The 57,299-nt window shown below is 71.0% G+C and carries 53 protein-coding genes and 3 tRNA genes (2 of these 56 running past the window's edge); 33 read left to right on the top strand and 23 right to left on the bottom strand.

The window, feature by feature from the left end; translation table 11 throughout:
• Positions 1-601, bottom strand: partial view of a transglycosylase domain-containing protein gene (locus HDG69_RS16610; protein WP_171784929.1) — the start only. Its footprint begins 1,928 nt before the window's first position; only the first 601 of its 2,529 coding nucleotides appear in the window; the start codon lies at positions 599-601; its stop codon lies off the left edge, out of view.
• A 323-nt stretch (positions 602-924) separates the two neighbouring features.
• Here HDG69_RS16610 and HDG69_RS16605 point away from each other — a divergent pair, with 323 nt between their 5' ends.
• The 5 genes from HDG69_RS16605 (at position 925) to HDG69_RS16585 (ending at position 8,110) form a co-directional block, all read left to right on the top strand.
• Complete coding sequence (locus HDG69_RS16605; protein ID WP_171785009.1) at positions 925-1,602, top strand: helix-turn-helix transcriptional regulator; 678 nt, start codon at positions 925-927, stop codon at positions 1,600-1,602.
• Entirely contained in the window at positions 1,599-2,690 is a 1,092-nt protein-coding gene (locus HDG69_RS16600) for an inositol-3-phosphate synthase (RefSeq protein WP_171784928.1), read from the top strand. Before HDG69_RS16605 ends, HDG69_RS16600 begins: the two co-directional genes overlap by 4 nt.
• 222 nt (positions 2,691-2,912) lie before the next feature.
• Positions 2,913-4,244, top strand: a complete 1,332-nt coding sequence (locus HDG69_RS16595; protein WP_171784927.1) for an MFS transporter — start codon at positions 2,913-2,915, stop codon at positions 4,242-4,244.
• Positions 4,245-4,361: 117 nt separating this feature from the next.
• The gene (locus HDG69_RS16590; RefSeq protein ID WP_171784926.1) at positions 4,362-6,476 is read left to right on the top strand and encodes a SpoIIE family protein phosphatase; all 2,115 of its coding nucleotides are present in this window, start codon (positions 4,362-4,364) and stop codon (positions 6,474-6,476) included.
• 161 nt (positions 6,477-6,637) lie between these two features.
• A complete protein-coding gene (locus tag HDG69_RS16585; RefSeq protein ID WP_171784925.1) occupies positions 6,638-8,110 on the top strand; it encodes a DHA2 family efflux MFS transporter permease subunit in 1,473 nt (490 codons plus the stop codon).
• Positions 8,111-8,153: 43 nt separating this feature from the next.
• Here HDG69_RS16585 and HDG69_RS16580 read toward each other — a convergent pair whose 3' ends face one another.
• Entirely contained in the window at positions 8,154-9,674 is a 1,521-nt protein-coding gene (locus HDG69_RS16580) for a CCA tRNA nucleotidyltransferase (protein WP_171785008.1), read from the bottom strand.
• Positions 9,675-9,803: 129 nt separating this feature from the next.
• Here HDG69_RS16580 and HDG69_RS16575 point away from each other — a divergent pair, with 129 nt between their 5' ends.
• The 6 genes from HDG69_RS16575 (at position 9,804) to trxA (ending at position 17,634) form a co-directional block, all read left to right on the top strand.
• Complete coding sequence (locus tag HDG69_RS16575; protein ID WP_171784924.1) at positions 9,804-10,412, top strand: NUDIX hydrolase; 609 nt, start codon at positions 9,804-9,806, stop codon at positions 10,410-10,412.
• 10 nt (positions 10,413-10,422) lie between these two features.
• Complete coding sequence (locus HDG69_RS16570) at positions 10,423-12,534, top strand: DUF6049 family protein (protein ID WP_171784923.1); 2,112 nt, start codon at positions 10,423-10,425, stop codon at positions 12,532-12,534.
• Positions 12,531-14,201 carry a murein biosynthesis integral membrane protein MurJ gene (gene murJ, locus HDG69_RS16565; RefSeq protein ID WP_171784922.1) on the top strand — a complete coding sequence of 557 codons (1,671 nt, stop codon included), beginning with the start codon at positions 12,531-12,533 and terminating at the stop codon, positions 14,199-14,201. The genes HDG69_RS16570 and murJ overlap by 4 nt, the downstream gene beginning before the upstream one ends.
• 94 nt (positions 14,202-14,295) lie before the next feature.
• Positions 14,296-16,182, top strand: coding sequence for a protein kinase family protein (locus tag HDG69_RS16560; RefSeq protein WP_171784921.1), 1,887 nt, complete (start codon positions 14,296-14,298; stop codon positions 16,180-16,182).
• 82 nt (positions 16,183-16,264) lie between these two features.
• Positions 16,265-17,284, top strand: a complete 1,020-nt coding sequence (gene trxB / locus HDG69_RS16555; protein WP_171784920.1) for a thioredoxin-disulfide reductase — start codon at positions 16,265-16,267, stop codon at positions 17,282-17,284.
• A gap of 26 nt (positions 17,285-17,310) precedes the next feature.
• Positions 17,311-17,634, top strand: coding sequence for a thioredoxin (trxA, locus tag HDG69_RS16550; protein ID WP_171784919.1), 324 nt, complete (start codon positions 17,311-17,313; stop codon positions 17,632-17,634).
• Positions 17,635-18,396: 762 nt separating this feature from the next.
• On the opposite strand, the gene HDG69_RS16545 is transcribed toward trxA, so the two are convergent.
• The 8 genes from HDG69_RS16545 to rpmH form a co-directional block, all read right to left on the bottom strand.
• On the bottom strand, positions 18,397-19,746 hold the full coding sequence (locus HDG69_RS16545; RefSeq protein WP_171784918.1) for a ParB/RepB/Spo0J family partition protein: 1,350 nt from the start codon (positions 19,744-19,746) through the stop codon (positions 18,397-18,399).
• 139 nt (positions 19,747-19,885) lie between these two features.
• The gene (locus HDG69_RS16540; protein ID WP_343036482.1) at positions 19,886-20,821 is read right to left on the bottom strand and encodes a ParA family protein; all 936 of its coding nucleotides are present in this window, start codon (positions 20,819-20,821) and stop codon (positions 19,886-19,888) included.
• A gap of 330 nt (positions 20,822-21,151) precedes the next feature.
• On the bottom strand, positions 21,152-21,790 hold the full coding sequence (rsmG, locus tag HDG69_RS16535; protein WP_171784917.1) for a 16S rRNA (guanine(527)-N(7))-methyltransferase RsmG: 639 nt from the start codon (positions 21,788-21,790) through the stop codon (positions 21,152-21,154).
• Between the two features lie 128 nt (positions 21,791-21,918).
• Complete coding sequence (locus tag HDG69_RS16530; protein WP_171784916.1) at positions 21,919-22,443, bottom strand: Jag family protein; 525 nt, start codon at positions 22,441-22,443, stop codon at positions 21,919-21,921.
• Positions 22,444-22,451: 8 nt separating this feature from the next.
• Positions 22,452-23,399, bottom strand: coding sequence for a membrane protein insertase YidC (gene yidC, locus HDG69_RS16525; protein WP_171784915.1), 948 nt, complete (start codon positions 23,397-23,399; stop codon positions 22,452-22,454).
• Positions 23,400-23,447: 48 nt separating this feature from the next.
• Positions 23,448-23,711, bottom strand: a complete 264-nt coding sequence (gene yidD / locus HDG69_RS16520; protein WP_171785006.1) for a membrane protein insertion efficiency factor YidD — start codon at positions 23,709-23,711, stop codon at positions 23,448-23,450.
• A gap of 32 nt (positions 23,712-23,743) precedes the next feature.
• A complete protein-coding gene (rnpA, locus tag HDG69_RS16515) occupies positions 23,744-24,100 on the bottom strand; it encodes a ribonuclease P protein component (RefSeq protein ID WP_171784914.1) in 357 nt (118 codons plus the stop codon).
• 3 nt (positions 24,101-24,103) lie between these two features.
• On the bottom strand, positions 24,104-24,241 hold the full coding sequence (gene rpmH, locus HDG69_RS16510) for a 50S ribosomal protein L34 (protein WP_171784913.1): 138 nt from the start codon (positions 24,239-24,241) through the stop codon (positions 24,104-24,106).
• A gap of 329 nt (positions 24,242-24,570) precedes the next feature.
• On the opposite strand from rpmH, the gene dnaA reads away from it, so the two are divergent.
• The 11 genes from dnaA to HDG69_RS16460 all read left to right on the top strand — a co-directional run bounded on the left by dnaA (position 24,571) and on the right by HDG69_RS16460 (position 36,906).
• A complete protein-coding gene (gene dnaA / locus HDG69_RS16505) occupies positions 24,571-26,001 on the top strand; it encodes a chromosomal replication initiator protein DnaA (RefSeq protein ID WP_171784912.1) in 1,431 nt (476 codons plus the stop codon).
• Positions 26,002-26,527: 526 nt separating this feature from the next.
• On the top strand, positions 26,528-27,661 hold the full coding sequence (gene dnaN, locus HDG69_RS16500; RefSeq protein WP_171784911.1) for a DNA polymerase III subunit beta: 1,134 nt from the start codon (positions 26,528-26,530) through the stop codon (positions 27,659-27,661).
• 75 nt (positions 27,662-27,736) lie between these two features.
• Complete coding sequence (gnd, locus tag HDG69_RS16495; protein WP_171784910.1) at positions 27,737-28,636, top strand: phosphogluconate dehydrogenase (NAD(+)-dependent, decarboxylating); 900 nt, start codon at positions 27,737-27,739, stop codon at positions 28,634-28,636.
• A 19-nt stretch (positions 28,637-28,655) separates the two neighbouring features.
• Positions 28,656-29,831, top strand: a complete 1,176-nt coding sequence (gene recF / locus HDG69_RS16490; protein WP_171784909.1) for a DNA replication/repair protein RecF — start codon at positions 28,656-28,658, stop codon at positions 29,829-29,831.
• Positions 29,824-30,429, top strand: coding sequence for a DciA family protein (locus HDG69_RS16485; RefSeq protein WP_171784908.1), 606 nt, complete (start codon positions 29,824-29,826; stop codon positions 30,427-30,429). The genes recF and HDG69_RS16485 overlap by 8 nt, the downstream gene beginning before the upstream one ends.
• 323 nt (positions 30,430-30,752) lie before the next feature.
• On the top strand, positions 30,753-32,846 hold the full coding sequence (gene gyrB, locus HDG69_RS16480; protein ID WP_171784907.1) for a DNA topoisomerase (ATP-hydrolyzing) subunit B: 2,094 nt from the start codon (positions 30,753-30,755) through the stop codon (positions 32,844-32,846).
• Between the two features lie 105 nt (positions 32,847-32,951).
• Positions 32,952-35,585, top strand: coding sequence for a DNA gyrase subunit A (gene gyrA, locus HDG69_RS16475; RefSeq protein ID WP_171784906.1), 2,634 nt, complete (start codon positions 32,952-32,954; stop codon positions 35,583-35,585).
• The gene (locus HDG69_RS16470; protein WP_246256701.1) at positions 35,585-36,487 is read left to right on the top strand and encodes a DUF3566 domain-containing protein; all 903 of its coding nucleotides are present in this window, start codon (positions 35,585-35,587) and stop codon (positions 36,485-36,487) included. The genes gyrA and HDG69_RS16470 overlap by 1 nt, the downstream gene beginning before the upstream one ends.
• A gap of 116 nt (positions 36,488-36,603) precedes the next feature.
• Positions 36,604-36,677: transfer RNA gene (locus HDG69_RS16465), tRNA-Ile, on the top strand.
• Positions 36,678-36,703: 26 nt separating this feature from the next.
• Positions 36,704-36,823, top strand: coding sequence for a DLW-39 family protein (locus HDG69_RS18730; protein WP_216645792.1), 120 nt, complete (start codon positions 36,704-36,706; stop codon positions 36,821-36,823).
• Between the two features lie 10 nt (positions 36,824-36,833).
• Positions 36,834-36,906, top strand: a tRNA-Ala gene (locus HDG69_RS16460).
• A gap of 201 nt (positions 36,907-37,107) precedes the next feature.
• Here the strand turns inward: HDG69_RS16460 and HDG69_RS16455 are convergent.
• Positions 37,108-38,010, bottom strand: a complete 903-nt coding sequence (locus HDG69_RS16455; protein ID WP_171784905.1) for a hypothetical protein — start codon at positions 38,008-38,010, stop codon at positions 37,108-37,110.
• Between the two features lie 86 nt (positions 38,011-38,096).
• On the opposite strand from HDG69_RS16455, the gene HDG69_RS16450 reads away from it, so the two are divergent.
• Positions 38,097-38,636: a peptidylprolyl isomerase gene (locus HDG69_RS16450; RefSeq protein WP_171784904.1), complete on the top strand. Its 540-nt coding sequence runs from the start codon at positions 38,097-38,099 to the stop codon at positions 38,634-38,636.
• Between the two features lie 214 nt (positions 38,637-38,850).
• Positions 38,851-39,525, top strand: coding sequence for a rhomboid family intramembrane serine protease (locus tag HDG69_RS16445; RefSeq protein ID WP_343036481.1), 675 nt, complete (start codon positions 38,851-38,853; stop codon positions 39,523-39,525).
• A gap of 77 nt (positions 39,526-39,602) precedes the next feature.
• Here the strand turns inward: HDG69_RS16445 and HDG69_RS19190 are convergent, their stop codons facing one another.
• Complete coding sequence (locus tag HDG69_RS19190) at positions 39,603-39,857, bottom strand: cell division protein CrgA (protein WP_171784903.1); 255 nt, start codon at positions 39,855-39,857, stop codon at positions 39,603-39,605.
• 121 nt (positions 39,858-39,978) lie between these two features.
• Between HDG69_RS19190 and HDG69_RS16435 the strand changes: the two genes are divergently transcribed.
• Genes HDG69_RS16435 through HDG69_RS16420 form a run of 4 tightly spaced genes read left to right on the top strand, consistent with a single transcriptional unit; the run spans position 39,979 to position 42,309 of the window.
• Positions 39,979-40,710, top strand: coding sequence for a DUF881 domain-containing protein (locus tag HDG69_RS16435; protein WP_171784902.1), 732 nt, complete (start codon positions 39,979-39,981; stop codon positions 40,708-40,710).
• Positions 40,707-41,495, top strand: coding sequence for a class E sortase (locus tag HDG69_RS16430; protein WP_343036480.1), 789 nt, complete (start codon positions 40,707-40,709; stop codon positions 41,493-41,495). Before HDG69_RS16435 ends, HDG69_RS16430 begins: the two co-directional genes overlap by 4 nt.
• A complete protein-coding gene (locus HDG69_RS16425; RefSeq protein ID WP_171784901.1) occupies positions 41,495-41,659 on the top strand; it encodes a hypothetical protein in 165 nt (54 codons plus the stop codon). The genes HDG69_RS16430 and HDG69_RS16425 overlap by 1 nt, the downstream gene beginning before the upstream one ends.
• Positions 41,656-42,309 carry an aminodeoxychorismate/anthranilate synthase component II gene (locus HDG69_RS16420; protein ID WP_171784900.1) on the top strand — a complete coding sequence of 218 codons (654 nt, stop codon included), beginning with the start codon at positions 41,656-41,658 and terminating at the stop codon, positions 42,307-42,309. Before HDG69_RS16425 ends, HDG69_RS16420 begins: the two co-directional genes overlap by 4 nt.
• 30 nt (positions 42,310-42,339) lie before the next feature.
• Here the strand turns inward: HDG69_RS16420 and pknB are convergent, their stop codons facing one another.
• Genes pknB through HDG69_RS16385 form a run of 7 tightly spaced genes read right to left on the bottom strand, consistent with a single transcriptional unit; the run spans position 42,340 to position 51,461 of the window.
• Entirely contained in the window at positions 42,340-44,412 is a 2,073-nt protein-coding gene (gene pknB / locus HDG69_RS16415) for a Stk1 family PASTA domain-containing Ser/Thr kinase (protein WP_171784899.1), read from the bottom strand.
• A complete protein-coding gene (locus HDG69_RS16410; RefSeq protein WP_171784898.1) occupies positions 44,413-45,849 on the bottom strand; it encodes a serine/threonine-protein kinase in 1,437 nt (478 codons plus the stop codon). It lies immediately after the preceding gene.
• Complete coding sequence (locus HDG69_RS16405; RefSeq protein WP_171784897.1) at positions 45,846-47,309, bottom strand: penicillin-binding transpeptidase domain-containing protein; 1,464 nt, start codon at positions 47,307-47,309, stop codon at positions 45,846-45,848. The genes HDG69_RS16410 and HDG69_RS16405 overlap by 4 nt, the downstream gene beginning before the upstream one ends.
• Positions 47,306-48,898 (bottom strand): FtsW/RodA/SpoVE family cell cycle protein, encoded by a 1,593-nt coding sequence (locus HDG69_RS16400; RefSeq protein WP_171784896.1) that lies wholly within the window; start codon positions 48,896-48,898, stop codon positions 47,306-47,308. The genes HDG69_RS16405 and HDG69_RS16400 overlap by 4 nt, the downstream gene beginning before the upstream one ends.
• On the bottom strand, positions 48,895-50,235 hold the full coding sequence (locus tag HDG69_RS16395; protein ID WP_171784895.1) for a protein phosphatase 2C domain-containing protein: 1,341 nt from the start codon (positions 50,233-50,235) through the stop codon (positions 48,895-48,897). Before HDG69_RS16395 ends, HDG69_RS16400 begins: the two co-directional genes overlap by 4 nt.
• 7 nt (positions 50,236-50,242) lie before the next feature.
• Positions 50,243-50,731 (bottom strand): FHA domain-containing protein FhaB/FipA, encoded by a 489-nt coding sequence (locus tag HDG69_RS16390; RefSeq protein ID WP_171784894.1) that lies wholly within the window; start codon positions 50,729-50,731, stop codon positions 50,243-50,245.
• A 10-nt stretch (positions 50,732-50,741) separates the two neighbouring features.
• Positions 50,742-51,461 (bottom strand): FHA domain-containing protein, encoded by a 720-nt coding sequence (locus HDG69_RS16385; protein ID WP_171784893.1) that lies wholly within the window; start codon positions 51,459-51,461, stop codon positions 50,742-50,744.
• Between the two features lie 276 nt (positions 51,462-51,737).
• Here HDG69_RS16385 and HDG69_RS16380 point away from each other — a divergent pair.
• A tRNA-Leu gene (locus tag HDG69_RS16380) sits at positions 51,738-51,821 on the top strand.
• A gap of 247 nt (positions 51,822-52,068) precedes the next feature.
• Complete coding sequence (locus tag HDG69_RS16375) at positions 52,069-52,440, top strand: HNH endonuclease (RefSeq protein WP_171784892.1); 372 nt, start codon at positions 52,069-52,071, stop codon at positions 52,438-52,440.
• 21 nt (positions 52,441-52,461) lie between these two features.
• On the opposite strand, the gene HDG69_RS16370 is transcribed toward HDG69_RS16375, so the two are convergent.
• Both HDG69_RS16370 and HDG69_RS16365 read right to left on the bottom strand, forming a co-directional pair.
• Positions 52,462-53,304 carry an NAD(P)H-binding protein gene (locus HDG69_RS16370; RefSeq protein ID WP_171784891.1) on the bottom strand — a complete coding sequence of 281 codons (843 nt, stop codon included), beginning with the start codon at positions 53,302-53,304 and terminating at the stop codon, positions 52,462-52,464.
• A gap of 25 nt (positions 53,305-53,329) precedes the next feature.
• Positions 53,330-53,758, bottom strand: coding sequence for a Rid family hydrolase (locus tag HDG69_RS16365; protein ID WP_171784890.1), 429 nt, complete (start codon positions 53,756-53,758; stop codon positions 53,330-53,332).
• A 94-nt stretch (positions 53,759-53,852) separates the two neighbouring features.
• On the opposite strand from HDG69_RS16365, the gene HDG69_RS16360 reads away from it, so the two are divergent.
• Positions 53,853-54,362 carry a MarR family winged helix-turn-helix transcriptional regulator gene (locus tag HDG69_RS16360; RefSeq protein ID WP_171784889.1) on the top strand — a complete coding sequence of 170 codons (510 nt, stop codon included), beginning with the start codon at positions 53,853-53,855 and terminating at the stop codon, positions 54,360-54,362.
• 8 nt (positions 54,363-54,370) lie between these two features.
• Here the strand turns inward: HDG69_RS16360 and HDG69_RS19450 are convergent, their stop codons facing one another.
• Both HDG69_RS19450 and HDG69_RS16350 read right to left on the bottom strand, forming a co-directional pair.
• Positions 54,371-54,589, bottom strand: coding sequence for a tautomerase family protein (locus HDG69_RS19450; RefSeq protein ID WP_171784888.1), 219 nt, complete (start codon positions 54,587-54,589; stop codon positions 54,371-54,373).
• A gap of 32 nt (positions 54,590-54,621) precedes the next feature.
• On the bottom strand, positions 54,622-55,869 hold the full coding sequence (locus HDG69_RS16350; protein WP_171784887.1) for a DegT/DnrJ/EryC1/StrS family aminotransferase: 1,248 nt from the start codon (positions 55,867-55,869) through the stop codon (positions 54,622-54,624).
• A 71-nt stretch (positions 55,870-55,940) separates the two neighbouring features.
• Between HDG69_RS16350 and HDG69_RS16345 the strand changes: the two genes are divergently transcribed.
• Complete coding sequence (locus HDG69_RS16345; protein WP_171784886.1) at positions 55,941-57,044, top strand: LLM class flavin-dependent oxidoreductase; 1,104 nt, start codon at positions 55,941-55,943, stop codon at positions 57,042-57,044.
• Positions 57,041-57,299, top strand: the beginning of a protein-coding gene (locus tag HDG69_RS16340; protein WP_171784885.1) for an FAD-dependent oxidoreductase. It continues 950 nt past the right edge of the window; 259 of the gene's 1,209 nt are visible here — the first part of the coding sequence; it begins with the start codon at positions 57,041-57,043; its stop codon lies beyond the right edge, outside the window. Before HDG69_RS16345 ends, HDG69_RS16340 begins: the two co-directional genes overlap by 4 nt.

The raw sequence follows: 57,299 nt of genomic DNA, 5'->3' as shown, positions 1-57,299 counted from the left end.
ACGCCTGCGCGGCGGCCTGGACGCCGTACGCCCCTCGCCCGAAGTAGATGGTGTTGAGGTACCGCTCCAGCACCAGCTCCTTGGACTGGTCACGGGCGATCTTCAGCGCGATGATCGCTTCCTTGGCCTTGCCCAGGTAGTCCTGCGTCCGGCCGAGGTAGTACTGCTCGACGTACTGCTGGGTGAGGGTGGAGGCGCCCTGCCGGCCGCCGGACCCGGTCACGTTGTTCATCGCCGCACGGGCGATGCCACGGAAGTCGACGCCTCCGTTGGTCCAGAAGGTGGCGTCCTCGGAGGCGACGACGGCGTCCCCCACGTAGGCGGGCAGGGTGTCGTAGTCGACGAGCTCCCGCTTGATCGTGGAGTACGAGCCGACCTCGTTGCCGTTGCCGTAGTAGACCGTGGTGGCCTGGTTCTCGACGTCGTCGAGGTTGTCCGGGATCTCCGTGGACGTCCACGCGGCGAAGAAGAGGCCCGCACCGAGGGCGATGCCACCGAGCATGCAGCCCACGACGACACGCCACGACGGCAGCCAGCGCTGCACGACGTTCTTGCCACGGCGTGGGTAGTTCCAGAAGCGACGCCTGCGCTTGCTCGCCACGTCCCTGCCTTTCGATCGCGGAGGTCCTCGGAGCCGTCCCGCCCCCAACGGGCACGAGTGACCACAGGAAACACTAGGGGATCCACCCGAGCGGATGTCCAGACCGGGCGGGTCTGACGCGGTTCCACGCCGACCGTCCCCACGGCCCCACGGCGTGCTCCACGAGGCCTTCACATCTCGGCGCCCGACGGTGGACAGGTGTGTCCCGTTGGCTTCGTCGCGTGATGCGTCCTATCCTCACGATGTATCGACTCGATACAACGAGTCCACAGGATCGGGTGACGGATCCTGCCGGGCAGCCCGACGCGGAGGAGGACAGCAGGGTGCGTAGTCGCTCGAACGTCCTCGAGACGGCCATCCTCGGCCTGCTCAGCGCCGCGCCGCTGCACGGCTACGAGCTGCGCAAGCGGCTCAACCTGCTCCTCGGGTCGTTCCGGGCCTTCTCGTACGGCACTCTCTACCCGGCGCTGAAGTCGCTGGTGACCAGGGGTCTCATCGAGATCGTCGAACCCGACCCGACCACCGCCGTCCGGACCGGCCCCCGCGCCGGCACGTCCACGACGACCGGACGTCCGGCGTCGGGCAGCAAGCCGCTGACCGGGCGCCGCGGGCGTATCGTGTACCGGCTCACTGCCGACGGCAAGGAGCACCTCCAGACCACTCTCGCCTCCTCGGGTCCCGCGGCCTGGGAGGACGAGAGCTTCGACGTCCGGTTCGCGCTGTTCGCGCAGACGGACGCCGAGACCCGCCTCCGCATCCTCGAGGGCCGGCGCACCCGGCTGACCGAGCGCTTGGAGGCGGTCCGGGAGTCCGCAGCCCGTACCCGAGAGAGGCTCGACGAGTACACGCTCGAGCTGCAACGGCACGGGTTGGAGCAGGTCGAGCGCGAGGTGCGCTGGCTCGACGGGCTCATCATGACCGAGCGCGACCGCGCGAGCAGCCGCGACAAGACCGTCGGGACGCACGACGTCCCGACCCCGAGAAACAAGGAGCGAGGATGACCTCCGTCCGCGTTGCCATCGTCGGCGTCGGAAACTGTGCATCGTCCCTGGTCCAGGGTGTGCACTACTACCGCGACGCCGACCCGTCAGACACCGTCCCGGGTCTCATGCACGTGCAGTTCGGCGACTACCACGTGAGCGACCTCGAGTTCGTGGCGGCGTTCGACGTCGACGCGAAGAAGGTCGGCTTCGACCTGGCCGAGGCGATCCTCGCCTCGGAGAACAACACCATCAAGATCGCGGACGTTCCGCCCACGGGCGTCATGGTCCAGCGCGGCCCGACCCTCGACGGCCTCGGCGACTACTACGCCGCGACCATCGACGAGTCCGACCGCGAGGCCGTCGACGTCGTGCAGACGCTGAAGGACGCGAAGGTCGACGTCCTGGTGTCCTACCTGCCGGTGGGTTCCGAGGAGGCCGACAAGTTCTACGCGCAGTGCGCCATCGACGCGGGCGTCGCCTTCGTCAACGCGCTGCCCGTGTTCATCGCCTCCGACCCCGAGTGGGCGAAGAAGTTCGAGGACGCCGGTGTGCCGATCGTCGGCGACGACATCAAGTCGCAGGTCGGCGCGACCATCACGCACCGCGTGCTCGCCAAGCTGTTCGAGGACCGCGGCGTGGTGCTGGACCGCACGTACCAGCTCAACGTCGGCGGCAACATGGACTTCAAGAACATGCTGCAGCGCGACCGCCTCGAGTCGAAGAAGGTCTCCAAGACGCAGGCCGTCACCTCGAACCTGACGGGCGCGCTCGCCGGCAAGACGGAGGACCGCAACGTCCACATCGGTCCGTCGGACTACGTCGCCTGGCTCGACGACCGCAAGTGGGCGTACGTGCGCCTCGAGGGTCGCGCGTTCGGCGGTGCCCCGCTGAACATGGAGTACAAGCTCGAGGTGTGGGACTCCCCCAACTCGGCCGGCATCATCATCGACGCCATCCGTGCCGCGAAGATCGCCAAGGACCGCGGCACCGGCGGACCGATCCTGTCGGCCTCGACGTACTTCATGAAGTCCCCGCCCGTGCAGATGGAGGACTCCGAGGGCCGCCGCCACCTGGAGGCCTTCATCCGCGGTGACGTGGAGCGCTGACCTGGAGCGCAGCGAAGGGTGAGGGCCGAGGAACGAGGCACTCGCCCGAAGCGGAGCGCAAGGGCAGCGCGACCAGACAGCTGGAGCGATAGTCCGGAGCGCTGACCTGGAGCGAGCGCCTCGCACCGCACCCGTGCCCGACGGCGGAACATCCGCCGTCGGGCACGCTGCGTCCCGGCCTGCCCGACGGCGGTGCCCTTCCGACGTGAAAGGCTGGCCGCTGTGGGAGCCATCACCGAGACCGGGCGGGACCTGGTCGCCCTGCTGCGGCTGCCGGGTTTCCGGCGGCTGTTCGCCGTCCGCCTGGTGTCCCAGGCCGGTGACGGCATGTTCCAGGTCGGGCTGGCCTCCCTGCTGTTCTTCTCCCCCGAGCGCGCCGGGACCGCGGCGGGCGTCGCGGGTGCCTTCGCCGTCATGCTGGCGCCGTTCACCCTGGTCGGCCCGTTCGCCGGGGTGCTGCTGGACCGGTGGCGCCGTCGCCAGGTGCTCGCCGTGGGCAACGCGGTCCGCGTCGTCGTGGCGGGCGCGATGGCGACGATCATGCTCACGGGCGGTCTTGCCGGTGCGGGCGAGGTCTGGATCGTCGTGCTGGGGTTGGTGGCCCTGAGCGTGAACCGCTTCCTGCTGGCGGCTCTCAGCGCCGGTCTGCCGCGCGTCGTGGACGGTCCGCTGCTGCTCACGGCCAACTCGCTGACCCCGACGCTGGGCGCGGGGGCGCTCTTCCTGGGCGGTGGCGTCGGGTTCCTCCTCGGTCTCGGACTTCCTCCGGGCCGGATGCACGACGCCGCCGCGCTCGTGTGCGCGGCGGTGGTCTTCGGGGTCGCGGCCCTGCTCGCGCTGCGCCTCGGGCGCGACCAGCTCGGTCCCGAGCACCCGGTCCGCGGGAGGCTCGGCGCCGAGGTCGTGGCCGTGGCGCGTGGCCTGACGGACGGCGCCCGGTACCTGGTCGCTCGCCGGACACCGGGGCAGGGCCTGCTCGTGATGGCGGCGCACCGGTTCCTGTACGGCGTCGTGTTCATCGCCGCCATCCTCATCTCGCGGAACCTGCTGGCCGAACCGGGCGACACCTCGGCGGGCCTGGCGAACTTCGCCCTGGTCATCGCCATGACCGGGATCGGCGGTGCCGGCGCCGTCGTCATCACCCCGGTGCTGTCACGGCGCACGGGCCCGCAGGGATGGATCGTGTGGATGCTGCTGCTCGCCGCGGCGTCGCAGCTCCTGCTGGCCACCACGCCCTCACGGACGGTGATCCTGGTGGGGGCGGGCCTGCTGGGCCTGGCCGCGCAGAGCGCCAAGATCGCCGTCGACACGATCGTGCAGCGCGACACGCACGACGACTACCGCGGCCGCGCCTTCGCGTTCTACGACGTGCTGTACAACGCGGCGTTCGTGGGTGCAGCCGTCCTCGCGGCGTTCGCGGTGCCCGACGACGGCTGGTCGCGCGAGCTCTTCGTGCTGCTGGCGCTGGCCTACCTGGCGGTGGCGGCGCTCATGGGGTTCCGTGGCGCGAGGTCGCCGGCCGAGGTCAGCCCGACCGACGTCGCCCGATCCTGAGGCACCGCGCGGTACCACACAGTTCACGCGCTGGACAGGCGCGTCCGCGCTCCGGATGATGAGTACCTACAGGAGGGTGCCGCTTCGTCGGCCAGGACCGGGGCGAGGGATGGCGACATGGACGACCGACGCTCGGCGACCCCCGACACGCTCCTGGACGCAGAAGGGCTGTTGCCCGGCGTCGCCGACCCCGTCGAGGTCGCCAGCGGCGGGGCCGTGCTGCTCCTCGACACGGCCACCGAACGAGTGGTGGACGCCAACCCGGTCGCCGTGCGGATGGCCAGGGGTCTGGGCCTGCCGGTCTCCTTCGCCTCCTGGTGCACCGCCGCCGGCATCACCCCGGCGACCACCGTCGCCACCTCGCCGGCCCCGGCGATCCTGGCGTCGCTGCGCCACGGGCACGGCCTCGCGCTCCGTTCGACCCGGCGCGGTGACGACAGCGTCTCCTGGGCGGTGGGTCTGCCCCTCGCCGGCGCGCCGGAGCATCTCGTCGACCGTGCCCTCCTCGTGATCCTGCCCACCTCGGGGCTGCAGGAGTCGGCGTCGCCGAGCGCCCCGCCCGACGGGCTGCAGATGCGGGCCGCCGTCGCGAGCCACCTGAGCTTCACGATCTCGGACCCGTCCCTGCCGGACGACCCGCTCGTCTGGGTCAACCCGGCCTTCACCCTGGCGACCGGCTACACCGCCGACGAGGTCGTCGGGCGCAACTGCCGGTTCCTCCAGGGCGCCGGCACCGATCCCGCAGCCGTCGGCCGCATCCGTGCCGCCCTGGAGGCGGGTGACGCCGTCGGCGAGACCCTGCTGAACTACCGCAAGGACGGCACCCCGTTCTGGAACCAGGTCGTCGTCTCCCCGGTGCTGGACGAGGACGGCCTGGTCACCCACCACGTCGGGATCCAGACGGACGTGACCGACCGGGTGCACGACGACCGTCGCCAGCTGCTCGAGCTGGACGCCGTGCACCGGCAGAACGAGCGGCTGGCGCTGCTGGCCAACATCACCCAGGCGCTCGTGAGCCTCTTCGACGAGGAGGCGGGTGCCGCCCTGCTGCCCGACCTGGTGGCGCCGCACTTCGGCTCCTGGTGCGCCGTCGTCGTGGTCGACGACCACAACCGTCCTCGGCTCGTGCACGTCGCGGCCCGGGACGCGGCACGGTCCGCGGACGTCGCGCTGCTCGAACGGTCGCAGCGGTGGGCCTTCGAGTCCGGGGCCATCCAGCGTGTGCTGGGCGCCGACGGCCCGAACACCCTCCCCGCCCCGTTCCCGGTGGACGTCGAGAGCCTGCCGCGGCGCACCAGCCCCGAGGAGCTCGCCGCGCTGGAGCGGCTCGGCCTGGGCTCGGCGATCGTCGTCCCGCTGCGCGGCCGCGACCGTGTCATCGGCGTGCTGGTCGTCGTCAGCAGCGACGACGTCGACGCCTTCCCGCAGGACGACGTGCGCGACATCGTCGCCCTCGGGGCCCGGTCCGGGCTGGCCCTGGACAACGCCCGTCTCTACCGGCGCGAGCACGACGCCGCGGTCACGCTCCAGCGCAGCATGCTGCCCGAGATCGTCGAGGCACCGGGCCTCGACTGCGCCGCGCTCTACGAGGCGGCGTCGGCGGGTGCCGACGTCGGCGGCGACTGGTACGACGTCGTCCCGCTGCCCAGCGGGCAGGTCGCGGTCTCGGTGGGCGACGTCGTCGGGCACGACATCCGCGCCGCGGCGTCCATGGGCCAGCTCCGTTCGGTGATCCGGTCCGAGGCGTGGTCCGGCCGGTCACCCGCCGAGGTCGTCGCGACCATGGACGAGCTCGTGCAGGGTCTGGGCATGGCCGGGATGGCGACCTGCGTGTTCGCGCTCGTCGACCCGCCGGACGACGAGGGCTCCCGCCGGGTCACGTACACGAGAGCCGGTCACCCACCGCCGCTGCTCCTGCGGGCCGACCGCACCGTGGAGCTCCTCGACGGGGCGCTCACGACACCCGTCGGCGTCTCGAACCTCGACGACACGGTGCCCGTGGCCGAGACGGTCCTGTGTCCCGGCGAGTCGCTCGTGCTCTTCACGGACGGTCTCGTGGAGCGCCGTGACCGGTCGCTGCGCGCCCAGCTCGCCGACCTGCGCACCTGTGCCGGGGAGATCACGCCGGGGATGGACGCCACGGGGGTGCGGGACGCGATCGTGGAGGTCTGCGCGGACGGCAGTACCGAGGACGACACCTGCATCCTGGTCGTGCGCAACACCCCCGCCTGACAGCGGCCGAACCGCTCCTGGCGCGGACCGATGAGTCCGCAGCGGAAAATCAGTCGCACCCTCGCACGGAATATCGCACGCTGGTGACGCCTTGACCTGACAGGTCAGTCCGTGCGCAGCGTCGCCCGCGGTCACCACATCCGCCGAGCCCGAGGGGACACATGTCTGCACGCACCACCGAGGTTCCGCCCGGGCCCGTCGCACCGCAGGAGGACCGCCTGCCGCGCGAGCACGTGCGGGTCATCGCGCTGCTGCTGGTCTCCGCGTTCGTCGTCATCCTCAACGAGACCACGATGGGCGTCGCGCTCCCGGCCGTCATGGACGAGTTCGGCATCACGGAGTCGTCCGGCCAGTGGCTGACCACCGGCTTCCTGCTGACGATGGCCGTGGTCATCCCCACCACCGGTTGGCTCCTGCAACGCCTCGGCACCCGCGGAGCGTTCATCCTCGCGATGTCCCTGTTCACCGCGGGGACCTTCCTCGCGGCGATCGCACCCGTCTTCGGGCTGCTCGTCGCCGCCCGCGTGGTCCAGGCCACGGGCACCGCGATCATGATGCCGCTGCTCATGACGACGGTCATGAGCACGGTGCCGCCCCACCGCCGCGGCCGGGTGATGGGCAACGTCTCCCTCGTGATCGCCGTCGCGCCCGCGCTCGGTCCGACAGTCTCCGGCGCCGTCGTCACCTCGCTGGGCTGGCGCGAGGTGTTCTGGGTGGTGCTGCCGATCTCGGCGCTGTCGCTGCTGCTCGGGGCGCTGCTCGTCCGGGACGTCGCGAACCGCGCACGGACCCGCCTCGACCCGCTGTCCGTGGTGCTCGCGGCCGGCGCCTTCGGCGGCCTGGTCTACGGGCTGTCGGCCCTCGGTGAGGCTGCGCAGCACGCCATGGCGGTCTCTCCCGCCGTCCCCCTGGTCGCGGGGTCGATGATCCTGGGCCTGTTCGTGTGGCGTCAGATCGTGCTGCAGCGCACCGACGCGGCGCTGCTCGACCTGCGTGTCTTCCGCGCCCAGGGCTTCACGATCGGGCTGGCGGTCATGGCCGTCAGCATGATCGCGATGTTCGGCATGATCATCGGGCTCCCGCTGGTCCTCCAGCGGGCGATGGGGCTGGACGCGCTCACCGCGGGCCTGCTGATGCTGCCCGGCGGCCTCCTCATGGGTCTGCTCGGCCCGGTCGTCGGTCGGCTCTACGACCGTGTGGGCCCCCGACCGCTCGCGATCCCCGGCGTCGCCGCCGTCGGTGTCGCGATGCTGCTGTTCGCGAGCCTCGCGCCGACGTCGCCCCTGTGGCTCGTCGTCGCGGGCCACCTCGTGCTCAGCCTCGGCCTGGCGTTCATCTTCACGCCGACGTTCACCTCGGCCCTCGGTGGTCTGAAGCCCACGCTGTACTCCCACGGCTCGGCGGCGATCACGACCGTGCAGCAGCTCGCCGGGGCGGCCGGCACCGCGCTGTTCGTGGCGCTGCTGACGCTGCGCAAGGTGACGCTGGTCGACGGCGGTGCCTCCGAGGCGGAAGCCACCGCCGGAGGCGCACAGCTCGCCTTCACGGTGGCGGCCGTCGTCGTCGTCGCGGCGCTGGTGCTGGCCACGCGGCTGCGCAAGTCGGAGACCCCGGCGGCCCCGGCCACGCACTGAGCCGGGCGTACGGCCCGGCGCCGGAACCTCTGGGGAGGCCCGTTCAGTCCTGACGGGCCTCCCACCAGGACCTCAGCTCCGCCGTGGCGCGCTCCTCGCCGAGCGGGCCGTGCTCCATGCGCAGCGCGAGCAGGTGCTGGTAGGCCGCGCCGACGTCGCGTCCCGGCGGGATGCCCAGGATCGCCATGATCTGCTTGCCGTCCAGGTCGGGACGGATCGAGTCGATCTCCTCCTGCTCACGCAGGCGCGCGATCCGCTCCTCGAGGTCGGTGTAGGCGTCGGCGAGACGCTTGGCCTTGCGCCGGTTCCGGGTCGTGCAGTCGGCGCGGGTGAGCCGGTGCAGCCGCTCGAGCAGCGGCCCGGCGTCGGTCACGTAGCGGCGGACCGCGGAGTCCGACCAGGAGCCGTCGCCGTAGCCGTGGAAGCGCAGGTGCAGCTCGACGAGCCGGGCGACGTCCTTGACGACCTGCTTCTCGAACTTCAGGGCACGCAGACGCTTGGCCACCATCTTGGCGCCGACGACCTCATGGTGGTGGAAGCTGACTCCGCCACCCGGCTCGAAACGACGTGTCGGGGGCTTGCCGATGTCGTGCAGCAGCGCCGCCAGCCGGAGCACGAGGTCCGGCGCCGGGACCGCGCCGTTCGGCCCGGTCTCCTGGGCGATGGCCTGGTCGAGCACGATCAGCGAGTGCTCGTAGACGTCCTTGTGCCGGTGGTGCTCGTCGATCTCCAGGCGCAGCGCGGGCAGCTCGGGCAGCACGTGCTCGGCCATGCCGGTCTGCACCAGCACCTCGAGCCCGGCGCGAGGCGCCCGCGAGCACAGCAGCTTGACCAGCTCGGCCTGGACTCGCTCGGCCGAGACGATGTCGAGCCGGGGCGCCATGTCCACGATCGCCGCCCGGGTCGCCGGCTCGACGTCGAACTCGAGCTGGGCGGCGAACCGGGCGACGCGGAGCATCCGCAGCGGGTCGTCGTCGAACGACCGCTCGGGGGCGATCGGGGTGCGGAGCACCTTCGCGGCGAGGTCGGTCAGGCCGCCGAACGGGTCGACGAAGGTGAGGTCGGGCAGCCGCACCGCCATCGCGTTGACGGTGAGGTCACGCCGGGAGAGGTCCCCGTCGAGCGAGTCGCCGAACGCCACGACCGGCTTGCGCGAGGCGGGGTCGTACTCGTCCGTGCGGTACGTCGTCACCTCCACGACCACGTCGTCGGCTCCGTCCCGGCCGTGGCGGCGCGCACCGATGGTCCCGAACTCCTTGCCGATGTCCCAGTGGGCGTCGCCCCAGCGCGCGAGGATCCGTTGCGTCTCGTCCGGCGAGGCGGACGTCGCGAAGTCCAGGTCGGCGCTCGCGCGGCCCAGGAACGCGTCCCGGACCGGCCCGCCCACGAGGGCCAGCTCGTGCCCGGCGGCGGCAAAGATCTCGCCGAGCTCGACGGCGGCAGGGGCCATCTGGGTCAGCACGCTCAGGGCCCGGCGCAGGAGCTGGGCGGGAGCAGGATTCGCGGGGGTCGACACGACGTCCCATCCTCCCAGATCGCCGACCCGCGCGCGTCGGTTCCGCATCACCGTGCGGAGCGGACCAATTGTCCGGATTGCGTCACCGACCTCGCCGGGCCCCGGTGAGGTCGCCCGGAGCGCGGCCCGACCCGCCGGGACGTCGGGGTGCCCCGGCGAACTCGGTAGGGTATGGCCATGTCTTCTGCGGCACCGGCGCCTGGCGCTCCCGACGGGCGCCCGTCCGTCCCGGTGCCCGTCCCGCCCGGCGGGCACCCCTTGCGGGTCGACCCTGCGCGCCTGCACGGCAGCCAGGCCACGCCCGGGGCGGGACCCGTCCAGTCCGGCCACCTGCCCGTCGTGGACGAGACCTCGGCCGGTGGCCTCGTCGTCGAACGACACCCCTCCGGGCACCGGGCCGCCGTGATCCTGCGTCGCAACCGTGCCGGACGCCTGGAGATGTGCCTGCCGAAAGGACACCTCGAGGGCGTCGAGACGCCGGAGGAGGCGGCCGTGCGCGAGATCCGCGAGGAGACGGGGATCGTCGGCACCGTCCGAGGCACCCTCGGCATGATCGACTACTGGTTCAGCGGGGAGGACCGTCGCGTCCACAAGGTCGTCCACCACTTCCTGCTGCGCTCCGAGGGCGGGGTGATCTCGGCGGCCGGCGACCCGGACGGCGAGGCCGAGGACGCGTGCTGGGTGCAGCTCGACGAGCTCCCGGAGCGTCTCGCCTACCCGAACGAGCAGCGCCTCGCCCTCACGGCGATCCAGACGCTCTCCCACCGCCCCGAGCTCGTCGAGTGAGGGCCACCGCGTGACCTTCCCCCGTGCAGCGGCGCTCCTGCCCCGCGCCCTCGCCCTCGTCGTGTCCACCCTCGTGCTCGCGGGCATCCTCACGACGGCCCCCGCGCCGATCGCCGCGGCGCACGACGGCGTCACGGTCGAGCTCGTCGACATGTCCCCGACCGTCGTCGGGCCGGGCAGCACCCAGGACATCACCGTCCGCATCACCAACGACTCCGGCAGCGACCTGAGCGGGCTCCGCGCCGACCTGGGCGTCGGATGGCGGGAGGTCTCGACGCGCGCCGGGGTGACCAGCTGGGCCGAGGGCACGTCGACACGGACCGCGGCGCGCCAGCTCAGCCTGCCCGTCGACGACGTCCCCGACGGTGGTTCCACCGACGTCACGTTCGAGCTGGGGATCTCGACCCTCCAGCTCGGCGACGACGCGGCGTGGGGCCCGCGCCAGCTCTCGGTCGAGGTCCTGGACGACGGCGCACCCGTCGACGTCCTGCACTCGTTCCTGCTCTACGACCCCGACGGAGGCACGGAGCGTTCGGGCCGCAGCTCTCCGGCGCCGCTGTCCCTCGCGGTGGTCGCCCCCGTGACGGGACCGCCGCTGGACCCGGCCGCACCCGAGGAGCAGGTCGCAGCCCTGTTCGACCGCGTCGCGGAAGGCGGTGCCGACGCACGGCTTCTCGCCGCCGCGAGCGAGGCAGGGCTCTCGCTCGCCGTGGATCCGGCGGTCGTCGCGGCGGCCGCCGCCTCCGGCGACGGCGAGCTCGGCTCCTGGGCCGCCCGGCTCCAACGCCCCGGCGTCGCGGACGTCGTCACCCTGCCCCCGTACGACACCGACCTCGCGGCCCTCGCCCACGCCGGCGTGCAACCCAGCGGGCTGCGGGCGGTGACCGACCCGAGCGGCCTGCTGCCCACCTCGTGGTCCGCCCCGGACGCCTGGGGCCCGCCGATCGCCTGGCCCCAGGGAACCGCGGACCTCGAGACGCTCGCTGCCTCGCGCTCCACCGGGGCCCAGCACGTCCTGGTCACCGACGGCCTCCAGCCCGATGCCGGCATCCGGGCGTCGGCCACCGACACGGTGGCCACCTCCTCCGGGGACGTCTCCGTCGTGGTCGCCGACGCGGCGCTGAGCGAGGCCCTGGCGGCGGCCACGTCACCGGGCGGTCCGTCCGCGACGACCACAGCCGTCCAACGGCTGCTGGCGGACACCGCCGTGCTCGCCACCTCCGCGGCCGACCTGGGCACCCCGCTCACGGTCGTGGCCGCCATGCCACGAGGCTGGGCCCCGGACGTGGACGCCTACCAGGCGATCACCTCCGCCCTCTCCGGTCAGGAGTGGGTGGACCCCGTCCCGTTCACGGAGGTCCTCGACCAGCCGCCGTCGGACGCGCCGCGCGCGGACGTGGACGCCCGCGTGGTCGACGACGCCGAGCTGCGGCCCCGAGCGGTCCAGAGCCTGGTCGACGACCTCGACGACGTCATGGCGTTCGCCACGGTGGCCACCGACCCGCGAGAGCTCGCCGGCAGCGTCGACCGCGACCTGGTCGCCCCGCTGGCCGTGGCCTACCGCTCCGACCGGGAGGGTCGCGAGTCCGCGGCCGACCTCGCCCAGGCGAACGCCGACCAGCTCCGCTCGGGGATCCGGGTGGTCGGCCGCGCCGACGTCCTCCTCATCAGCGACACCGGGAACCTGCCCGTCCGCGTGCGCAACGACCTGCCGACGGACGCCACCGTCACGGTCACCCTGCAGCCGGACGACCCCCGCCTCGTCGTCGAGACGTCCCCCACCATCGTCGTGCCCGCCGGCGAGTCGCGGGACGCCGAGGTCAGGGTCCGCGCGATCGGCTCCGGTGACGTGAACCTCGCGGTGCAGGTGATCGCGCCGAGCGGCGCCGCGGTCACCGCACCGACCGAGTTCGCCGTCCAGGTCCGCGCCGGGTGGGAGACGGTCGGGACCTCGGTCATGGCCGTCGGGGTGGGGCTGCTGTTCGTGGCCGGGATCTGGCGTACGGTCCGACGGGGCCGCTCGGACAGCCGCACCACCGCCGAGGACGCACAGAGCGCCGCCACGCAGGAGACACCCGCCTACCGCCCGACACCGTCCACACCGGAGGATCCCCAGGCATGACCGCCGACCACCCCGAGCGCGGGGTACGCAAGGCCAGTCTGGGACGCGGGTCCCTCGCCATGTCCCTGGGCACGACGGCGTCACGCGCGTCGGGTCTGGTGCGCACCATGCTGCTGGTGGCATGCGTGGGGACGGTCGGCACCGCCGCCAACGCCTTCGACATCGCCAACAAGCTGCCGAACATGCTGTTCGCGCTGATCTCGGCCGGGTTCCTCCAGGCCGTGCTCGTGCCGCAGATCATGAAGTCCATGCAGGCGCCCAACGCCCGTGAGCGTCTCGACAAGCTCCTCACGATCTCGGGGCTCGGCCTGCTGTCGGGCACGATCGTCCTCGTGGCCGCTGCGCCCGTGGTCGTCCACATCATGACGCTCAGCGACAGCTGGACGCCCGAAGCACGCCAGCTCGCCGTCGTCTTCGCCTACTGGTGCCTCCCCCAGCTCTTCTTCTACGGTCTCTACACGCTCCTGGGCCAGGTCCTCAGCGCCCACGGTCGGTTCGCGGCCTACGGCTGGGCACCGGTGGCCAACAACGTCGTGTCTCTCCTCGGGTTCGGTGCCTTCCTGCTGCTGTTCGGCGACGCGCCTGCCGACGGCATCAACGACATCGGCGGGTGGACCACCCTGCAGACGGTCCTGCTGGCCGGCACCGCGACCCTTGGCATCGCCGCCCAGGCGCTCATCCTCGTCCCCGCCCTGCGCAAGGCAGGGTTCCGGTGGGGCTTCCGGCTCGGGCTGCGCGGGATCGGCCTGCGGTCGGCGGGCAAGGTCGTCGGTTGGACCCTGGGCGCCGTCGTGCTGGAACAGCTCGGTGTCGTCTACCTGACGAACATCGTCGGCGCGGCCGGCCAGGCCGCCGTCCAGGCCGGCGACGTCGCCCCCGGCAACGCCGCCTACACGAACGCCATGACGATCTACCTGCTGCCGCACTCGATCGTGGTCGTCTCCATCGTCACGGTCCTGTTCCCCCGGATGAGCGCCGCCGTCACAGCGGGAGACCTGCCCGGCGTACGTCGCGACATGTCCCTGGGGCTCCGCTCCGCCGGCGTGTTCTCCGTCTTCTCCGCGACGGCGCTCGCCGTGCTCGCGTTCCCCCTCACGAAGGCCCTGCTCCCGTCGGCGTCAGCGCCCCAGGTGGAGGCCGTGGCACCCGTGCTGCAGGCGATGGCCTTCGGTGCGATCGCGCTGGGAGCGACCGTCCTGGTGCGCCGCATGTACTTCGCCTTCGAGGACGGTCGGAGCGTGTTCGTCATCCAGGTCATCGCCACGGCGTCGCTCGTCGCCGCGCTGTGGGTGGCCTCGATGACGCTGCCCGTCACCGCGTGGGCCGTCGCCGCCGGGGGCGCGTTCGCCCTGTCGACCTGGATCTCGCTGCTGCTGCGCGTGCGTGGCATGAGCCGCAAGCTGCACGGCATGGACGGGCGGCGCGTCCTGCGGCTCTACGTCCGGGCCGCCCTGGGAGCCGCCGTCGCCGGGGGGCTCGGCTGGCTGGTCGTCCGCCTCCTGGACGGCTCGGCGTCGTCCTCGTGGCCGCACGCCGTGCTGGTCACCGCCGCCGCCGGTCTCGTCATGGCCGTCGCCTACCTGGGTGTGCTGAAGCTGCTGCGTGTGCGCGAGCTCGACGACGCGCTCGCGCCGATCCTGCGGCGTGTCGGCAGGAGCGGCGCATGAGAGCCGCCGACCTCTACCATGGTCCGATGGAACGGACCTCCGGCCCGTCCGGCCGGAGACCACTCCCCCACCACACCCCCACGGAGGCGTCCAGGTGAGCACCGTCCAGCCCGGGACCGTCATGGTCGATCGTTACCGGCTGACCCGGCCTGCCAGCACCGACCTGGCGTCGGCGGAGGCGTGGGAAGCCCACGACCAGATCCTCGACCGGCCGGTCCGCGTGACGTTCGTCGACGGACCCCAGGCACCTGCCGCGCTCGACGCCGCACGTCGCGCCGCCCTCGTGGCGGACGCCCGGCTGTGCCGGGTCCTCGACGTCGGAGCCACCGACCTGGGTGCCGGGGAGCGTTCCTACGTCATCACCGAGCCGTTCTCCGGCGAGACCCTGACGCAGATCGTCTCGCGCGGGCTGGTCGACGCCCAGCAGGCCCGAGCCCTCATGGGTGAGGCGGCGACGGCGCTCGAGGCAGCGCGGCAGCGAGGGGTGCACCACTGCGCGCTGCGCCCCGACGCCGTCCGCGTGGACGGCCACCGGGTGGTCGTCACCGGGCTCGGCATCGACGCGGGCCTCGCCGGCATCGACCCGACGGATGCCGAGGCTGCGGCATCCGACGCTCGCGGCCTGGTGGCTCTCGGGTACTACGCACTGACCGCCCGGTGGGCGGCGGACAGCCTGGACGTGCCCTGGATCGCCCCTGACGCCGTCCGGCCGTTGTCGGCCCGGACCGGGGCGGAGGGCGGGGTCGTTCCCGTCTCGGAGCTGGTACCGCACGTCGACCCCGAGATCGACGCCCTGGTGCGGCGCACCTTCGGCGGGTCGCACCCGGCACCCGAGGACCCCTCCGAGGTCGTGGCCGCGCTCGAGCCCTGGGGGCAGGTGTCCGTCGTGGCCGCTCTGCCCCAGTTCGTGCAGCCTCCGCCGGAACGTCCGGTTCGTTCGTCCGTCCTGGGCGCAGGCAGCCCGGCCGGCTCCGGCAGCCGCCCGGGGACGCCGCCCCCTGCACCGCCGGTGCGGCGCCCGTCCACGGGTCGCATCGCTCGCGCCGGGGTGGCCGGCAGCGTGGCGGGAGCGGCCTACGGCCAGCAGCAGGCCACTCAGGCAGCAACTCCTCCGCCCGGGCCCGCCGGCCCCTACGGGCAGACGGCCGCCTACGGGCAGCCTCCGGTGCCGGCGCAGCCTCCGGTGCCTCCCCCGGGCCAGACGGGCGGCGCCTACGCTCCCGCGGCGGGCTACGGTCCGCCGGGTCAGCCTCCGGTCGTCAACCAGGCCGCCCCTCCGTCGGAGGCCAGTCCGAGCACCGGGGGCTTCGCCTCGACGGCGGCTCCCCAGAAGCGGGGCGTGAACCCGACGCCGATCGTCCTCGGCGTCCTGCTCGTCGGCGTCGTCCTGGCGGCGATCTGGGCCATGACCCAGGCCTTCACGCCCATCAACCTGGATCCGCCGCCCCAGGCACAGACGTCCGAGCAGCCGGCCGAGACCACGGACGACGGCGAGGACGGTGACGGTGAGGAGGGCGAACCGGAGCCGACCGAGGCGGAGACGCCCGAGGTCCGGCCGATCATCGAGACCGGGGACCAGATCGACCCGGCGGGTGACGGCGAGCACCCTGAGGCCGTGGAGTACGCCTACGACGCGGATCCCTCGACCTTCTGGTTCACCCTGACCTATCACAACAACCCGGCCTGGGGTGGCTTCAAGGAGGGCGCGGGGTACGGCGTCGAGCTGCGCGAGCGGGCCCCCGTGTCGCAGGTCGAGCTCAGCACGAACAGCTCGGGTGGCGCCTGGCAGCTCCGGTCCACCACCTTCGACGACCCCACCGGCGGGGACCTGCTCGCCGAGGGCTCGTTCTCGGAGGACACGACGATCGAGCTGGAGGAGACGGTGATCGTCGACTCCCTGGTCCTCTGGATCACCGAGCTGCCGGGGACGGACGAGGCCGACCGCTACCGTCTCGAGCTGAACGAGATCACGCTGTCCTGAGCCGCGGAACATCGGCGGCTCGAGCGATGTTGACCCCTGATGCCGGTCCGCACCGGCCACGAACCGAGACGCAGGAGTAGATGTGACCGACCAGCCGACACCCCCGGCCAGCCCGGACGCCGCCGCGCACGACATCGTCATCGTCGGTTCCGGCCCCGCCGGCTACACGGCTGCGATCTATGCCGCCCGTGCCGGCCTCGCACCCGTCGTCGTCGCCGGCTCGGTCACGGCCGGTGGCGCCCTGATGAACACCACCGAGGTGGAGAACTTCCCGGGCTTCCCCCCGGGTATCCAGGGGCCCGACCTCATGGACGCCATGCGGGAGCAGGCCAAGAAGTTCGGTGCGCGCGTCCTGTGGGACGACGCCGAGACGCTGGACCTCACCGGCACGGTCAAGACGGTCGTCACCGGCGGCGGCGAGACGTTCCGCACCCGCGCGGTCATCCTCGCCACCGGCTCCGCCTACCGCGAGCTCGGCCTGCCCGAGGAGAAGCAGCTCTCCGGACGCGGCGTCTCGTGGTGCGCCACCTGCGACGGGTTCTTCTTCCGCGACCAGCACATCGCCGTGGTCGGCGGGGGTGACTCCGCGATGGAGGAGGCGACCTTCTTGACCCGTTTCGCCTCGAAGGTCACGGTCATCCACCGTCGCGACGCTCTGCGCGCTTCCAAGATCATGGCCGACCGCGCTCTCGCCGACCCGAAGATCGACTTCGCCTGGAACAGCGAGGTCATCGGGATCGAGGGCGAGGACAAGGTGGCGGGCGTCCGCCTGCGCGACACCGTCACCGGCGCCGAGCGCGACCTGGACGTCACCGGCCTGTTCGTCGCCATCGGGCACGACCCGCGCAGCGAGCTGCTGTCCGGCCAGGTCGACCTCGACGACGACGGATACGTGATCGCCGAGGGTCGGTCCACCCGCACCAACATCGCCGGAGTGTTCGCCTGCGGCGACCTCGTCGACCACACCTACCGACAGGCGATCACGGCCGCCGGCTCAGGGTGCGCCGCGGCACTGGACGCCCAGAACTTCCTCGCCGACCTGGCCGACCTCGACACCGCTCCCGACCCGGAGCAGCTGCCGGCCGCGCTCGACGCCGTCTGAACATCCCGCACACCGAAGGAGCGCACATGCCTACTGTCGCCGTCACCGACGACACCTTCCAGTCCGAGGTCCTGGAGTCGGACGTCCCCGTTCTCGTGGACTTCTGGGCGACCTGGTGCGGCCCGTGCCGCATGGTCGCCCCCATCCTCGAAGAGCTGTCCGAGGAGTACGCCGGCAAGGTGAAGATCGTCAAGCTCGACACCGACGCCAACCAGGCCACCACGATGGCCTACGGCATCACCTCGATCCCCACCCTCAACGTCTACTCGGGCGGAGAGGTCGTCAAGTCGATCATCGGCGCCCGTCCGAAGCGGGCACTGGCCGAGGAGATCGACGGCGTCCTCGCCTGACATGTCCCCCGAAGGCGGCATCAGTTCTCTGGACCGGTGCCGCCTTCGTCGTCCTCGCGCGGGATCGACCGGCCGCCACCTGGGGCCGTGGCCAGCACTCGCGCTCGAGGTCCTGGCTTCTGTCCCGGGCCCCGCGCGGCTGCGCCGAGGACCGCACGCCTGGCGCTTCCGTCGTGTTCACTGTTTCACGTGAAACAGCCCGCTTCACGCGTCACCTGGTCGACTGTTTCACGTGAAACGGTGCGGCCCTCTCCGGGGCCCCGACAAGCGACGCGTCGGGCCCCGTGAGCGCGACGGGTCCTGAGCTCGTTCAGCCTTCCCCGCCCGCTGCGCGGACACGGCGAAGGCCACGCCCGGAGGGTCGTCGAAGCCGCCCACGCACACCTCACCCTCAGTGGTGGGCTCGAGGCTTGACCAGACATCGTCATGGCGGGGCCGCCACCGGTGCGACCCAGGAGCCCGGGGACGTCGGCGTCGTCGGTAGTCACCGGCACACGTCGCGCTGCCTCCACGTCCAGCGTCGCCACATCCGTTGCACACGGCTTCTGAGCGAGCAGCAGGGGCCTGGGAGGCGAGGCCTCCGAGGGCATCGTGAGCATCTGCCCGGTAGCTCTCGCGTCCCGAGCGGGTCGGCCCCACTCCCCCGGCGTGGACAGGACCAGGGCCCAGCATGTTTCACGTGAAACATGCTGGGCCCTGGTCCTGTCCCTCGTCAGCAGTCCGCAGCCCGGTCCGTGCAGCGGGCCGGCCGGCCCGCGCTGCTCAGCGCGGTCCGAACCCGGGGTCGTCCGGTGCCATGACCGTCAGGATCCTGTTGAGGTCCTCGACCGAGGCGAACTCGACGGTGACCTTGCCCTTCGTCTTGCCGAGGTCGACCTTGACGCGCGTCTCGAACTTGTCCGAGAGGCGTGACGCCAGCTCGTCCATCGCCTCGCTGCGCTGTCCGGCACGTGGCGCCCGTGGTGACCGCCTCTCCTCTGCACCCTCCGAGATCAGCGCGACGACCTCCTCGGTGGCCCGGACGGACAGCCCTTCGGAGACGATCCGTTGCGCGAGCCGCTCGATCTCTGCGCCGTCGGACAGGCCCAGCAACGCTCGAGCATGACCTGCGGAGAGGACTCCGGCCGCTACCCGTCGCTGGACCAGCGGGGGCAGCTTGAGAAGGCGCAGCGTGTTCGAGATCTGGGGGCGCGACCGCGCGATCCTGCCGGCCAGCTCCTCGTGGGTGCACCCGAAGTCATCCAGCAGCTGCCGATAGGCCGCCGCTTCCTCCAGCGGGTTGAGCGCCGCTCGATGGAGGTTCTCCAGGAGAGCGTCGCGCAGCATGTCCGAGTCGTCGGTCGACCTGATGATCGCGGGGATCGTCTCGAGCCCGGCCTCCTGGGAGGCGCGCCACCGTCGCTCACCCATGATGAGCTCGAACCCGAGAGACGCGTCAGGATCCGGCCGCACGACGACGGGCTGCAGGACGCCGATCTCACGGATCGACTCGACGAGCTCATCGAGCTCGCCCTCGTCGAAGACGCTCCGCGGCTGGCGACTGTTCGGACGGATCTGGTCGACGGGAACCTCGGCGAACTGCGCTCCGGGCACCGGGACCAGGTCTGCGGTCCCGTCCCGTTCGCCCGAGGAGTCTTGAGCGCTGACCGACCCTCTGTCGGAGACCTCGGCCGGCTCCGTCGCCGAGGCCAGATCGTCCGGGGCGTCGCGCTCACTGATCTCGATCGTGCCGATCAGCTCGGCGTCACCGGGAGGCACCGCCTTCGACTCGGCCTCCCACTGATCGGCGAGCCCGGCCAGGGCCACCACCGGATCTGCGGTGTCGTCGCTGGTGCGGCTCCCCCCGTTGATGCTGAGGCGTCCACCGGCGATCGCGGAGTCCCATGAGGCGCTGCGTCGTCCCGATCGATCCGGCGCCCCTGCTCCGCCGGCAGACGCCGCCGAGTCAGAAGCGCTGCCCGTCGACTCCTCCTCCGCGACCAGGACGCCACCAGGCGAGCTGCTCTCATCGTCACGCTGCGGGAAGAAGACGTCGACCGGCTTCTCCTGCGGCGGACCTTGCGGGATGAGGGCGCCCAGCCCACGGCCGAGCCCTCGCTTCTTCTGGCTCATGATCCACCAGCCTCCTGGTTCCGTCCGTGTGCGGGTCTGTCCACCGGGCGCTCAGCGAGCGGGCCGCGGCTCATCTCCACGTCGCCCGCCCGGACCACGACGGGTCGCGATGCGCTGTCCTGCCTCGATGCTACGCGCATCATCGCAGGTCAGCGCGTTCAGCGGAGTTCTCCGCGACCTCGCGGGCTGCCTCCAGGTAGGCCAGTGCACCGGTCGATCCTGGATCGTACGTCATGACCGTCTGCCCGTACGACGGAGCCTCCGAGATCCTCACCGAACGTGGCACGGTCGTCCGGAGGGTCTGGTCGGGGAAGTGCTGCCGCACTTCCGCGGCCACCTGCTGGGCCAAGTTCGTCCGCCCGTCGTACATCGTCAGCAGGATCGTCGAGACCACCAGCTCCGGATTGAGGTGGGCCTTGATGAGCTCGATCGTCTTGAGGAGCTGGCTCAGACCCTCGAGCGCGTAGTACTCGCACTGGATGGGGATCAGGACCTCGCGCCCTGTGACGAAGGCGTTCACCGTCAGGAGTCCGAGACTCGGGGGGCAGTCCACGAACACGTAGTCGATCCGCTCCTCTCCCCGGGCGACCCGGTCATCGAGGTAGCGGTCGAGCGCCTTCCGGAGGCGTGTCTCACGGGAGACGAGCGACACGAGCTCGATCTCCGCACCCGACAGGTCGATGGTCGCCGGCACTCCCCAGAGGCCGTCGACGTCGGGGCATGCCTGAACGGCAGACTCGATCGGTGCGTCCTCGACGAGGACCTCGTAGATCGACGGCGTCCCCGCTCGGTGCTCAAGACCCAACGCGGTGGACGCATTGCCCTGAGGGTCGTTGTCGATGACCAGCACCTTCAGCCCTGCACGGGCCAGGCCGGCGGCAAGATTGACCGTCGTGGTCGTCTTGCCCACCCCACCCTTCTGGTTCGCCACCGTGACGATACGAGTGTGCTCGGGCCGCGGGAACCGGCGCCCGTCGAGGTCGATCCGACGACGGGCGTCGAGAGCCAGCTGCGCTGCCAGCGGCGTGTCGTCATCGACATCGGGCACCGAGGACTTCAGAGCCTCCCGGTGCACGTCACGATCGTCGCTGAACGGGACGTCCCCCAGGGGTGCTGTCGCAGATGTTTCACGTGAAACACCCCCAGGAGCGGTTTCGGGAGAGTTCCAGATGCCGGCCCCTGACGGTGCGTCCGGATGGTCGGGACTCATGCTCACGGATCGTTCCTCCACGTCACGTCGCACGTCGATGCAGTTCCGCGCTCACTCTACGGCCTGACACCTACGCCCGTGTCGGTGACACACATCTTCTCTGGTCCCCGTCTCGTCGCACCACCCGAGCCGGTGAGATCCGGCGATGTTTCACGTGAAACACGTCTGATCAGCAGGGACCCGGCATCCCGGGGATCATCGCCGTCGAACACGCAGGATCGTCGTCGACTCGATCCCGTCGACAGTGTGGCCCTCGAGGATCTCGGGATCTCCCACCGTGAGCTTCCGCAGCACCTGACGCGCCGGCTCGATCTCCTTCTCGACGTTGCGACCCTTGAGCACCACCAGCTCTCCACCGGGACGCACCAGCGGAAGGCTGATCCTCGCCAGCTTCGAGAGCGCCGCCACGGCGCGGGACGTCACCGCGTCGACCTCGAGGGCGCCGTCGTACTCCTCGGCCCGGCCTCTCTTCACCGAGACGTTCGACAGGCCCAGGTCCGCGACGATCTCTTCCAGCCAGGTCGTGCGCCGCTCCATGGGCTCGATCAGATGCACAGTCGCATCCGGACGGAGGATGGCGATCACGATGCCTGGCAGGCCCGCTCCGGAGCCGATGTCAGCCACGGACTGCGCTGCGGTCAGGAACGGGACGACGGCCGCGGAGTTGAGGATGTGGCGCTCCCACAGGCGGTCGACCTCGCGTGGACCGATGAGCCCGCGCAGCTCTCCCTCGTCCCGGAGTCGTGCGTGGAACCGCGCGACCGAGTCGTAGTGCTCTCCGAAGTACTCCCGCACCGCGGGGCTCGTGCCGATCGTCTCGTCCGTGTCCACCATGACCACCATCCTGTCACTGCCCCGCCGTCAGTCGGCGAGGGATCTACCTGTCACGAGCACAGTCGAGGGCCTGTTGTTTCACGTGAAACAACAGGCCCTCGAGTGCAGGTCCTTCCCCGCGCTTGCGTTCAGCTGCCGGAGGGAGCTTCTCCGGGATGTACCACGACATACCGCTGCGGCTCGGTACCCGCCGAGTCGCTGACGAGGCCCGCGGCCGCGACCGCGTCATGCACGACCTTCCGCTCGAAGGCGTTCATCGGCTCGAGAGAAGCGGTCTCACCGGACTCCTGCACGCGGCGAATCGTCTCCGCCGCCAGTGACTCCAGCTCCGCGCGCCGCCCTGCGCGGAAGCCCCCCACGTCCAGCATGAGACGGCTCCGCTCTCCCGTCTTCGCCTGCACGGCGAGCCGCGTGAGCTCCTGCAGCGCTTCGAGCACCTCGCCGTCACGACCGACGAGCGCATCGAGCGAACGCGGCGACTCCTCCGACACCACCTCGACCGCCGCGCGGTCGTGATGGATGTCCAGGTCGATGTCACCGTCGAGATCGGCGATGTCAAGGAGCTCTTCGAGGTAGTCCGCCGCGATCTCCCCCTCTTCCTCGAGGCGCGCGGTCAAGGTGCGACCATCTTCCACCGTGGGCTCGCTGGTCATGGCAGACCTCACTTCTTCTTCTTCTTGCGGTTCTTCCGCACCGGCTGCTGACGCTGGCCGACCGGCTTGGGCGGCTCGATCTCGGTGGGCTCCTCCAGCACGATGCCCTTCTTGGCGGCCTTCGCCGCGCGCTTCTCGTTGAGGATCCGTTCGGCCTCGGAGCCGGGAGCCGGCATGCGCTTGATCGTGTAGAACTGCTGACCCATCGACCACAGGTTCGTGATCGTCCAGTAGATGAGCACACCGACCGGGAAGTTGACTCCCGAGACGAGGAAGATCAGCGGCAGGACGTACAGCATCATCTTCTGCGTGTTCGCCATCGGGCCCTCGAGGGCGGCCTTCGGCATGTTCTTCATCGTCAGCTGGCGCTGCGTGAAGAACGTCGTCGCGCTCATCGCGACGATGAGGAAGAGGATGGTGATCCGCGCGCCCCAGTCGTCGGTCTGCATGAAGACGTCCGAGAGCTGGGCACCGAACAGCGAGGACTCCTCGATGTCCCCGGCGACGGCTGCGTCGATGGGACCGATCGGTTCCTGGGTACCGTCGGCGATCGGGCGCAGGTTGTAGAGCACCCGGAAGAGCGCGAAGAAGATCGGCGACTGCAGAAGGATCGGCAGGCACGACGCCATGGGGTTGGTGCCGTGCTTCCGGTAGAGCTCCATCGTCTCTCGGCCCATGGCCTCCCTCGACGAGGGGTCCTTCTTGTTCTTGTACTTCTTCTGGATCGCCTGCAGCTCGGGCTGCATCATCTGCATCCCTCGGGATGCCTTGATCTGCTTGAAGAACAGCGGGATCAGCACGATCCGGATGACGACCACGAGGGCGACGATGGACAGCACCCAGGCGAACCCCGGCCCGTCCTCGAAACCGAGCGTCGTGAACAGCTGGTGGGACCCGTACATGATCCAGGCCACGACCCATTGGATCGGGAACAGGATGGTATCGAAGAAGCCCATTTGTCTCCTCTGTCGGAATGCGGGTCCGGGTGGCGCGCTCCCGGGAAGTCAGTGCGTGCGGGCGCCTCGATGCTCGTGGTCCCGAGCGGGCGGCACGTCATCGACGCCGCCGAGGCTCCAAGGGTTGCACCGGAGGATCCGCCAGAGGGCGAGCCCGCTCCCCCGCAACGGCCCGTGCCTCCGAACGGCCACCAGGGCGTACTGCGAGCAGGAGGGGTAGTACTTGCACGTCGGCCCCGTCATCGGAGAGATGACGGCCTGGTAGACACGGATGGCTCCCACCAGGACGGCGGTGGGGACAGCGCTGACCAGAGCTCGGCTGCGACCGATGATCGCCCCGTCTCTCACCGTCGCTCCGTCGCTCGGGCCAGTGCCTTGTGGATACCGCGGTCGACGTCCCGCTCGAGTCGGCCGTAGTCGGCTGTGGCGGCGGCCGGCAGAGCGCGCAGCACGACCAGAGCGTCCGCAGGCAGGTCGCGAGCAGGCGTCGCCGCCGCGCCTCGCAGTCGGCGCTTGACCAGGTTGCGGTGCACGGCGTTGCCGACCGCCTTGGAGACCACCAGGCCGATCAAAGGCCCGTCCGCCCGTTCGGGCTCGCGCGTCAGATGGACGACGACCGTCGAGCGCCCTGCGCGCGCGCCACCGCGCACCGCTCGTTCGAAGTCGAAGGAGCGGCGCATGCGACGCGCCGCAGGGAGCACGGCTCAGGCAGAGAGCTCGGTGCGGCCCTTGCGACGGCGGTTCGCCAGGATCGCGCGGCCGGCACGGGTGCGCATACGCAGCCGGAAGCCGTGGGTCTTCGCACGACGGCGGGTGTTCGGCTGGAAGGTCCGCTTGCTCACGAGGTACTCCAAGAAACGTCGGGGAGGTACACCGTCAGTTCCTCGACGATGTCGGTCAGGTTGCAGGTCGACACCCGCACAGGCAGTGTGGCGACCGGGCCGACCCGAGGCCGCGCCCCCTGGAGGAGGGCGCGCGAAAGTACCTGGAACGGCTGTCCGACGTTACGCCGTCGGAGGCTCTCAGGTCAACCGGGCGCAGCGTGACGACGACGACACCCTGAGCGTCTGCCGCCCGTCGTCCACATGGATGTCCACAGGTTCCACAGGGTGTGGAAAACTGTGTGGACATCGTCGCCGCACCACCCATCGCCCCGCCCGGAGGAACAGCCGTGCCCCAGCCCGACACCAACATCACCGAGGTCTGGGCACAGACGCTGGCGACTCTCGAGGCGCGATCGGACATGACCCAACGGCAGCTGGCCTTCATCAAGCTGGCGAAGCCCATGGCGATCCTGGAGGACACGGTCTTCATCGCGGTCCCCCACGAACAGACGCGCAACTACCTCGAGACGAGCGTGCGCGACCAGCTGGTCTCCGCGATGTCCTCCACGCTCGGACGTGACATCCGGTTCGGCATCACGGTGGATCCGGAGCTGAGCCACGAGTCGCTGACCGGACCCACGCAGGACTACACCCCGCCGCCGGAGGACCCCGAGCCGTCCGCGCGCGAACGCTCGGAGGCCGTGCGTCCCACCCCTCCCCCGCGCAAGGAAACGGCCGAGCCGACCCGGCTCAACCCGAAGTACATCTTCGAGACCTTCGTCATCGGTTCCTCCAACCGCTTCGCCCACGCGGCCGCCGTCGCCGTCGCCGAAGCGCCCGCCAAGGCCTACAACCCTCTCTTCATCTACGGCGACTCGGGACTCGGCAAGACGCACCTCCTGCACGCCATCGGCCACTACGCCCACAACCTCTACCCGCACGTCCGGGTCAGGTACGTGAACTCCGAGGAGTTCACCAACGACTTCATCAACAGCATCGGCGAGGGCCGCACCGGCGCGTTCCAACGCCGGTACCGCGACGTCGACGTCCTCCTCATCGACGACATCCAGTTCCTGCAGGGCAAGGAACAGACGATGGAGGAGTTCTTCCACACCTTCAACGCGCTGCACAACGCCGACAAGCAGGTCGTCATCACCTCGGACGTCCCGCCGAAGCAGCTCGACGGGTTCGAGGACCGCCTGCGGTCCCGGTTCGAGTGGGGCCTGATCACCGACGTCCAGCCCCCGGACCTCGAGACCCGCATCGCGATCCTGCGCAAGAAGGCCGCCAGCGAACGCCTGGACGTGCCCGCGGAGGTGCTCAGCTACATCGGGTCGCGCATCTCGACGAACATCCGCGAGCTCGAGGGCGCACTCATCCGCGTGACGGCCTTCGCCAACCTCAACAAGCAACAGGTGGACCTCGCCCTCACCGAGATCGTCCTCAAGGACCTCATCACCGACGACGACCAGGCCACCGAGATCACGCCGGCGATGGTCATCGCCCAGACGGCCGCGTACTTCGGCCTGACGATCGACGACCTGTGCGGCACGTCGCGCTCCCGGGTCCTGGTCACCGCACGTCAGATCGCCATGTACCTGTGCCGCGAGCTGACCGACCTGTCGCTGCCGAAGATCGGCCAGCAGTTCGGTGGTCGGGACCACACGACGGTCATGCACGCGAACAAGAAGATCGCCGGCCAGATGGCGGAGCGTCGTTCGACGTACAACCAGGTCACCGAGCTCACCAGCCGCATCAAGCAGCAGCACCGGGGTTGATCCACATCTCCACAGGCCTGTGGAGAACTGGAGTTCACAGGGTTGCCCACAGCGCGGGCGCCGGGAACTCGCCACAGGGACCGGTCTGTCCCCACCCTGGGGACGACAACAGTGGACAACTCACCCGATTCGCGGCACCCAGAGGTGCACACCTGTGGACAAATCTGTGGATGCTTGTGGACCACGCCGTCGAACCCGTGGATGAACGACAGGAAAACGGTGGACGGCTGTGGGCACAGAATCGGCCGCCCACAGGCACGGCCGGTTGCCCACAGGTTCGCCCCCAGCGGCCTCCACAGGGCTCCAGGCGCTCTGACCTGCGCAGACACCGCTTTTCCCCATCTTCCACAACCCCTACGACGACGATGAACGGTTTATCTCTCATCAGGGATCCACACGCCTTCGAAGGCTGATCGAGGCGGATCGTGCGACCGACCTCCTGGGCCTCGGCACGGTAGGGTTTGCACGGACGACGACGCTGCTGCCAGGCATGTCGTCGCACCGCACGAGAACACTGAGGAGTGGGATGAAGTTCCGGGTTGAACGCGACGTCCTGGCCGAGGCTGTGACTTGGACGGCCCGCACCCTCCCCACACGCCCGCCGGCACCGGTGCTCGCCGGTGTTCGCATCGAGGCCGACACCGCCGGCACGATCGGCCTGGCGAGCTTCGACTACGAGGTCTCCGCACGCTCGCAGATCCCCGCCGAGGTGTCCGAGCCCGGGACGGTGCTGGTGTCCGGCCGACTGCTCGCCGAGATCTCCCGGGCGCTGCCCAGCAAGCCGGTGGACGTCACGGTCGAGGGCAACAAGGTGGCGCTGACGTGCGGTGCCTCCCGGTTCACGCTGCTCACCATGCCGGTCGAGGACTACCCCGCGCTGCCGACGATGCCCGAGCTCTCCGGCACGGTCACCGGCGAAGCCCTCACCCACGCCGTCGCCCAGGTGAGCGTGGCGGCCAGCCGGGACGACACTCTCCCCCTGCTCACCGGCGTGCGGATGGAGATCGAGGGCGAGCGCATCACCCTGCTCGCCACCGACCGCTACCGGCTCGCGCTGCGCGAGCTGACGTGGACCCCCGCCACACCGGGCTACTCGGCCGTGGCCCTCGTGCGCGCCCGCACCCTCAACGACGTCGCCAAGTCCCTCGGGACCAGCGGCGGTCAGGTCAACATCGGGCTGTCCACCGGCGAGGGCATCGACCTCATCGGTTTCGAGGCGGGAGGGCGTCACACGACCTCCCAGCTCGTGGACGGCGACTATCCGGCCGTGCGGCGTCTGTTCCCGGACGCCACGCCGATCCACGCCGTCGTCCCCACCCAGGCGCTGATCGACGCCGCCAAGCGGGTCGCGCTCGTGGCCGAGCGCAACACGCCGATCCGGCTGGCCTTCTCCGAGGGACAGGTGGTGCTGGACGCCGGTCAGGGCGACGACGCGCAGGCGTCCGAGGCTCTCGAGGCGGTCCTCGTGGGCGAGGACATCCAGGTCGCCTTCAATCCCCAGTTCCTGCTCGACGGCCTCGGTGCGCTGGGGACGGACTTCGTCCGGATGTCGTTCACGCACCCGAACAAGCCGGTCGAGTTCACCGGGCAGGAGTCGCTCGACGGCGAGGACTCCTCGGCCTACCGCTACCTGTTGGTCCCCATCCGCTTCTCGTCCTGATCCCTCCCCGCGGCCGTGCGGCGGCCCGCCGGGAACCGTACGCTCGCAGCGTTGCCTTTCCAGGAGGTTCTCCACATGGTTTCCCACATGGGTCTGGTCGGTCTGGGCAAGATGGGCCACAACATGCGCGAGCGTCTGCGCCGCGCCGGCATCGAGGTCACGGGCTACGACCCGCGGCCCGAGGTCTCTGACGTCGAGAGTCTCGCCGACCTGGTGGCGGCGCTGCCGGGCCCGCGCCGGGTGGTCTGGGTCATGGTCCCGGCGGGCGAGCCGACCCGCGGGGTCGTGACCGAGCTGGGCGGCCTGCTGGGTGACGGCGACGTCGTCGTCGAGGGAGGGAACTCCCACTACCCGGAGGACCAGGCGCGCGCCGCCGAGCTCGCCGAGCGTGGGATCGGCTACGTCGACGTCGGCGTCTCCGGTGGCATCTGGGGCCTGGAGAACGGGTACGGGCTGATGTGCGGCGGCGACGCCGCCCACGTCGAGCTGCTCATGCCGGTGTTCGACGCCCTGCGCCCCGAGGGGCCACGGGACGAGGGCTTCGTGCACGCCGGCAACGTCGGTGCCGGCCACTTCGCGAAGATGGTCCACAACGGCATCGAGTACGGCCTGATGCAGGCCTACGCCGAGGGCTACGAGCTGCTGTCCGCGAAGACCGACGTCGTCACCGACGTCCACGGCACGATGCGCGCGTGGAAGCGTGGCACGGTGGTGCGCTCCTGGCTGCTCGACCTCATGGTGAAGGCGCTCGAGGAGGACCCCCGGCTCGCTGCCATCGACGACTGGGTGGCCGACTCGGGAGAGGGCCGCTGGACGGTCGACGAGGCGATCGACAACGCGGTGCCGCTGCCGGTGATCTCGGCGGCGCTGTTCGCCCGGTTCGCCTCCCGGCAGGACGACTCCCCGGCGATGAAGGCCGTCGCGGCGCTGCGCCAGCAGTTCGGTGGTCATGCCACCAAGCCGTCCGCCGAGTAGTTCGCGCGACACTGGAGTCATGTACGTCTCGCACCTGTCCCTGCTCGACTTCCGGTCCTACGAGGCCGCCGACGTCGAGCTCGAGCCGGGCCCGAACGCCTTCGTCGGGCGCAACGGGCGGGGCAAGACGAACCTGGTGGAGGCCCTGGGGTACGTCGCGACGCTCGGCAGCCACCGGGTGGCGAACGACGCTCCCCTGATCCGTGCCGGGGCCCAGCGCGCCGTCGTGCGCACGCGTGTGGTGCGCGGTGAACGTGCGTCGACCGTCGAGCTGGAGATCACGGCGGGCAAGGCCAACCGGGCCCGGGTGAACCGAGGGCAGCTCGGACGGGCCCGGGACGTGCTGGGGATCCTGCGGACGGTGTTGTTCGCCCCGGAGGACCTCGCGCTGGTCAAAGGAGACCCCGAGGGGCGTCGGCGGTTCCTCGACCAGCTCGTGGTGCAGCTCCTCCCCCGGGCCGCGGGGGTGCTGGCCGACTACGAACGGGTGATCCGGCAGCGTTCCGCGCTGCTGAAGTCGTTGCGCGGGCACCGCGCGGCGGGCCGGAGCCCCGACCTGTCGGCGCTGGAGGTGTGGGACGCCCGGGCGGCACAGCTGGGTGGTCAGGTCCTCGCGTGGCGCATCGCGCTCGTCCGGGCCGCGCAGCCCCTGCTGGCCGCCGCGTACGAGCAGGTCAGCGACGCGGACGGCGAGGCGCGGATGACCTACCGGTCGTCGGTGCTGCCGGACGGTCTGGTGCCGGGCAACGAGGAGCTCGAGAAGCTCCTGGCGGCCGCGATCGAGGAGCAGCGCCCGCAGGAGATCGAGCGCGGCCAGAGCCTGGTCGGGCCGCACCGGGACGACCTGGCGCTGGCGCTGGGCGGGCTGCCGGCGAAGGGTTACGCGAGCCACGGCGAGTCGTGGTCGATGGCCCTGGCGCTGCGGCTGGCCACGTTCCGCCTGCTCGGCGGGGGTGTCGACCCGATCGAGACGGACGGGGTGTTCTGGGACCCCGACCACGGGTCCGACGCCGACCCGGTGCTGGTGCTGGACGACGTGTTCGCCGAGCTGGACACGCGCCGTCGGGAGCGGCTGGCGGAGCTGGTGGTCCCGGCGCGGCAGGTGCTGGTGACGGCCGCCGTGCCGCAGGACGTGCCGGGCGAGCTGATGGGAGCACGCTTCGAGGTCACGCCGGGGCAGGTGCGCCGTGCCTGAGCCTCGCCCTGACGAGGCCGAGGGAGCGGAGGCGGAGGATGACGGCGCGCCGGGCGGGCGCCGGGACCGGGACCCGCGTCCTGTCGTCGAGCGCACGGAGCTGACGCCGCCGTCGGAGGTGGCCCGGGAGGCGTTGAACAGGGCCAAGGCGGCGGCTCGCGCCAAGGGGCTGCGCCCGGGCTCGCCGTCGCGCCGGTCGGCGCTGGCCGAGCCGCGCAAGGATCCCGGCAAGGGCCCGAACGCGCGGGACCCGCGGCTGGTCTCCGACGTGGTGGCGCGGCTGCTGCGTGACAAGGGCTGGCACGAGGAGGTCTCGGTCGGCGGCGTGATCGGGCGATGGCGGGAGGTGGTGGGCGACCAGGTGTCGGACCACTGCACGCCGGAGACGTTCGAGGACAAGGTGCTGGTGGTCCGGGCGGACTCCACGGCGTGGGCGACGCAGGTGCGTCTGCTCGTGCCGACGCTGATGCGGCGGCTCGACGAGGAGGTCGGAGAGGGCGTCGTGGAGAAGGTCACGGTGCTGGGTCCGGCCGGCCCGAGCTTCCGCCGGGGACGTCGTACCGTGCGTGGACCGGGGCCGGGCGACACCTTCGGCTGACGACTCCCGCGTCGGTGTGGAGAAACCTGTGGACAACGTGTGGCACGGCACACGCGCGAACACCCGACCGCCGCGATTTCCTGCGGATCTCCGGTAGACTGGGCGGGTGTCCCCGGGCGGTGATCCGGGCCTGTGAAGTTGGACGCGACCGACCTGTGCGTGACGAGCCGGGCCGGTCGTCGGCTGCTCAGGCTCCGACGGTCTTCCGGTGGCGCACGGCACCGACCCGCAGCCGGCACACCCGTGCCTGTCCTTGTGCTGCGGCCCGGACTTCGTCCGGGACACCCCGTCGCGTGCCTGGACGACGAGGAGTGCTACAGCCTGTGGCTCAGCGATCCGACGGCAGCTACGACGCCGGGAACATCACCGTCCTCGAGGGCCTCGAGGCAGTACGCAAGCGACCCGGCATGTACATCGGGTCCACCGGCGCGCGAGGGTTGCACCACCTCGTCTACGAGGTTGTGGACAACTCTGTGGACGAGGCCCTGGCGGGGCATGCGGACACCATCGACGTCACGCTCCTCGCGGACGGCGGCGTGCGTGTGGTGGACAACGGGCGAGGCATCCCGGTGGCGATCCACCCGACGGAGGGGCGCCCGACGGTCGAGGTCGTCATGACGATCCTGCACGCCGGCGGCAAGTTCGGCGGTGGCGGCTACGCGGTGTCGGGCGGTCTGCACGGCGTCGGCATCTCGGTGGTCAACGCCCTGTCGTCCCGGGTGGTCACCGAGGTCCGCCGTGACGGGTTCGCGTGGCGCCAGGAGTTCTCGGACGGCGGGGCCCCGCTCGGTGAGCTGCAGAAGCTCGAGCCGACGGACGAGACGGGCACGACACAGACGTTCTGGGCCGACGGCACGATCTTCGAGACCACCGACTACGACTTCGAGACGCTGCGGTCCCGGTTCCAGCAGTACGCGTTCCTCAACAAGGGACTGCGCATCACGCTCACGGACGAGCGTACCGAGCACGTGTCCGGCCCTGACGAGATCACCGGCGCCCTGGACACCAGCGAGGTCATCGCGGCCCTGGACGCCTCGGACGCGGCGGCAGCCGTGGCGGCGGCGGAGTCCCCCGACGACGAGGTGCACGACGCCGAGTCCGCCACGGGGGCGGTGCGGACGGTCACGTACAAGTACGACAACGGGCTGATCGACTACGTCAAGCACATCAACGCTGCCAAGCGCTCGGAGATCATCCACCCGGAGATCATCGACATCGAGTCGGAGGACACCGAGGCGAAGATCTCGCTGGAGATCGCGCTGCAGTGGACGAACGCCTACAGCGAGTCGGTGCACACCTTCGCCAACACGATCTCGACGACGGAGGGTGGTACGCACGAGGAGGGCTTCCGCGCGGCGATGACCACCCTCGTGAACTCCTACGCCCGGGACAAGGCGATCCTCAAGGAGAAGGACGAGAACCTGACGGGTGACGACATCCGTGAGGGCCTCACCGCCGTCCTGAGCGTCAAGCTCGGCGAGCCGCAGTTCGAGGGACAGACGAAGACGAAGCTCGGCAACACCGAGGCCAAGACGTTCGTGCAGCGGGTCGTGCGCGAGAAGATGATCGACTGGTTCGACTCGCACCCGAACGAGGCACGCGACATCATCCGCAAGGCGATCTCGGCGTCGCAGGCACGCATCGCTGCCCGCAAGGCGCGCGAGGCCACCCGACGCAAGGGCATCCTCAGCTCGGGCGGGATGCCCGGCAAGCTCAAGGACTGCCAGTCGAACCGTCCCGAAGAGTGCGAGATCTACATCGTGGAGGGTGACTCGGCCGGCGGCTCGGCGGTGCGTGGCCGCGACCCGCACCACCAGGCGATCCTGCCGCTGCGCGGCAAGATCCTCAACGTGGAGCGCGCGCGGCTCGACAAGGCCCTGTCGAACGCCGAGGTGCAGGCCCTGATCACGGCGTTCGGCACGGGCATCGGCGAGGACTTCGACCTCGTGAAGCTGCGCTACCACAAGATCGTGCTCATGGCCGACGCCGACGTCGACGGCCAGCACATCTGCACCCTGCTGCTGACCCTGCTGTTCCGGTACATGCGCCCGCTCATCGAGCACGGGCACGTGTACCTGGCCCAGCCGCCGTTGTACAGGCTCAAGTGGACGAACGCCCCGCACGACTACGTGTACTCCGACCGGGAGCGCGACGCGTTCCTGCAGCAGGGGATCGCCGCGGGCAAGCGGATCCCGAAGGAGAACGGGATCCAGCGCTACAAGGGTCTGGGCGAGATGGACTACACCGAGCTCTGGGACACCACGATGGACCCGGAGCACCGCACGTTGCTGCAGGTCACCATGGACGACGCCGCGGCGGCGGACGAGATCTTCTCGGTCCTGATGGGCGAGGACGTCGAGTCCCGCCGCAGCTTCATCCAGCGCAACGCCAAGGACGTCCGGTTCCTCGACATCTGACCGGGAGCTGCGTGTACAGGCATTGAACACGCAGTTGTACACAAGCTTCAGGACTGATCGAGGCAGGACCCGCGCCCGGGCGGCGCAGGAAGGAACGGAGACACGGTGACGGACGAGACTCCCGGCCCCGAGAACGAGGGCACCTCCGCGGTGCCCACCGACGGAGGGCTGCCCGCGATCCAGCACGGCCGCGTGGAGCAGGTGGACCTGCAGCTCGAGATGCAGCGGTCGTACCTGGACTACGCGATGAGCGTGATCGTCGGGCGCGCGCTCCCCGACGTGCGTGACGGGCTCAAGCCGGTGCACCGCCGCGTGCTGTACGCGATGTACGACGGCGGCTACCGGCCCGACCGTGCCTTCTCGAAGTGCTCGCGCGTCGTCGGCGACGTGATGGGCAAGTTCCACCCGCACGGCGACACCGCGATCTACGACACCCTCGTGCGCCTCGTGCAGGACTGGGTGCTGCGCTACCCGCTGGTGGCCGGCCAGGGCAACTTCGGCTCCCCCGGCAACGACCCGGCGGCCGCGCCGCGGTACACGGAGTGCCGCATGGCGCCCCTGGCCCTCGAGATGGTCCGGGACATCGACAAGGACACCGTCGACTTCCAGGACAACTACGACGGCCGCACCCAGGAGCCCGTCGTCCTGCCGTCGCGGATCCCCAACCTGCTGGTCAACGGCTCGGCGGGGATCGCCGTCGGCATGGCCACCAACATCCCGCCGCACAACCTGCGCGAGGTGGCGGAGGGCGTCAAGTGGCACCTCGACCACCCGGAAGCCACCAAGGAAGAGCTCCTGGCCGCGCTCCTGCAGCGCATCAAGGGTCCGGACTTCCCGTCCGGGGCGCAGATCCTCGGCACCAAGGGCATCGAGGAGGCGTACCGCACCGGTCGTGGCTCCATCACCATGCGCGCGGTGGTGAACGTCGAGGAGATCCAGAACAGGATCTGCCTGGTCATCACCGAGCTGCCCTACATGGTGAACCCGGACAACCTGGCCACCAAGATCGCCGACCTGGTGAACGACGGCAAGATCGCCGGCATCGCGGACATCCGTGACGAGACCTCCGGCCGCACCGGCCAGCGTCTGGTGATCGTGCTCAAGCGCGACGCCGTCGCCAAGGTCGTGCTGAACAACCTGTACAAGCACACCCAGCTGCAGGACAACTTCAGCGCGAACATGCTGGCCCTCGTCGACGAGGTGCCCCGCACGCTCAGCCTCGACGCGTTCGTGCGGCACTGGACGCAGCACCAGATCGAGGTCGTGCGTCGGCGGACCGCCTATCTGCTGCGCGAGGCGCAGGACAAGATCCACATCTACGAGGGCTACCTGCGGGCCCTCGACGCGCTCGACGAGGTCATCGCCCTCATCCGTCGCTCCCCCGACGCCGACGAGGCCCGCACCGGGCTGATGGAGCTGCTCGGGATCGACGAGACGCAGGCGAACGCGATCCTCGCGCTGCAGCTCCGGCGGCTGGCGGCGCTCGAGCGGCAGCACATCCTCGACGAGCACGCCAAGCTCAAGGCCGAGATCCTCGAGTACGAGGACATCCTCGCCAAGCCGGAGCGGCAGCGCGAGATCGTGTCGGTCGAGCTCGACGAGGTCACCGAGAAGTGGGGCGACGAGCGCCGCACCACGATCCTGCCCTACGACGGCGACATGTCGATCGAGGACCTCATCCCGGAGGAGGACGTGGTCGTCACGATCACCCGGGGCGGGTACGCCAAGCGCACCCGCACCGACTCCTACCGGGCGCAGCGCCGTGGCGGCAAGGGCGTCCGTGGCGCCACGTTGCGCCAGGACGACATCGTCGACCACTTCTTCGTGGCCACGACGCACCACTGGCTGCTGTTCTTCACGGACGCGGGCCGCGTGTACCGCGTCAAGGGCTACGAGCTGCCCGAGCAGGCGCGCGACGCCAAGGGCCAGCACGTCGCCAACCTGCTCGCGATGCAGCCGGAGGAGTCGATCGCACAGGTCCTGGCGGTGCGTGACTACGACGACGCCGAGTATCTCGTGCTCGCGACCCGCCGCGGTCTGGTGAAGAAGACCCGGCTCACCGACTACGACTCCCCGCGCAGCGGCGGCCTCATCGCCATCAACCTGCGCGAGGACGAGGACGGCACGCCCGACGCGCTGGTCGCCGCCCGGCTGGTCAACGCGGACGACGAGCTCATCCTCGTGTCGCGCAAGGGTCAGTCGATCCGGTTCCCCGCCGACGACGACACGCTCCGCCCGATGGGCCGCGCGACGTCGGGCGTCACGGGCATGAAGTTCCGCGACGGCGACGAGCTGCTCAACGCTGACGTCGTCACCCCGGGGACGGACCTCTTCGTCGTCACCGAGGGTGGTTTCGCCAAGCGCACGCGGATCGACGACTACCGCCTCCAGGGACGCAACGGCTACGGGATCAAGGTCGCCAACCTGGTCGAGGCTCGTGGAGACCTCGTGGGGGCTCTGGTGACAGATGCCGACACCGAGGTCCTCGTCATCATGGAGCGTGGCAAGATCGTCCGATCGCGGGTGGACGAGGTGAACCTCACGGGTCGCACGACCCAGGGGGTCACCTTCGCCAAGCCGGACAAGAAGGACCGCATCATCGCTGTCGCCCGGAACGTCGAGCGTCGCGAGGACGAGGTGTCGGCTAGCGTGGAAGAGCAGGCCGCTGACGGCGGCCCGGCCGGGGCCGCTGCGGCGACCACGCCCGAGCAGGACGAGACCGGAGACGGGAACAGCTGATGGCCAGCGACAACACGGCGGGGCGCACGGGGACGACGACGGCACTGGCTGCGGACAGCACCCAGCAGATGCCCCCCGTGCCGGCGGCTCCGACCGCCAACGGCTCGACGGCGCCGGGCGCCGCTGCGCAGTCCGGAGTGCCGGCCGCGACACCGGTGGCCTCGGTGGCTCCCCCGCCGGCACCGGCCGACGTCTCCTCCCCGGCCGCGCCGCCGGAGAACGGCTCCACCGTCAAGGAGGGTGCCGTGAAGGCGGCCGCCGCCGCCCTGGCGGCCGCCCGCAGCGCGGCCAAGAAGGTGCAGTCCGCCACCTCGGCGTCGTCGAGCACGGGGTCCGACGCGCCCGACGCCGCGAACGCCGGCACGCCGAGCACCTCAGCGCCGTCGGCCTCGTCGACGCAGAGCGGTCCGCGCCCCGAGATGCACTACTCGGCAGGCGGGGTGCACGGCACCGCGGCCCCCGAGGCATCACCGGGCGGGGCGCAGTACGCCGCCGGCACGGCGCAGCCGCAGGCTCAGCCGGCCGCTCCGGCCGAGGTCGGCAGCCCTCGCCGCGTGCGTCTGTCGGTCTCGCGCGTCGACCCCTGGTCGATCATGAAGCTCGCGTTCCTGCTGTCCGTCGCGGTCGGCATCATGATCGTCGTCGCCACGGGCGTCGTCTGGTACTCGCTGAACTCCTTCGGGACGTTCGCGGTGATCCAGGACTTCCTCGTCGAGACCATGGGGCCGCAGACGATCGACATCATGCAGTTCGTCGAGTTCGACCGGATGATCTCGCTGGCCACGTTGATCGCACTGGTCAACATGGTGCTGTTCACGGCCCTCGCCACGATCATGGCGATCCTGTACAACATCACGGCGGCTCTCGTCGGTGGTGTGCACCTGACGCTGACGGACGACTGACGGGACGGCTCCCGGCGCGATGGACGTCACACTGCGGCAACCCTGCTGCGGTTTGGGGACCAGGCGCCGGGTGCGGTAATGTTCCGTGCTGCACGCGTTCTACGGACGCGTGCGGAGGGGCTATAGCTCAGACGGTTAGAGCGCTTCCCTGATAAGGAAGAGGTCGGAGGTTCAAGTCCTCCTAGCCCCACTCCCTGGCAGACGCGGAGGTCCAGCATGAAGAAGCTGTTCGTCGTCCTGCTCGCCGCTGCGGCGGGATACCTGGTCTGGCGCCGGGTGTCGTCCGACGCGGCCGACCGTGACCTGTGGACCGAGGTCACCGACTCCCTCGACTGACACTCCCCCGGGGGCCATGGCGCAATTGGTAGCGCACCTGCTTTGCAAGCAGGGGGTTAGGGGTTCGAGTCCCCTTGGCTCCACAGAACTTCGTCCCAGAGGCCCTCTCCCGTCGTGGTGGAGGGCCTCTGGCGTGCGAGGAGGGGTGCCGCGTCGTCGCACGCGGCCCGGGCGGCCTCCACCTCCACGATGTGCGACTCCGCCCACCGGCACCGCAGGACGACGAGAGCCTCCGCCCCGGACGGGGCGGAGGCTCTCGTCGTGCTCGACGCGTCGTCGTGACGCTACTTCTTGTCGTCGGTCGCCTTCTTGGCGGCGTCGTCGGCCGCGTCGACGGCCTCGTCCGCCTTCGTCTCGGCGGCGTCGGTGGCCTTCTTCGCGGCGTCGGCCGCGTCGGAGACGGCGTCCTTCGCCGCCGTGGTGGTCGACCTGCGCGCACGCGACGTGCGCGCCGTCGTCTTCTCCTTCACGTCCTGGACGGCCTCGGTGACGTCGTCCTTCACCTCGGCCGCCTTGCCCGAGAGCTTCTCCGACGCCTCCTTGCCCTTGGCGACGGCAGCTCCGGCCGCCTCCCCGACGGCCTCGGCCGCGTCACCGACGACGTGCCGCGCGTCGCGCGCCACCCCGTCGAAGTCGGGAGCGGTGGACTGCTCCCACGGCTCGGCCCAGGGGTCGTTCTGCGGCTGTGCCCGGCGGTAGAAGGCGTAGCCCGCCGCGGCGGCGCCACCGATGACCGCGGTCCACACGAGCGTCTTGCGTCGACGCGACCGGCGCTGTGCCTTGCGCGCCGACTTCTCGGCGGCCTTGACGGCCTTCTTGGCGGCCTTGGTGGCTTCCTCGGTGGTCATCGCCGCCCGGTTGGCGGCCTCGTTGAACACGTCGACGATCTTCGGCAGGTACTCGTCCACGATCTTGTCGTGGGCGCTGTCGACGAGCGGGCCGGTCCTGCCGGCGACCTGCTCGACACGTGGCGCGGCGGCCTGCACGCTCTCGTTCCATGCCTGCTCGACGCGGGGTCGGAGCCACTCGATGAACGTGTCGACGCGCGGGGAAGCCCAGTCCTTGGCCTGCCCCGCGGCGTCCTTGGCACTGTCCGCGGCACGGGATCCCGCGCCGACGAGCGCGGCAGTGACCTCGGCTGCGGAGTCCTTCACCTTGGCGGAGTCGATCTTCGGGGTCTGCACCATGCGACCACTGTGCCACTCGATGCGGCACGCTGCACCGCTACACGCCCGGTGGCAGTCAACCGGGTCCTCGGTGAGAGGATGGGGGCATGTTCGCAACTCTCCACACCTCCGCCGGTGACATCCGCCTCGAGCTCTTCCCGAACCACGCGCCGAAGACGGTCGCGAACTTCGTCGGGCTCGCCCAGGGGACCAAGACCTGGACCGACCCGCGCACGGGCGCCGAGCGCAACGACCCGCTGTACGACGGCGTGATCTTCCACCGGGTGATCGACAACTTCATGATCCAGGGCGGCGACCCGCTGGGCACCGGCACCGGCGGGCCCGGCTACACCTTCGACGACGAGATCCACCCCGAGCTCGCCTTCGACGAGAAGTACCTGCTCGCCATGGCCAACGCCGGCAAGCGCCGCAACCCGGTCACCGGCGCCACCGAGGGCACGAACGGGTCGCAGTTCTTCATCACGACGACCGAGACGTCCTGGCTGACCGGCAAGCACTCCATCTTCGGCAAGGTCGCCGACGACGAGTCGCGCGCCGTCGTCGACGCCATCGGCACGACGAAGGTGCGCCCCGGCGACCGCCCTGTCGAGGACATCGTCATCGAGCGCGTCACGATCGAGGACTGAGGAGCGCACGATCAGCACGCCGCAGCAGCCGCCCGTCGATCGTCAGGGCGAGGCTCCCCCGGTCTGCCCGCGTCACCCCGACCGGGTGGCGTACGTGCGGTGTCAGCGGTGCGCCCGCCCGGCCTGTCCCGAGTGCCAGCGGCCGGCCCCGGTCGGTGTGCAGTGCGTCGACTGCGTCGCCCAGGCGGCGCGGTCGACCCGCAGCGCCCGGACCGTGTTCGGCGCCACGGTCCGCGGCGGGCGCCCCGTCGTCACCCTGACGATCATCGGCCTGTGCGTCGTGAGCTGGCTGCTGCAGATGACCACCGGTGGCGCCTGGACCCAGCAGTGGGCCTTCGCGCCGGCGGTCGGGCAGGCGGAGCCCTGGCGCTTCCTCACGGCGGCGTTCCTGCACTCGACCACGCCGCTGCACATCCTGTTCAACATGTACGCCCTGTGGCTCGTCGGGCCGTTCCTCGAGCAGGCGTTCGGGCGCGGCCGCTTCCTCGCTCTGTACCTGCTCGCGGCGCTGGGCGGATCGGTGGGCGTGCTCCTGCTGGCCGACCCGCTGAGCATGAGCTGGCTCACGCCCGTGGTGGGCGCCTCGGGTGCCGTGTTCGGTCTCTTCGGCGCCATCATCCCGGTGCTGCGCCGCCTGGGCCGCAACGCCGGTCAGATCGTCGTCCTCATCGCGATCAACATGGCGCTGCCGTTCCTCGTGCCGAACATCGCCTGGCAGGCGCACGTCGGAGGGCTCGTCGTCGGCCTCGCGATCGGCGCCGGCTATGCGGCGGCACCACGTGACAAGCAGAAGCTGGTCGGCTGGGCGCTCCCCGCCGCCGTCGGCGTCGTCCTCGTCGCGCTGGCGGTGTGGAAGTACTCGACCGTCGACTACCCGGCGTTCTTCTGACGACCGCTGCGGTACCAGTTATCCCCAGAGATATGCACAGGTGTGGAATCACACCGGCGGAACTTGTACAGCAGGTGTCACTTCCAGCGTGTGGTCAGCGAGAACCCTGCGATGATCAGGACGAACCCGACCAGGAGGTTCCAGTTGCCCAGCTGCGGCACCGGGAGCCCGAGGTTCTGGCTCGTCAGGTAGTAGAGGACGATCCAGGCGAGGCCCGCGAGCATCAGACCGAGCATCGTGGGGACGAGCCACGGCGGGTTGGCCGTCGACTTGCGGGGTGTCGGGTTCGACCCGAGGTCTGACTTCTTCTTGGCAGGCTGCGACTCGGACACGGGCTGACTCCTGTCGGGATGCTGTGCGACGTCCGAGGGTCGTCCTCGACCGCCGACGTCGGATTTTTCGTCTAGCGTAGTGGCCAGTCGTACCGGACCGGCACCAGGAGGGGGAACCGCGATGTCACCACGGCTTCGTTCGGGCCTGTCCGTGGCCTGCGTGCTGGCGCTCTCCGGTGTGCTCTTCACGGCCAGCGCCCGACTCGCCGGCGACCAGGAGAGCCGGCACGCCGGAGACCTTGCCTCGGTGGTCTCGGCCGAGTCGGCACGGGTCGAGAGTCTCGCCGAGCAGGTCGGCGCCCTCGACGATGAGGTCACCCGGCTGGGCGAGGCGATCGACGTCGACGTGCCGCGCCGCGACCCGGAGCTGCGCGCCCGGGAGTCCGTCGTGGCCGGGACCTGGCCGGCGACCGGTGCGGGAGTGAGCGTCGCGCTCGAGGACGCCCCGCTGTCGGCGCTGGAGAAGCCCGACGTCCGCCCGGACGACCTGGTGGTGCACCAGCAGGATCTCCAGCACGTCATCAACGCCCTGTGGGCGGGCGGTGCGGAGGCGATGACGCTCCAGGGTGAACGGGTGACGTCGACGAGCGCGTTCCGGTGCTCGGGCAACATCCTCCTGCTGCACGGGAAGGTCTTCTCCCCTCCCTTCGTCGTCGAGGCCATCGGTGACCCCGAGGACCTGCAGGCCGCGCTCGCCGCGTCCCCGGGCGTGGCGATCTACCAGCAGTACGTCGAGTGGATCGGACTGGGCTACGACATGCAGCAGCACGACGTCATCGAGATGCCCGCCTACGAGGGGGGCCAGGAGCTCCGGTACGCCACCGTCCCCGACGGGACGGACGTCTTCTCGTGAGGCACGTGCGGCCGCAGCGCCGTGGCGGTGTGGTCAGCGGCGTCGTCGGCGTCTTCGGCGAGCTGCTCATCACGGCCGGGGTGCTCCTCGGGCTCTTCGTCGTGTGGCAGCTGTGGTGGACGGACGTGCAGGCGGAACGCCTGCACACCGAGATCCTCGCGGAGCTGGAGTGGCCGGAGCCGCCGTCCGTCGTCGACGACGAGGACGGTCCGGCGATCGCGGGCGAGCACCGCGGCGAGCCTCCCGTCATGGAGGAGCCGCCGGACGAGACGGTCTTCGCCGAGCTGTACGTGCCGCGCTGGGGAGCGGACTACGTGACCCCGGTGGCGCAGGGAATCGACAAGGAGCGGGTGCTCGACCGGCTCGGTGCCGGGCACTACCCCGGCACCGCCATGCCCGGCGACGTCGGCAACTTCGCCACGGCCGGGCACCGCACCACCTACGGCAAGCCGTACCACCTGGTCGCGGAGCTCCAGGAGGGCGACCCGCTGGTGTTCCGCACCGAGACCACCTGGTACGTCTACCGCACGACGTCGGACGAGATCGTCTGGCCGAACCAGGTCGAGGTCATCTCGCCGGTGCCCGGCCTGATGCCCGGCGAGCCGGTGCCCGAGCTCACCGACCGGCTCCTGACGTTGACGGCCTGCCACCCGATGTACTCGGCGGCCCAGCGCTTCATCGTCTACGGCGAGCTCGACTACTGGGCGCCGGTCGAGGAAGGGACCCCCATCGAGCTGATCGAGGCGGGCGTCCAGGTGCGCGGCAGCGGCGACGAGGAGGCCTGATGTACGGCGGACTGTGGCGTATCCTCCCAGGACCCGCATGGTTCCGGGTGCTGTTCCTGCTCGTGATGGCCGTGGCCCTCGTCTGGGTCTGCTTCGAGTGGTTCTTCCCCTGGCTCTCCACGTACGTCCCCATCAACGACAACACCGTCGAGGCGCACCCATGACCTCCATCCTCGTCGTCGACAACTACGACTCCTTCGTCTACACGATCGTCGGCTACCTCGACCAGCTCGGGGCCCGCACCACCGTGGTGCGCAACGACGCCGTGCCCGAGCCCGACGCGGACGGCCGGTTCTGGCACGACGACGGCACGCCCTTCGACGGCGTCCTCGTCTCGCCGGGACCGGGCACGCCGAAGCAGGCGGGATCCTCGGAGGACGTGATCCGGGCCTGCGCACGGTCGGCGACCCCGATGCTGGGCGTCTGCCTCGGGCACCAGGCCCTCGCCGAGGTCTACGGGGCGACCGTGTCGCACGCGGCCGAGCTCATGCACGGCAAGACGAGCCAGGTGGAGCACCAGGGCGTCGGCGTCCTCGACGGCCTGGGCTCACCCTTCACGGCGACGCGCTACCACTCGCTCGCGGTGGAGCCGGCCACGGTGCCCGACGAGCTCGAGGTCACCTGCACCACGGGCGGCGACGTCGTCATGGGCGTCCAGCACCGTGAGCTGCCGCTGCACGGGGTGCAGTTCCACCCCGAGTCGGTGCTGACCGAGGGCGGCCACCGCCTGCTCGCCAACTGGCTCGCCGTGTGCGGCGACGCCGGCGCCGTGGAACGGTCCGCCGGGATGGCGCCGCTCGTCCACCAGGGCTGAGCGGCGCCACCCGCGGCGCGGGAGGACGTGTCAGTCGTCCTCGGGGTCCTCGTCGTCGCCGCCGAAGCCGAAGCCCGGCTCCTCGTCGTCCTGCGGCGGGGCCGGCGTGGCCTCACCGGCGCTGCAGTCCTGGCCCTCCGCGCCCGTCGACACGGTGATCGTGACGTTCGAGCCCTCGTCGAGCTCCGTCCCGGCCGGCGGGTCCTGGGCGGAGACGAAGCCGGGGCAGTAGTCGGCCGAGGATGCCGTGCGCTGGACCGCGCTGAGGTTGGTCTGGCCGCCCAGCATCTCCTCGGCGTCGTCGGCCGTCCGTCCGACCACGTCGGGGACCGTGACCCTCTCGATCTCGGGTTCGCCACCGATGGTCAGCTCGACGCGGGTGTCCTGGCGGACGGATCCCGCGCTCGGCGACTGGTCGACCACCCGTCCGACGTCGTTCGGGTCTTGGACCGGCTGCGTGGTGATCGTCGAGCTGAACCCGAGCTCGTCGAGGCGGCTCTCGGCCTCCGACTGCGTCATGCCGCGAAGGTCCGGGAGCTGGACCTGGCCGTTCGAGATCACGAGGTCGACGGTGTCCCCCGGGTTGACGGCGGCACCGGGCGACGGGTCCGAGGAGATGACGTCGCCCTCGGAGACCGATCCGCTGCCCTCCTCGTCGACGCTGCCGACCTGGAGGCCTGCGTCCTCGATCTCGTTCTCGGCCTGCTGTTGGCTCATCCCTGTGACGTCGGGCATCGGGAACGTCTCCGGTCCGCCGGAGAAGAACACGACCACCTGGGAGCCTGCCTCGACCTCCTCACCGCTGGCGGGATCGGAGCGGGTCAGGGTGTTCTCGGGCTCCTCGGACTCCTCGACGCGCTCGGAGTAGACCAGCCCCACGTCCTCGATGGCGCGCTGGGCGTCCGTCCGGCTCATGTTCGCCGTGAGCTCGGGCACCGTGACGAGGTCGGGATCGTCCTCTCCCCCGCTGAGCCAGAAGAACAGGATGGCAGCCAGAGCCAGGACACCGACGCCGATGAGGGTCCACCAGAGCCACTTGCGGCTCCCCTTGTCCTCCTCGTCCGCCTCGGCGGGGGTCCCGACGGCCGTCTGGTCCGCCGGAAGGCCGGTCTGACCCCACGGCGAGGGCTCGCCGGCCGGGGACATCACCTGGGTGCCGTTCGGGTCGCCCAGCACCTGCGTGGCGGCGTACCCCGCGGCGGCACCGGCCCCGAGCGCGCCGAGGCCCGGCGCCATGACATGACCGCCTCGCATCGCAGCCTCGAGGTCCGACCGGAACTCGCCGGCCGACGAGTACCGCTGGTCGCGGTCCTTCGTGAGCGCGGTGAGGGTGATCCGGTCGAGCACCTCGGGGACGTCGTTGGCGATCTCGCTGGGCCGCTGCGGCTCCTGACCCACGTGCTGGTAGGCCAGCGCCACCGGGGAGTCCCCGACGAACGGCGGCCGGCCGGTGAGGAGCTCGAAGAGCACGCAGCCGGTGGAGTACAGGTCGCTGCGGGCGTCGACCTGCTCGCCCCGAGCCTGCTCGGGCGAGAGGTACTGGGCGGTGCCGATGACGGCCTGCCCCTGGGTCATGGTGGCGGCGGAGTCCGCCATCGCCCGCGCGATGCCGAAGTCCATCACCTTGACCGCGCCCGTCGGCGTGATCATCACGTTGGCCGGCTTGATGTCACGGTGCACGATGCCCGCGTGGTGGGAGTACTCCAGCGCGCTGAGGATGCCGACCGTGATCTCCACGGCCTCCTCGATGGGCACGGCGGCACCGTCGGCCAGGATGTCGCGGACCGTGTGGCCCTCGACGTACTCCATGACGATGAACGGGATGTGGACCTGGTTCCCGGTCGCGTCGGTGGAGGTGTCCTCGCCGGTGTCGTAGACCGCGACGATCGCCGGGTGGTTCAGCGCGGCCGCCGACTGCGCCTCGCGCCGGAACCGGGCGAGGAACGACGGGTCGCGGGCGAGGTCGGAACGCAGCACCTTGATCGCGACGGTGCGGCCGAGGCGCGTGTCGTGACCGATGTGCACCTCGGCCATGCCACCGCGGCCGATGAGCTCACCGACCTCGTACCGGCCCGCGAGTACTCGGGGCGTGTTGTCCACCACTCAGACGTCCTTCTGGGTCGTTGTCGCACCGACGGGGTGCGACGGGTCCGGGAGCATCATCCCAGAGTCGGGGTCGGTCATCGCCCGGCGGCGCGCGGGTCGAGTCATCAGTGCACTCCCTGCCAGGAGCGGCAGCGCGGCGGCATCGCCGTCGTCGCCGCCGAACACCCCGCTCAGGAGCGTCGCGACGAGCAGCACGCCGAGCAGGCCGAGCAGGGCCAGCAGCGGCCAGGAGAGGCGACCGAGCGGGCCGAGCCGCTGCCCCGTCGTCGTCGAGCTGCGGACGGGGGTGGGGGTGCTGCGCGACGAGCGCGACGCCGTCGTGCGGGTCGCGTCGCTGCGGGCCGCGGCCCGCGTGCGAGGGTCTCCCTGCGGCGGGGTGGGCCGCTGGGTGCCGCCCGAGCGCAGGTCGCGGCGGGCGGGATAGCTGCGGGGTGACGCCGGCGGGACGGAGTCGGGGGTCGACGGCGCGCGGGCCGGCGCGTCGGCCGCCACCGGATCGAGCGAGCGTGGAGGGGGGACGGCGTCGTCGGGCCGTGCGTGCCGGACCGGTGCCGGGCGTCCCGTGCGGGCGGCACGGCGAGCGGCGCGCGAACGGGCGCCGAGCGGGTCCTCGGCGATCTCGCGGGCGAGCGCGTCCAGCTCGTCGGCCAGCGCGGCGCCGGAGGAGGGTCTCTTGTTCGGGTCCTTCGCGAGCATCCGCATGATGACGTCGTTCAGCCCGGGATGGACCGTCGGCGGCAGGGGCGGCACCGCGTTGTTGACGTGCGCGACGGCGATGTCCACCGGCGTCGACCCGGTGAAGGGACGCTTGCCCACCGTGCCCTCGTAGGCGACGATCCCCAGCGCGTAGAGGTCCGAGGCGGCCGTCGCGGGCTGGCCGACGGCCTGCTCGGGCGAGAGGTACTGCGCGGTGCCCATGACCATGCCGGTCGCCGTCATCGTCGCCTGGTTCGCGGCCAGGGAAACGCCGAAGTCGGTGATCTTCACACCACCGTCGTGCTCCAGCAGGATGTTGCCCGGCTTGACGTCCCGGTGGACCACCTTGGCCTTGTGGGCATGGTGCAGGCCGCGGGCTGTCGCCGACAGGATGGGGAGCAGCTTGCGCGGCGTGACCACGGGCTCGCGTTCGAGCAGGTCCGCGAGGGGCTCGCCCAGCACCAGCTCCATGACGAGGAACCCGGCGCCGTCCTGCTCGCCGTAGTCGTACATCTGCGCGATGTTCGGGTGCGACAGGGCGGCGCTGTTGCGCGCCTCGGTACGCAGTCGCTTGAGGAAGTCCTCGTTGCCGGTGAACTCCTCGCGAAGCACCTTGACCGCGACGTCCCGGCCGAGGTAGCCGTCGTCGGCCACCCAGACCTCGCCCATGCCGCCGACGGCGATCTGGCGGGTGAGGCGGTAGCGCTCCCCCAGCGAGAGCCCGATCGAGGGTCTCATCCGTTCAGCACCGCCTCGATGACCGCCTTCGCGATGGGAGCCGCGACCCGGCCGCCCGTGGCCGAGCCTCCCAGGGTCCCGCCCTCCTCCACCAGCACCGCGACGGCCACCTGCGGGTCGTCCGCCGGCGCGAAGCCGGTGAACCACACGTGCGGAGGGGCGGAGTTGTCGCCGTGCTGCGCCGTGCCCGTCTTGCCCGCCACGGTGACCCCGGGGATCTGCGCGGTGGTGCCGGAGCCGTCCTCCACGACGCTGACCATCATGTCCGTGAGCTGGGACGCCGTCTCCTCGGAGATCGCGCGGCCGTTGCTGGAGGGACGCGTCTCGGAGACCACCTGCAGCTCGGCGTCGCGGATGGTGTCGACGGAGTACGGCGCCATCACCTCGCCCCCGTTCGCGATCGCGGCGGAGACCATCGCCACCTGCAGCGGCGTCGACGTCACGCTGCCCTGACCGATGCCGGACAGCTCGACCTGGGCGGTGGACATCTCGTCCGGGTCGGGGTCGTACTGGCTGGCGGCGGTGGAGAAGGGGACGTCGTAGCCGGAGCCGAAGCCGAACTTCTCCGCCTGCTCGTTCATCGCCTCCGCACCGAGGTCGCCACCGAGGTCGAGGAACGCGGTGTTGCAGGAGATGCGCATCGCGTCGGCGAGCGTCATCTGGCCCGACGACGCGCACGACGTGCCGCCGAAGTTGCCCACGTCCGTCCTCGTGCCGGTCAGGGTGTAGGTCGACGGAGCGTCGACGACGGTGTCCGGCGCGTAGTCCCCGCTCTCCAGGGCCGCCGCGGCCGTGATCAGCTTGAACGTCGACCCGGGCGGCTGGGTGGTGGCCGTGGCCCGGCTCAGCAGCGGCTGGTTCTCGTCGTTCAGCAGGTTCAGGTAGGCCTCGTTCGCCTCGCCCGTGTTGTGGGTGGCGAGGTCGTTCGGGTTGAACGTCGGCTTCGAGACCATCGCGAGGATCTTGCCGGTGGACGGCTCCAGCGCGACGACGGCGCCCCGCTGGTCACCCAGGGCGTCCCACGCCGCCTCCTGGGCGGCCGCGTCGACCGTCAGCTCCACCGCGGAACCCTGCGGGTCCGAGCCGGTGAGCAGGTTCTGCACGCGCTCGACCCACAGCGCGTCGGCCGAGCCCGCGAGGAAGTCGTTCTCCGCCCGTTCGATCCCGGACGTCCCGCTCACGAGCGAGTAGTACCCGGTCAGCGGGGCGTAGAGGCGGCCGCGCTCGTACTCGCGCTGGTAGTTCCACTCGTCGTCGCTGGGCACGGAGCTCGCCACGGCCTCGCCGTCGACGACGATCGGCCCGCGGTCGGTCCCGAACTGCGCGTACAGCGCCCGCGCGTTGCGGGGGTCGCTGTTGAGCCTGTCGGCTGCGAAGAACTGGATCCACGTCGTGGAGACGAGGAGCGTGAGGAACATGACCATGACGATGCTCGCCAGCCGGCGGGTGGTCGTGTTCACGTGCTCTCACCTCCTCGGTACGGCGGGGGGTCGTCGGTGCCGATGTGCTCGGTCTGTGCGGTGCCGGTGCTGCCGGCGGCGTCGGTGGGCGCGCGGTCGGCGATCCGTCGTCTCGGCAGGTTGCTGCCGGCCGCAGGGGTGCCGTCCGCCGGTGTGCCGCCGTCGGCCCCGGGCGAACCCACGAGGATCGGTTCGGGCTCCGGCGCGGCCGGTGCCGCCGACACCTGACCCCGGACGGGCAGGTCGGACGGGCGGCGAGCACTGTCGGATATCCGGAGCAGCAGAGCGATCACGAGCCAGTTCGCGAGCAGCGAGGAACCGCCCTGCGCCATGAACGGCAGCGTCAGACCCGTCAACGGGATGACCCTCGTGATGCCGCCGACCACCACGAACACCTGCAGCGCCATGACGAACGCGAGACCGCAGGCGAGCAGCTTGCCGAAGCCGTCGCGCACCGAGAGGGCCGACTTGAGGCCACGCTGCACGATCAGCAGGTACGTCAGCAGGATGGCGGCGAGCCCCGTGAGGCCGAGCTCCTCGCCGATGGACGCGTAGATGAAGTCCGAGAAGGCGTAGGGGATCTGGAACGGGCGTCCCTCGCCCCAGCCTGTGCCGAACAGGCCACCGTTCGCCATCGAGAACTGGCCCTGGACGATCTGGTAGGACCCCCCGGGATCCCTGTCGTACTGCGCCGGTTCGAACGGGTGCAGCCAGACGTCGATCCGAGCACCGACGTGCGGGAACGCCCGGGCCGCGGCGAGCGCGCCCGCGGCGAAGAGCGTCAGGCCCAGCACCATCCAGCTCGACCGAGCCGTCGCCTGGTAGAGCATCGCCACGAACAACCCGAAGAACAGCAGCGACGTCCCGAGGTCACGCTGCAGGACGAGGACGGCGAGGGAGGCCGCCCAGACCAGCAGGATGGGACCGAGGTCGCGCAGCCGGGGGAGGTGCAGCCCGAGGATCTTCGGCCCGGCCAGGGCCAGGGTGTCCCGGTTCGTCACCAGGTAGCCGGCGAAGAAGACGGCGAAGGCGATCTTCGCGAACTCGGCGGGCTGCAGGGAGGAGCCGCCGATGGTGACCCAGATGCGCGCACCGTTGATCTCCTGGCCGACGCCGGGGATCAGCGGCAGGGCGATCATCACCAGACCCACGACCATCGCCGTGTACGTGTACCGGCGCAGCCAGCGGTGGTCCTTGAGGATCCACAGCAGGGCGAAGGCGATGATCGCCCCCAGGAGCGTGGCTTGCATGTTGCCGGCGGCGTTGGCGGGAGCCATGCCGACGGATCCCGAGATCTCGAGCCGCCAGATCATCGACAGACCGATGCCGTTGAGGAGCACGACCGCGGGCAGGATCACCTGGTCGGCCCACGGGGCACGCAGCCGCAGCACGATGTGGGCGACCAGCGCCGTCAGACCGAGCAGCATGCTGCGGAACCAGAACTGGTCGGGCAGCTCGCCGCGGATCGACAGGCCGACCATCGCGAAGCCGCCGACGCCGCCGGCCAGCGCCAGGATCAGCAGGAACACCTCGGCGAGCCGCAGCGGACGGCGCTGGCGAGGCTGCACCGTGGAGGTCTCGGACGTCACGCCTCGGCCTCCTCGTCCGCGGAGTCGGGCCCGGCCTCGGGGTCGGAGTCGGTGGCCGGGCTCGGCGACGGGGTGGCGGACGGGGACGCTGTGGCGCTGGGTTCGGGCGTGAGTGTGGGTGAGGGAAGCGCCTCGTCGATGAGGCGGTCGGCGCGCTCCCGGGCGTCAGCCTGCGAGGACGCACGGATCGTGCCGTCCAGGCGCTCGCTCCAGTAGGCGGGGAGCTCGTCGACCGACGTGCCGGTCAGCTCGACGGGCTGCGAGAGCTCGAACGGGCCCGCGCTCTGCGGGATGCCCTGGTACACGGCGACCTGGCCGTCCGCGACCCCGACGTAGTACTGCTCCTGCGTCCAGCCGTAGACCCACCAGCCGCCGTAGCCGAGGCCTGCCAGGACCACGAGAGTGACGAGCACGCCGACCCACGGCCGCTTGCGGCGCCGGCCGGCGTCGTCCTCGTCCTGCTCCTCGTCGTCCTCGTCGTCCTCGTCGCCCGCCTCGCCGCTGCCGGCGGGGGCGTCCGGCGCCGGGCGGGCGAGCTCGGGGGACATCTCACCGGCGGCAGCGCCCACGACCTGCGTCGAGGTCGTCGGCGCCGTCGTGCCGACCTCGTCCGGGTCGACGACGTCGGCGACGACGACGGTGATGTTGTCGGTGCTGCCGGCCGTCATCGCGAGCGTGAGCAGCAGGTCCGCGGCCTCCTCGGGAGACTCGCACTCGGTGAGGACCTCGGCGAGCTGCTCGACGGGCACGAAACCCGACAGGCCGTCGGAGCACAGCAGCCAGCGGTCCCCCGGGTGCGCCTCCCGCACCGACATGTCCGGGGTGAGATCGACGTCGAAGTCCCCCAGGACGCGCATGACGACGTTGCGCTGCGGGTGGGTCTCGGCCTCGTCCGGGGAGATGCGACCGGTGTCGACCAGGTGCTGGACGAACGTGTGGTCCACCGTCACCTGGTTGAGCACGCCGTCACGCAGCAGGTAGGCGCGCGAGTCGCCCAGGTGCGCCATCGCGAGGGTGTTGCCGGAGCGGAGCAGCGCGGTGACGGTGGTTCCCATCCCGGCGAGGTCCGGGTCGACCTCGGAGGCGTGCACCAGGTCCTGGCGGGCCTGCTCGACGGTCCGCTCCAGGTCGGCCAGCGCCTCCTGCGGGCCGTGCTCGGAGCGGTCGAGCGGGGCCAGGGCGGCGATCGCGAGGCTGGAGGCGATGTCGCCGCCCGCGTGACCGCCCATGCCGTCCGCGACCACCAGGAGGTTGGGTCCCGCGTACGCGGAGTCCTGGTTGTTCTGCCGCACCAGCCCGACGTCGGACCGCGCGGCGTACCTCAGGGCGAGGGTCACGTGGGCGTCACCCCTGCAGCTCGACGACGGATCGGCCGATCTGCACGCCGACCCCCGGTGCGAGGTGGATCGGGGAGGTGACCTGCTGGTCGCCGATGAAGGTGCCGTTCGTCGAGCCGAGGTCCTCGACGTACCACTGGTCCCCCTGCGGGAAGATGCGGGCGTGGCGGGACGACGAGTAGTCGTCGTCGAGGACCAGGGTGCAGCTCGGGGCGCGGCCGATGAGGATCGACGACGTGGACAGCGGCAGCGTCGTACCGGCCAGCGGGCCGGTGGTGACCACCAGCCGGGACGGACCGGAGCTGCGCGGTGCGGGCGAGCCGCTCCCGGCCGCCGCCGGTGCAGCGGCAGGTGTGCCGCCGTCGTCGGACCGCTTGCGCGAGCGAGGGGAACGCAGGGCGAGGTCGCGGCGCAGGACCGCGACCGCCGAGAGCACGAACACCCAGAGCAGCACCAGGTATCCCAGCCGCAGCAGGGTGAACGTCAGCTCGCTCATCCTCGGTCGATCACCAGTCCTCGTTGGGGCGGCCGGCCGACGTGCCGGTCCAGAACATGATCCGGGTACGACCGATGGTCATGGTGTTGCCGTCCAGGAGAGTCGCGGCCGGGACCTGGTGACCCTCGACGAACAGGCCGTTGGTGGACCCGAGGTCCGTCGCGACGACGCCCTCGGGCGCGACGCGGATCTCCAGGTGGCGGCGCGAGACGCCCGGGTCGTCGACGACGATGTCGGCCTCGGCGTCACGGCCGATGACCGTCACGGGGCCGGTCAGGAGGTAGCGCTGCCCGTCGATGTCGATGAGGGGGTGGCGGGTGCTCGGCGCCGGGTTCGTCGCGGGCGCGACGTTGCCGCGCACCGTGGCCGAACGCAGCTGGAACCGGCCGCCCGAGAGCTCCTGGTGCTCCTCGAACGTCACGCTCACCGGACCGACGAACGCGTAGTGCTGCGAGGCCGCGTACTCGGTGAGGTTGGTCGCGAGCTCGTCCGCGAGCGTCTCCGCGCCCCACGACTGCACCTGACCGAAGTCGTTCGGGCTCAGCTCGATGGTGAACTCGTTCGGCGCGACCGTCCGGTCGTGGCCGACGACGGCGGCACGGTCGTCGATCTCGCGACGCAGCCTGCTCGCCAGCTCCACCGCCTTGACCTCGCCGCCGCGCCCGACCTTGGCGAACGCGTTGTTCATCAGCCGTTCGACGCTCTTCTCGAAGCGGTCCAGCGCTCCCATGCCACCTCCCCTCGTCCGCCCGTGCCTGTCGCGGGCAGACTATCCAGATCGTAGGCAGGGGCGCACCACCCGCGCCCGGAAACCTGTGGATTTCGTGCGAATCCCTCGGGTAGACCCGCGTGCCGAGGTCACGACCGTGTCACGGTGCGCAGGTGACGGCACGTCGGGGCCCCTGACGGCGGGTCGAGCCGGTACGCGGTGTGACGCAGGTCCCTGCCGTCCGGGGCGGATCGGGTTGGGATCCGAGGGCCGGTGCGTGCTAATCTCCAACGGCACGCGCGAGTGGCGGAATAGGCAGACGCGCACGGTTCAGGTCCGTGTGCCCGAAAGGGCGTGGGGGTTCAACTCCCCCCTCGCGCACGTGGTTGCGAAGCCCCCGACCGGTTCATCCGGTCGGGGGCTTCGTCGTCCCCGGAAGCCGTCACCAGCCCCGTCGTGGTGGCCGAACATGCCATGGGGGCCCGTCTGGTTGGACGGACGGGCGCTGAGGGCATGTTCGACGGTGGTCAGGGCATGCTCGGCGCGCGATGGGGCGGGCATGAGCTTGCGCAGAGACAGCCCCGGCGGGTGCGAGAGCTGGGAGCGGTCGTCGGGGTAGCGTCGTCCTGTGAGCGGCCGGCGAAGGTTCCCCAGCGGCGCCTCGGCCGCGACGCGTGCTCGCTACGCCAAACGTCGGCAACGGCGGCTCGGTCGGGTCGAGAACGACCTCAGCGCGGCGCAGTGGGCCGCTCTCGTCTCGGCGTGGGGCGGCTGCGCCTACTGCGGTGGGAGCGGGACGGCCCTCCAGAAGGACTGCGTCCTGCCGATCTCCCGCGGCGGGCGCTACACGTTGACGAACGTCGTCCCGGCGTGCCGGTCGTGCAACGCGAGCAAGCTCAACAGCGAGGTCTCCGGCTGGCTGCGCCGCAAGCGGCTCGACGAGCGTGGGTTCCTGCGCCGGCACGCCGAGATCCTGAGAGCGCTGCTGGCTGACGTCTGAGGACCAGGGATCAGAGGTGCCTCAGGGCGTCCTCGACCAGGCGCCTGCGGCTGCGGCGTCCGCGACGAACCGTTCCAGGGAGCGTGCCGGTCGCCTGGTCAGGTGGGACACGGCGTCCGTGACGACGGCGAAGTCCCCGGCACGCACCCGTTCGTAGGTCAGGGCGGTCAGGTCCCGCTCGAACCCGCTCAGGCCCTCCAGGGACTCCTCGGTCCCGAGCTCGGTGTAGTCGACGTCCCGGCCCAGCGCGGCCGAGAGGAGCGCCGCCGTCCGGGCGGGCGGTACGGCTTCCGGGCCGGACAGCTCGTAGGTCTGGCCTGCGTGCTCGCGGTCGGTCAGCGCAAGCTCGGCGACCTCGGCGATGTCACGCGTGTCGATCCACGCCATGCGGGCGTCCGCGTGCGGGAAGGGGAACCGGCCGTCGGCGATCTCGTCACCGACGAAGCGTGGGTCCGTGAGGACCTGCATGAACCATCCTGGCCGCAGCATGGTCCACGACCGTCCGCTCTCGCGCACGGCACGCTCCACCGTCGCCGACCAGCCCTGCGACCCTGAGTGCTCGGGGTCGCGCTCGGAGAGCAGCACGACATGGGCCGAGGCCGGGGTGGTTGCCAGGAAGGACGCGACGAGGCCGGGTGCGTCTTCGCGGAGCGGGACCACGACGAAGACGGCATCCACCCCGGCGTTCGCGCGAGCCCAGCCGTCCGGCCGGTCCCACGAGAGCTCGACCGGGACGACGCCGTCATGGTCGACGAGCGCGGGGTCGCTGCTGCCGCCCCGGAGCTCGACGTCGTCGCGCGGCGCCAGCCGGTCGGCCAGCGCGGAACCTGTCTTGCCGCGGACCCCGGTGATCAGGATGCGCATCTTGAGACCTCCGTCGGTGAGGGGTTCAGGAGTCGGTGGTGGGCGGTGCGATGGCGGTGACCCGGATCTCGACCCGCATCCCGACGGCGCCGAGCGCGGCGACGCCGATCTCGGTCCACACGGGTGCGCGCTCGCCCATCCGGAGCCGGAACTGCTCGGCCATGACGGACGTGTGCTCGTCGCCGATCTCGTCGGTCGACGTGGGGACGTGGAAGCTGTCGACGGCGACGACGTCACGCCAGGTGGCGCCGGCCAATGCCAGGGTCCGCTCGACGTTGTCGAAGGCCTGGACGATCTCGTCCCGCAGGTCGTCGGGGAAGCGGAACTCGTCGTCCCAGCCGCCCTGGCCGGAGAGATGGACGGTGTCCCCGATCCGCACGGCCTGCTGGTAGTGGAGCTTTTCGCGCAGCATGTCACCGTAGCCGGGGGTGACGAAGAACTGGGGCTCGGTCATCGGTCGCTCGCTTCCTTTACTTCACGCATGAACTGAATGGCAACACGAAGCTACCACGGTTCACTTCATGCCGAAAGTAATCTAGAGTCGGGGCATGCCCGAGCCGACCCAGGACGAACAGGTCGACGAGGCCGTCGACGGTGAGCTGCGGTGGCTCTCGCCCAGCGAGAAGGAGGCGTGGACCGGAGCCGTCTCGCTGATGCTCCTGCTCCCCGGTCGCCTGGACTCGGCGGTGCAGCGCGCGGCCGGCCTGAGCCTCTTCGAGTACCTGACGCTGAGCCATATGTCCGAGGCGGAGGACCGCCGTCTGGTCATGAGCGACCTCGCCTACCTCTCCAACGGGTCGCTCCCCCGGCTCTCCAACGTCCTGAAGAGGTTCGAGGCCCGCGGCTGGGCGTACCGGTACCCCGACCCCGACGACCGTCGCTGCACCATCGCGGCGCTCACGGACCAGGGCTACGCGAAGGTGGTCGAGGCGGCTCCGGCACACCTGCGGTCCGTGCGTGAGCACGTCATCGACCCGCTGACGGCCACCGAGCAGAGGGCGCTGGCCCGGATCGCCGCCAAGCTGCGCACCCGTCCGGAGGACTTCACCTCTTCCTGAGGCGAACGCTAGGCCGGTGCCCCGACGTCGTCCCGGTCGGCGCGGCCCTGGACCTCGCCCGCGACGGCCCACCGCTGGGCGGGGGTGCCGTGCAGCACCACCCAGGTGCTGGCCTCGGCGTCGGGCCCCAGGGTCCGCCCCACGGCCCCCGACAGCTCGGTCAGCAGGGCTGCCTCGGTCTCGGGGGTGAGGCGCTCCTCGAAGATCTTGACCTCGATGAATGGCACGGGTGGGCTCCTTCTGCGTTCTGGTGGTGGGGTCAGGCGTAACGGGACGACGCGGCGCGCAGCGCCCGGTCGAGCTCGGTGGCGAGGACGTCGACCTGGTCGTCGGTGAGGGTGGGCTGGCAGGGAAGGTTGAGGTGCCGCTCGTCCCAGTCGCGCTCGGCGACGGGGCACTCGCCGCGGCGGTGCCCGCGCAGCTGCCACTCGGGGGTGAGGTGCAGCGGTGCGTAGCGCAGCTGGACCTGGACCCCGGCGTGGTCGAGGTCGGTGAGCACCTGGTGGCGCGCCGGCGCGCCGAGCTCGCAGAACGCGGTGTAGAGGTGGTGCGCGCTGCGGACGCCGGGTGTCGGTCCCTGGACGGTGAACCCCGGCACGTCGGCGACGACGGCGTCGAGCCGGTCCACGATCGCGGCGCGTCGGGCGATCATCCGCGGCAGCCTCTCGAGCTGGGCCAGCCCGACCGCGCAGGCTGCCTCGGAGAGCGTCGCGTTGGTGCCGGAGCGCCGGATCTCGCTGACGCCGTTGTCGAGCTCGTCGGCGTAGATGAGCCACGGCCGCAGCTCGGTGAAGGGCGCCGACCGGTCGGTCTCGCTGAGGCGGATGTCGATGCGGTTGTCGCGGATGCGGCGCACCCGGTGGGCGAGGGCGTCGTCGTGCAGCGTGATGAGACCACCTTCGCCGAGGGTGGTGATGTTCTTCGAGGAGTGGAAGCTGAAGCACCCGATGTCACCCAGCGAGCCGGGTGCGCCCTCGGGGGTCGAGGCACCGAGGGCGTGCGCGCAGTCCTCGACGACCAGCGCACCGTGGGCGTGGGCCAGGGCGGTGATCGCCGGCATGGCCGCCGGTCGGCCGCCGTAGTGCACGAGGATCACCGCGCGGGTGCGCTCGGTGAGCAGACCGGCCAGGACGTCGGGGTCGAGGTTGAGGGTGACCGGGTCGACGTCGCAGAAGCGGACCGTCGCGGGCGAGTCGAGCAGCGGCTGGGCGGTGGCCTGGAAGGTCTGCGGCGTGACGACGACCTCGTCGCCGGCCTGCAGGTCGAGCAGGCGGATGGCGATCTCGAGGGCGACGGTGCCGCTGGTGACGGTCAGGGCGTGCCGGCAGCCGACCAGGGCGGCGAGCTCGGCCTCGAACTCTTCGCGCCGGCTCGCAGCGCTGAGGCTGGCGCCGTCCTCCAGCACCGCGGTCAGCGCGTCGATCTCCGCCTGGCCGAGCACGCTGCCGCGCGGCGGTGCCGCGACGCGGTAGTGCCGGCCGGTGGCGTGGCTCTGCGAGATGGTCATGGGCTCCCCTGACGACGGTCGACCGTACTCTACTGTAGAACGAGAATCATTCCCATTAGGCGGAGGTGGAGATGCAGTTCGGCCTGACCTTCTTCCCGGTCTTCGACCCGGCGCTGCGCACGCCGGCCGACTACTACGACGAGGTGATGGAGCTCTCGGTCCACGCGGACCGGCTCGGCCTCGAGCACGTCCAGGTCGTCGAGCACCAGCTCAGCGGGTACGGGGGCTACAGCCCCGACCCCGTCACCCTGCTCACGGCGATCGCCGCCCGCACCGAGCGCATCCGGCTGACGACCGGTGCCGTCGTCGCCGCGTTCGGTCATCCGATCCGGCTCGCCGCGTCCCTGGCACTCCTCGACCAGCTCTCTCACGGACGGCTCGACGTCGGCTTCGGCCGCGCGTTCCTGCCCACCGAGTTCGACGCGTTCGGTGTGCCCATGGACGAGAGCCGCGTGCGGTTCGCCCGCAACGTCGAGACCGTCGTGCGGCTGTGGACCGAGGAGGACGTGTCCTCCGACCTGCCGTGGGCCACCTTCGACCCGGTGACAGTCTATCCGCGGCCCCACCAGGCCCCGCACCCGCCGGTCTTCGTCGCCTCCACCACCAGCCTCGACTCGTGCGTCGCCGCGGGCCGGGCCGGCTACCACCTGCAGGTCGTGCCTACCGTGACGCCCCGTCCGCAGCTGCAGGAGATGCTCGCCGCCTACCGCGAGGCGCGGGAGTCGGCCGGTCACGGCCCGGGCCGCGTGCAGATCAAGTACACGTGCTACCTCGGCGACGACCGGGAGGTCGCCCTCGCCGACGGTCGGCGGTGGGAGGCCAACTACATCGAGCACATGGCCACCGCGGTGTCCTCGTGGTCGACGCGCCGCAGCGCCGACTACGCCGGGTACGAGCAGCTCGTCGACAAGATCCGCGGCTACGACTTCGACCGCGCCCTCGGCAACGACACGGTGCTGGCGGGCACCCCGCAGGACGTCGCCGACCAGCTCGGGCGCGTCAGCCGGTGGTTCGGCGAGGACGTCACCGTCAGCCTGCACCTCAACCCCGGCCTCCTGGGCGCGGTGAAGGCGCACCGGGCGCTCGACCTCCTCGTCGAGGAGGTCGCGCCTCGGCTCGGGGCCACCGTGACGACACCCGTCGCGCAGGACGCGGCGCCGGCCCTGCCCGCGTGAGCCGCGCCCCGGTGCGGGTGGTCGTCGTCGGGCTCGGTGCCTGGGGTGCGCACGTCGCGTGGCGCCTCGCGCGGCGCGGGGCCGACGTCGTCGGGCTCGACCGGCACGCCCCTCCCCACGGCTTCGGCTCGTCCGGAGGGGCGACGAGGATGTTCCGCACGGCCTGCCTGGAGCACCCCGACCTCGTCGAGGTGGCCCGGCGCTCCGACGAGCTGTGGCGCGGGCTCGCCGACCGCTCCGGGCGTCGCCTGCGAG

This window comes from Isoptericola halotolerans, from assembly GCF_013149785.1.
Classification (GTDB): Bacteria; Actinomycetota; Actinomycetes; order Actinomycetales; family Cellulomonadaceae; genus Isoptericola; species Isoptericola halotolerans.
This window is presented reverse-complemented; position numbering and strand designations above follow the sequence as displayed.

Bases quoted from the DNA above. Each gene is read 5' to 3' on its own strand.
- HDG69_RS16600 (WP_171784928.1), top strand. From the start codon at position 1,599: ATGACCTCCGTCCGCGTTGCCATCGTCGGCGTCGGAAACTGTGCATCG.
- HDG69_RS16590 (WP_171784926.1), top strand. From the start codon at position 4,362: ATGGACGACCGACGCTCGGCGACCCCCGACACGCTCCTGGACGCAGAA.
- HDG69_RS16585 (WP_171784925.1), top strand. From the start codon at position 6,638: ATGTCTGCACGCACCACCGAGGTTCCGCCCGGGCCCGTCGCACCGCAG.
- HDG69_RS16580 (WP_171785008.1), bottom strand. From the start codon at position 9,674: ATGCGGAACCGACGCGCGCGGGTCGGCGATCTGGGAGGATGGGACGTC.
- HDG69_RS16575 (WP_171784924.1), top strand. From the start codon at position 9,804: ATGTCTTCTGCGGCACCGGCGCCTGGCGCTCCCGACGGGCGCCCGTCC.
- murJ (WP_171784922.1), top strand. From the start codon at position 12,531: ATGACCGCCGACCACCCCGAGCGCGGGGTACGCAAGGCCAGTCTGGGA.
- trxA (WP_171784919.1), top strand. From the start codon at position 17,311: ATGCCTACTGTCGCCGTCACCGACGACACCTTCCAGTCCGAGGTCCTG.
- HDG69_RS16545 (WP_171784918.1), bottom strand. From the start codon at position 19,746: ATGAGCCAGAAGAAGCGAGGGCTCGGCCGTGGGCTGGGCGCCCTCATC.
- rsmG (WP_171784917.1), bottom strand. From the start codon at position 21,790: ATGGTGGACACGGACGAGACGATCGGCACGAGCCCCGCGGTGCGGGAG.
- HDG69_RS16530 (WP_171784916.1), bottom strand. From the start codon at position 22,443: ATGACCAGCGAGCCCACGGTGGAAGATGGTCGCACCTTGACCGCGCGC.
- yidC (WP_171784915.1), bottom strand. From the start codon at position 23,399: ATGGGCTTCTTCGATACCATCCTGTTCCCGATCCAATGGGTCGTGGCC.
- dnaN (WP_171784911.1), top strand. From the start codon at position 26,528: ATGAAGTTCCGGGTTGAACGCGACGTCCTGGCCGAGGCTGTGACTTGG.
- gnd (WP_171784910.1), top strand. From the start codon at position 27,737: ATGGTTTCCCACATGGGTCTGGTCGGTCTGGGCAAGATGGGCCACAAC.
- recF (WP_171784909.1), top strand. From the start codon at position 28,656: ATGTACGTCTCGCACCTGTCCCTGCTCGACTTCCGGTCCTACGAGGCC.
- HDG69_RS16470 (WP_246256701.1), top strand. From the start codon at position 35,585: ATGGCCAGCGACAACACGGCGGGGCGCACGGGGACGACGACGGCACTG.
- HDG69_RS18730 (WP_216645792.1), top strand. From the start codon at position 36,704: ATGAAGAAGCTGTTCGTCGTCCTGCTCGCCGCTGCGGCGGGATACCTG.
- HDG69_RS16455 (WP_171784905.1), bottom strand. From the start codon at position 38,010: ATGGTGCAGACCCCGAAGATCGACTCCGCCAAGGTGAAGGACTCCGCA.
- HDG69_RS16450 (WP_171784904.1), top strand. From the start codon at position 38,097: ATGTTCGCAACTCTCCACACCTCCGCCGGTGACATCCGCCTCGAGCTC.
- HDG69_RS16435 (WP_171784902.1), top strand. From the start codon at position 39,979: ATGTCACCACGGCTTCGTTCGGGCCTGTCCGTGGCCTGCGTGCTGGCG.
- HDG69_RS16425 (WP_171784901.1), top strand. From the start codon at position 41,495: ATGTACGGCGGACTGTGGCGTATCCTCCCAGGACCCGCATGGTTCCGG.
- HDG69_RS16420 (WP_171784900.1), top strand. From the start codon at position 41,656: ATGACCTCCATCCTCGTCGTCGACAACTACGACTCCTTCGTCTACACG.
- HDG69_RS16410 (WP_171784898.1), bottom strand. From the start codon at position 45,849: ATGAGACCCTCGATCGGGCTCTCGCTGGGGGAGCGCTACCGCCTCACC.
- HDG69_RS16390 (WP_171784894.1), bottom strand. From the start codon at position 50,731: ATGAGCGAGCTGACGTTCACCCTGCTGCGGCTGGGATACCTGGTGCTG.
- HDG69_RS16385 (WP_171784893.1), bottom strand. From the start codon at position 51,461: ATGGGAGCGCTGGACCGCTTCGAGAAGAGCGTCGAACGGCTGATGAAC.
- HDG69_RS16370 (WP_171784891.1), bottom strand. From the start codon at position 53,304: ATGCGCATCCTGATCACCGGGGTCCGCGGCAAGACAGGTTCCGCGCTG.
- HDG69_RS16365 (WP_171784890.1), bottom strand. From the start codon at position 53,758: ATGACCGAGCCCCAGTTCTTCGTCACCCCCGGCTACGGTGACATGCTG.
- HDG69_RS16360 (WP_171784889.1), top strand. From the start codon at position 53,853: ATGCCCGAGCCGACCCAGGACGAACAGGTCGACGAGGCCGTCGACGGT.
- HDG69_RS16350 (WP_171784887.1), bottom strand. From the start codon at position 55,869: ATGACCATCTCGCAGAGCCACGCCACCGGCCGGCACTACCGCGTCGCG.
- HDG69_RS16345 (WP_171784886.1), top strand. From the start codon at position 55,941: ATGCAGTTCGGCCTGACCTTCTTCCCGGTCTTCGACCCGGCGCTGCGC.